Origin of the sequence: Pseudomonas sp. PARCl1, from assembly GCF_947311875.1 — a bacterium.
GTDB classification, from domain to species: Bacteria; Pseudomonadota; Gammaproteobacteria; order Pseudomonadales; family Pseudomonadaceae; genus Aquipseudomonas; species Aquipseudomonas juntendi.
The window spans coordinates 1-45,034 of sequence record NZ_CAMZMX010000044.1 but is presented as its reverse complement, the minus strand read 5'-3'; the positions used below and the strand labels follow the sequence as shown (position 1 = coordinate 45,034).

Genomic DNA, 45,034 nt, shown 5'->3' with positions numbered 1-45,034 from the left:
TGTGTCGATACAGGCTGCTGTGGTTCACCTGCTCGAACGAGAGAAGGACAACTATCGAATCGCAATGAGGGACATCAAGGCCGCTGCAAGGCGTCTCAAGGCCCGCTGAGGTCGTTGATTGATACTTCCTCAAACGAAGCGTGACGGGCTATGCTCAATAGCTAAGTTGCCCACAAAAAGGTCCCGCGATGAGTGTCACACTGTGCTACACCTACAAGGGCAAACGGGTAGTCACTAAGGTGCCTGTCGAGTCTCTGACACCACATGCGGCGCTATGCTATGCCTTGCTTCAATCAGGCGCTTCTAATGACCAATCTCAAGGGAGGTGGCCGCATACCTATGAGCGCCTCCTTGAGGTAGCCCTGCAACACGAACTCACAGACGTTCGCTTTCACAAGTCACTCTAACCCTTCAAGGAGAACCCCATGGACCACCTACAGGCCCTCTACTGGGTCTGTCTGGCCGTTCAACTGGGGTTCTGGTTGTGGTCGCATAGGCCCCCTTGAGAATCCGACAGAAAAATCTGAAAGGTCACCTATTCAATCATTCCCGCGCAGGTTCCCCCGTAGGCCCTCGCATGGGTGCCCGTAGGCGCGATAGGGACCCCTCACGGGCAGGTGATAAGGACCCAGAAGAAAGCCCGAAAGGTGCGCCGCTGAGCCTGCCTCAAGTGCTTCGGAATGTCACAAGACCGTACCAAAGTGTCACAAGCCATGGTAGCGTAGCCCTTTAATTCCGGGCATTGAGGACTACTGTGGAGTTTCTTGCCGAATACGCAAGCTTTCTCGCCAAAACCGCCACCCTGGTCATCGCCATTCTGGTGGTGTTATCGGCCATCGCCGGGCTGCGTGGCAAAGGGCGGCGCAAATCGGGTGGGCAGTTGCAGGTCACCCGTCTGAACGAGTTCTACAAGGACCTGCGCGAGCGCTTGGAATCCGGCTTGCTCGACAAGGCCCAGCTAAAGGCGCTGCGCAAGCAGCAGGCCAAGGCGGAGAAACAACAGAAGAAGGGTAAAGGCAAGGCCGACGAGCAGGGCCGGGTGTTCGTCCTGGACTTCGATGGCGACATCAAGGCCTCGGCCACTGAAAGCCTGCGCAATGAAATCACTGCCCTGCTGACCCTCGCTACCGCACGCGATGAAGTGGTACTGCGCCTGGAAAGCGGCGGTGGTCTGGTGCACAGCTACGGCCTGGCCGCCTCCCAGCTGGCGCGCATTCGCCAGGCAGGCATCCCGCTGACCGTGTGCATCGACAAGGTGGCTGCCAGCGGTGGTTACATGATGGCCTGTATCGGCGACAAGATTGTCAGTGCGCCATTCGCCGTACTGGGTTCGATCGGCGTGGTGGCGCAACTGCCCAACGTCAATCGCTTGCTGAAGAAACACGACATCGATTTCGAGGTGCTGACCGCCGGCGAATACAAGCGCACCTTGACCGTATTCGGCGAAAACACCGAGAAAGGCCGGGAGAAGTTCCAGGAAGACCTCGACATCACCCACCAGTTGTTCAAGGACTTCGTTGCCCGCTATCGCCCGCAATTGCACATCGACGAAGTGGCTACCGGTGAAGTGTGGCTAGGCGTGGCGGCCCTGAACCGCCAGTTGGTGGATACCCTGCAGACCAGCGACGAGTACCTGAGCGAACGTGCCCGCAACGCCAACCTGTTCCACCTGCACTATGCCGAGCGTAAAAGCCTGCAGGAGCGAATCGGCGTGGCAGCCAGTGGCGCGGTGGAGAACACCTTGGTGGGTTTGTGGAGTAAACTCGGCCGCCTGCGCTAACACCTTGAACCCGTTGAAATTTTTTTTCGTCGAGGGGGTTGCAAGGTTAAAAGAATGAAGACATAATGGCGCCCATCGAAACGCAGCGAACTTTGAAAAAGGTTCAGTGTTTCAAGGGGATAGCAAAGCGCAAGCTGCTATGTCCGACTTTGAGGCCGAGTAGCAAAGTGGTTATGCTCCGGATTGCAAATCCGTCTACGCCGGTTCGATTCCGACCTCGGCCTCCACCATTCGAAGCCCCGCAGATTAACGTCTGCGGGGTTTTTATTTGCGCGTCAAAAAATGCCAAAAGTGCCTTAACTAATGGCACCTACCGCTAATGCCTGTCAGTTAAGCGTTACTGGGGCTGCTTTGCAGCCTTTCGCGGGCACGCCCGCTCCCACACGTTTCAAGCGCTGAACTCAAGAAATGCGCGATCCCCTGTGGGAGCGGGCGTGCCCGCGAAGGGCCGCAAAGCGGCCCCAGTAACGCTTAACTGACAGGCATTAGCCCTACGCCTGATTGCGTACTGCTGAGCCCCGGCCATGACGCTGTCTTGCGCCCCTTACGAGGCGCACGTGCGGGCTGGCCGAAATCAAGCTGTTGCTGGCATGCTTGTCTGCGCACGAAAGGGAGCAAAGGGTGCCCGTAATGAATCGTTCTTGCACTACCTACTACTTGGAAATGACTTCGGCTTCAGACCTGCAGGCAAAGCCCCAGCGGCATGACCTACAGATTATCGAGTGCGAAGTGCCTCAGGCGCTATTCAACAAATTCCTCTACCAGCTCGTAGGCGCGTCCTGGGAATGGGGCGATCTTGATACCTGGCATGACGCCGATTGGCAGGCACTCGTTGAGCAGGATTGCCATCGAACGTGGGTTGCCTACCACCGAGGTGCAATTGCCGGCTACTACGAGCTTTATCGCCCCGATGGCCGTAACAGTGAGATCCGATATTTCGGGCTGGCGCCGCAGTTCATTGGGTGCGGGTTCGGCGGGGCGCTGTTGAGCCACGCCGCCCTATCTGCATGGGAGTGGCCTGGCACAGAGCGGGTATGGGTGCACACGTGCACACTTGACCATCCTGCTGCCCTTCAAAATTATCAGGCACGGGGATTTCGCATTTACAAGCAGGTGGAGGAAGCAGGCTAATGAGCGCCTGCGAAGCGGGAAGCCCGGCTACCCGCTTCAAAACCCCAGGTCCCCCTGACGGTCCCGATCATTGGCAGGCTCTATCAACTCCGCCCCCTCGTTGCGAACATTGCCCACTGCTTTTCCAACCGGAAACCAGCGGAAATCCTGTGCGGGGCGGCAGCCTTTTTCGATGATCGTCGCCGCACGTTGCGCCGATGTGGCGGGGTCCAGCCATTCCCTTGCCAGTTGCGGCGTCAGCACCAGAGGCTTTCGGTCGTGGATGTCGATAAGCCCCTGGTCTGCGGCTGCAGTGATGATCACGAAGCCATCGCGCTCATCCGGTGCCACGCCGTGGTGCACCTCTGCCAGCGCCGCAAAGAAAAGCGGGCCGCCGTCGGCACTGGTGATGTAGCAGGGCTGCTTGCGCTTTGGGTCCGCTGGATCCGCGAGCCACTCAAACCAACCATTGGCAGGCGCCAGGGCTCTGCCGTTCGGCCAAAGCGCCTTGAAGAACTTACCTGTCACTGCCGTCTCGGCTCGAGCATTGATCGGATCCGGGCGCTTGCCTTTGGCCCAGGCAGGCGACCAACCCCACTTGACCCGATCCACGTACAAACCGTCACCACGCTGGCGAACGAGTTCCACGCGCGTGGACGGCGCAACGTTGTAGCGGTTGATCGGCTCGTGGTCGTAGCCATTGATCACCACCAGGTCCAGCGCGAGCTGGCGCAGGTAGTGATCCATCGACTCGTAGATCGAGTAGCGCCCGCACATAATCCACCTCTCGTCCGTCAGAATTTTCGCCGTGCGTGATTGACCGCATGCCCAATGCCGGATTTACTGTATATGCATACAGTTTGCATTGGACTTTCCGTCATGACCATCACCTATCTCGGTCCGCCGACTGGCGGCACCGAATCCTTCCCGCAGTACTCGTTCCACGTTCCGGCCGGTTTCCCTTCGCCTGCCGCAGACCACCTGGAAGGCCATATTTCCCTGGATGAGCTGTTCGACATCCGCGCACCCCATGTGTATCTGGTGAAAGTTGAAGGCGACAGCATGCAAGGCGCTGGCATCTACTCAGGTGATCTGGTCATCGTAGACCGTGGCCGTGAGGCGGAGCACGGCGACATCGTCATTGCCGCGGTCAACTGCGAGCCGGTGTGCAAGCGCCTGCACCGCCGCGACGGGGTGGTGATCCTCAAGTCTGAAAACCCCGCTTACCCGGCGCGGTACATCATGGAAGGGGATGACTTCGTGGTATGGGGCGTTGTGCGTTACAGCGTTCGTGACCATGCGCAGTGACCCGGTTTTCGCGCTCATCGACTGCAATGCGTTCTACGCGAGCTGCGAGCGTGTGTTCAGGCCCGACCTGGCCAAGACCCCGATCGTGGTGCTGAGCAACAATGACGGCTGCGTGATTGCCAGGTCATACGACGCAAAACCCTTCGTGAAGATGGGCGAACCGTATTTCCAGGCCAAGGACAAATTACGCCGCCACGGCATCAAGGCTTTCAGTAGCAATTACGCGCTGTATGGCGACATGAGCGAGCGCGTCATGTCGCTGATCGAGTCGATGGTGCCTGCCGCCGAGGTCTACAGTATCGACGAGTGCTTCGCTGACCTGTCCGGAATTCAGGGCGACCTGACCCTGTTTGGGCGAAATGTGCGTTCAAGAGTCTTTCAATGCACGGGCATCCCGGTTGGCGTTGGCATCGCCGGTACGAAGACGCTCGCCAAGCTGGCCAACCATACGGCCAAGCGCATACAGGCCCAGACGGGCGGGGTTGTGGACATTACCGATGCGTTCAAGCGCGACTGGGTGCTCCGCAATACCAAGGTGAAGGAGGTGTGGGGTGTTGGCCGGCGCATGGCCGCGCACTTCGAGGCAATGGGCGTCCATACGGCGATGGACCTGGCCAGGGCCGATGCCTGGACGCTGCGACGCAAGTTCAGCGTGGTCGTGGAGAAAACGGCCCGGGAGCTGGCCGGTACGCCCTGCCTTGAGCTGGATGAGGTCGAGCCGCCGAAGCAGGAAATATGCTGCAGCCGCATGTTCGGCAGGCGGCTTGCTGACCTGGCGCCGATCAAGCAGGCAGTGGCCACCTACGTTGGCCGTGCGGCGGAAAAATTGCGTGCCCAGGGTTCGCTGTGCAAGCGCATGCGCGTCAGCATCCGCACCGGCATGTTCAACCCGCAGGAGCCACACCACGCCCAGGGAGCATTGGTGGAGCTGCCCTATCCGACCTGCGACACACTGCTCATGACCGGGCTGGCTACGGCAGCGGTCGAGCAAATCTTCCGCCCCGGGTTTCGCTACAGCAAGGCCGAGGTGCTGTTGATGGACCTTCGACAACCGGGCGAATTTTCAGAAGATCTTTTTGCCCTGAAGCAGTCGGTGGCGTGCGACCGATTGATGGCGGTCATGGACGACATCAATGGGCGCTGGGGGAGGGGTACAGTGCGCACTGCCAGTGTGCCCGCGGTGCCGGATTGGGGCATGAAGAGGGAGATGATGAGCCAATCCTACACGACGCGAATTGACCAGTTGTGGAAGGTAAAATGCTGAGTCGCGCCTCGGCTTGAGTTCTCCGCAGGCTAAAAGCCTGCGGAGGGTACGTCGGTTAGCTCAAAACCCTGTTTGACCGTTGTTGTACAGGATGGTGTAAGAGTCATCGGTTCTTGGCTCTATCATGATGGGCATGCCGAACAGCTCGCCTCGGCATTGGCATTCACTGATCTTGCAGCGAGGCACATCACCTCGCCTGAACACCCTCCATAAGGCCTCATCGTGTATCAGGATGCGCTTGACCAAGTTCCCTGGCGCCTCGCTGACCTGCGCAACGTAGTGGTCAAGGTCACAACCGAAATACGGTATGGTAACTTCTTGTACAAAGCCGATATTCACACCATGCTTCTCGAGATCCTGCCTGATACGCTCGATCACCTCTTCTGCTTCACTTTTTATCATGATGGGTATCTCACGTTGCGTGTGTTCATCAAGAACTTTAGCTCACGCGGCGGTGATGCCCTGGTCACTCTGTCGGATTTTTGTGCGCAGCAGCGAGTAACGCAGCGCTAGCCTTCCGGCAGGCTCGTTCCACAGATGAATTCCTTCGACCCCAGCCGGTGTGACCCATGCTCGACCACATAGCCCGCGCCGCGCCGCCGCGCCTCTGCCTGTGCTGTTTGCTGGTCGGCATAGACATCGACAAAATGCCAGGGGTAGCGGTCTCTTAGTACACCCCATCCAAGCACCCAGCCTGGACGGCTGGGGTCTTGGGGAAGAATTCTGGCCAGGCTGCGAATGGTCATTGCTGTCTCCTGCAAGTACAAGCCGTACAGACCATTCAAAACCCTCACGTCGAACAGTGCGAGATTTTTCTTTGAACCTGGTATGCCGGTGATCGGTCAGCATCACCGAAGGGAGTGGTCTGTATCAGGGTATTTCCCAGCGTACTGTTGAAATGTTTCTCAGCTATGGTTGAACGTAAGCGATGTTCACCAACGACGGAGTCAGGAATGGATTATTCCAGCATGGTTGAATCGTTGGACAAGATTCTCAAAGAAGCGGCTGCCGATTGCCCGCATGAGGGTGGGCCGGCCGGCCAAGTGTTTGTCGGTGCTGGCAATCATCAATGTATTCGTAGCCATGCGTGCGCAACGTCGCCACTCGTGGACGGGGTGACCCCTTTGCTACAGGGCATGAACGCGCGGTCGAACTTGAGCGTTGCCCCAATGGGCAGAAACTGACCGGTGGAAGCGAAGCCCGCAACGGATTGTCTGCGGGCTGTGCAGTGGTAATGTTCGGCGCGTAGTCAGCAGGTCAACCTTCGAACTGGATCACCATGCGGCCTTTGATCTTGCCTTCCAGCATCTCGTCGAAGATCTGGTTGATGTCTTCGATCAGCCGGAGTGTCACCTTGGGCACGACTTTGCCTTCTGCGGCAAAGTGGAAGGCCTCCTGCAAGTCCTGGCGGGTGCCCACCAGCGAGCCGACTACTTCGATGCCGTCCAGTACCAGGCGGGGGATGTTCAGGTTCATGGCTTCGGAGGGCAGGCCGACCGCAACCAGGCGGCCACCGGCACGCAGGGCGTCTACCGCCGAGTCGAATGCGGCTTTGGCTACTGCCGTAACCACGGCTGCATGGGCACCACCGGTCTTGGCTTGAATGACTTTCGCTGCATCCTCGGTGCGGGGGTTGACCACCATGTCGGCGCCCATCTCGCTGGCGAAGCGCAGTTGCTCGTCGTTGACGTCGATGGCAATCACTTTGGCGTTGAACACATTCTTCGCATATTGCAGGGCCAGATTGCCCAAGCCACCGAGGCCATAGATGGCGATCCACTGGCCGGGGCGAATGTTGGAGCTTTTCACGGCCTTGTAGGTGGTGACGCCGGCGCAGGTGACGCTGCTGGCCGCAGCAGAGTCGAGGCCATCAGGCACCTTGACCGAGTAGTCGGCCTTGACGATGCAGGCCTCGGCCATGCCGCCGTCGACGGTGTAGCCGGAATTCTTCACTTCGCGGCACAGTGTTTCGTTGCCACTGGTGCAGTATTCGCAGTGCCCACAGCCCTGGTAAAACCAGGCAACGCTGGCGCGGTCGCCGGGCTTGAGCGAAGTGACACCGGGGCCTACTTCCTGAACCACTCCAATGCCTTCGTGACCCAGCACGACACCGGTCTTGTCACCGAAGTCGCCATTTTTGACATGCAGGTCGGTATGGCATACCCCGCAGCATTGCATCTTCAGCAGCGCTTCGCCGTGTTCCAGTGGGCGCAGGGTTTTCTCGACAACGTCCACGCGACGGCCTGGCGCAACAACAGCAGCTTTCATAGGAGCCTCCGTGTCTATCCGAATGAGCTTGAGTGATGGCCGGATCAGCATAGACCTTGCGCGCGAGGGGAAAACTGCTCCAGATCATGAGGGTGAGCAGCCACAGGCTGTCGAACAAAGAAAAGCCCGCGGCAAATGTGCGGCGGGCTGCAAGAACGTACGGAGCGGGGTCAGTGTGCGCAAGCAGATGTCGGTATTTCGTGAAGCGCAGGTGATCAGCCTGTCATTTGGGGCGGAGTCATTGGCGGGGCGAAAAAAAGCCCGCCATGAAGGCGGGCAAGCAACGTTTGAAGGGAGAGCCTGCAGATTGGGCCGGTGGCATTAACGGTGCATTAATAGCCCCCATTGACCCGGCACCTCGATCGGCCTATACAGGCCTGCCAAACACTTCAGGAGCCAGCATGCGCGACCAAGACGACCTTCACGAGCCGGAGCACGATCATCTTCTCGATCACGAATTCCTCTATGGCGACGACGTGGAACACGAGGCGGACGCCCAGGGCGCCGAGGATGAGCTGGAGGAAGACGAAACGCCGGGTGACTTCGATGACCTTGATGAAGAGCGGCTCGAGCACCCGGCGTGGTTCGATGACTGCGACGAGTGACTCAGCGCCCGTCTACGGAGAAGCGCCCAGGGCCGCTCACGGCCAATAGCATCAGGCCACCCATAATGGCCATGTTCTTCAGGAACTGGGTCATGTTGGCGCTGCGTTCGGGGTCGACCATGTTCCAGAAAGGGTGGCCGATCAGCGCGGTGCCCAGCACGAACAGCGCGAACAGTGCTGCCAGTGGCCGGGTATAGAAGCCAACGATCAGCAGGATGGCGACCACGAACTCCATCAGTACCGCAATTGCGGCCGCCAGCATCGGGGCGGGTGCACCCAGGGAGGTCATGTAGGCGACGGTCCCGTCGAAACCGGTCAGTTTGGCCCAGCCTGACAAGACGAACAGGATCATCAACAGCACGCGGGCAAGCAGGATGATGATGTCGCGTTGACCATCGAATAGGGAGTAGCGCATGGCGGCGTTCCAGTGGACAAATGTATGCTCCACTTTAGCAGCTGCGCAAAACATTGCTGCCAGACGCTAAAAAGGCGCCATGCAGGCGCCTTTTCAGGGGAATTTGGTGCGAGTAGCGGGACTCGAACCCGCAAGGCTCACGCCGACAGATTTTAAGTCATTCTGCCCCTCATTCCGCTTACGAGAGCTGTTGAAAGCTTACGAGAGCTGAACTCGGCTTACTTGAGCTTAAAAGCTTTGAGAATCAAAGCCTTGAAGTGAATATTGCACCGCTGCCGAGGGCTTGTGAGAGCTGAGCAGGGCTGTTGGGTGCTGAGTTGAGCTGCCGGCGCAGCTACCAAGCCCGCTACCAAGCTATCGAGTCGAATGAATTGATCGTTTTTTAGACAGCTTTAAGGCATGTGAAGGCTCACATACCTTAGGCACAAGAGATAGATCAGCAGGAATGTGGTGCTGATGGCCGGGTCTTGCGAAGGAGGGGGTGTTTAGTGGTGCCCCGAGCCGGACTCGAACCGGCACACCTTTCGGCGGCGCATTTTAAGTGCGATGTGTCTACCAATTTCACCATCGGGGCGCGATGTGAGCTGGCGATTAGACACGAAAATCTTGCGGAAATCAACGGTTTAGAGCCAGGAAGGAGTGTGGGCGTGGCATTGAAGATCAATTTCACTAAAGATGCGCTTAGAGACCTGGTTTGCCCTGAGGGTAAGTCTGAGATTTATGTGTATGACACTCATACAAAAGGCTTGGCTTTACGCGTCACTAAAGCCGGTGGAAAAACCTTTAAAGATCAGCGGCGCAATTGGCGATTATACGAAAACCTACGATAACTACATCAGACCTGTGTACGGTGATCTAGCGTTGATCGCTGTGACGAATGACATTGTGCTTGAACTGCATGCTAAAAAAACTGCGCCAGTGATGAGGGCTAGTGGGAAAATGAGTCAGCCGCGCAACCGTTCGGCTAATAAAGCGGTTTCGTTATTGGGCTCGGTTTTCTCTTATGCCATCGTTTTTTATAAGGATGAGGCAGGGGCGCGTATTTATACTTACAATCCGGTGGATATCATGACTGCGCTTGGCAATTGGCATGACAACAAGCGCGACAAGATTCGGGTAAATCCAAACGAGCTTGGAGCTGTTATCTCAAGTGCAATCGAAATTGGTGATGCTCAGCCACGGCGCGAAGTCCCAACCTCATTTAAAACTGCATCAGCAGCTGTTCTCTTTATGCTTTTTTCGGGTGTTCGTCCTGGCGAAATTGAGAAGATCAGAAAAGGCTATGTTTGTCATGAAACCAGATATATTGTATTACCTCCTCGTGACAAAGCTGATGAGTCTGATTCGCTAAAAGACTCCGAGGAATTCCACTTGGTACTCAATGACTCTGCGTATTGTCAATTGCTATATGCGATGAGGCAAACTAGCGGTGATTACGTATTTGCTGGTGTCGATCAACCCAAAATTAGTGAGTCGAATGTCAGGGACTTTTTGACTAAAGTTTCTAAAAGTCTTATCGATAGGAAGCATCTCCCACGGAAAATTCTTCGAGACATTTTCATTTCTATTGCTGAGCGTGCTGAGGTTGGAGCGTTTTATATTAAAGTCCTCTGCAATCATGACGGGGAGTGGCAGTCCGTGGACGTTACCGATGGCTATAAAACTGCATATCTCTCAGAGATTCGGCGAGCTGCAATTAGGGTCGAAGATGAGATTTATTCCAACGCCCAGGTTGATAAAGGATACGTTTGTCGTGGCTTTCTGCACACCTTGAGACCTCTCGACACTCAAATACTTGACGCAAAGTCAGTATCGCTCTAGCACCGATTCGACTACCTGTAAGCGAAATCGCAATAGTTGCTTGCGACGTCGCAGTATTGTCTTGTGGTTTCGCACTTGATTACTGTGATTTCGCTTTGTGTTCCTGCGGTTTTGCACTCTGGTACTGCGATTTCGCATTCACACCTTGCGAGGGCTTGGTTATATATTCAACTTTCTCGAATTAATTGTTGAGACACTAGAAGTGACCGGTCGTTTCGTTGTGCGAAGCAATGTTGTGCAGCAGCATGGAGTTGCCGCCAGCAAGCTGAACTTCCCATTCATGGAGGGGCTGCATCTGGACGTATCCTTGGGTGTGGGGTGCTGCCTATAAGTGGCCGCAATCTGAGGCACAAGCGGCCCAGCAGCAGCCTCACTCCAGAATCCGCTTTACCTGCCAGCCGCAATGCAGACCGAGCAGGATGCACGAGTGGGCTTGAATGGCCCAAAAATTCTCGGAAAGGGTCAGCCGCACACAGTCGAGGTACGCTTTTTGCTAAGGAAATGCGTTTCTTGTAGGAGGTCGATCATGAAAAATAATCAAGTGGACATGACCACTGACGAGCTCGACCTCTTCACACAGGTCATCTGGAGGCTCAAAGCCTCTGGTGGTGACCAGGAGGATGTGAGGCGTCAAATCCTGGTGGATGTTACCAAGCTTCTCAAATCCGACTTCGGGGCTTCATACGTTTGCGACGATAGGCGTGCAGTTTCCACGCGTTGTGTATCGCTGAACATCGATTCCCGCAAGCTCATCGAATACGACAGCCACAGGCATGTGAATGACATCGTCACCTGGAAAATGCGGTCATTGAGGACAGCGACCTGTGTAGATGATGTGATCGACCGGAAATCGCTCGAGGCCAGTGAGCATTACGTTGATTTTCTGAAGCCATGCGGTATGCACCACGGGATCAACGTCTTCTTCTTTGATCAAGGGCGCGACATCGGAGACCTGAGGATATGGCGTAGCGCCGACCAGCCATCATTCAACTATCGCGATGTGGCCATGCTGAACGCCCTAACGCCCTATTTCGAACAGTCGTTGTCGTGCGTCTCTCCGCCCCCTGGCGTGGGCCTTACCAGGCGGGAGGTATCGGTGATCGAACACGTCGCAGCAGGTTGCAGCGACAAGGAGATCGCACGTTTGATGGGTATTGGATTTACCACAGTCAGAACGCACCTCAAGAATGCGATGCACAAAACTGGTGCAAGCAATCGTACCGAACTGGCGGTACGGGGCCGGCCCCACTGAACACATCCTCAATTATGAGGATTTTTGAGTAGTTCTCCGTATGGGTAAATGAGGCACCGGTGCCGGAGGGGTATCGGCCAAACCTCGGAAACCTAACGTGAATAAAAAAACAGCACTGCTGGCTTTGGCCATCACATCCGGAATTTCAAACAGCTACGCTGCGGAAGCTCTGAGCCCTCTCTACACCCTCAGCGCTGAGCAGACCGCTCAGGCAATCTGCAGCAAGCAGGTCACCAGCCAGGAAGTAGTCAAATACTGGTTACAGCGGATTCATGCACGCCCCCAGCTCAACGCGTTCATCGCTGTAGATCACCGACGTGCCTTGGCGGAAGCTAAAAAGGTCGATGCTCGGCTTTCAAGCGGTAGGGAATGCAGGCCACTCGATGGCGTCCCGATTGCCATCAAAGACAACATTCAAGTTGTAGGTTTCGCAAATACTGCTGGCACTCCAGCCTTGCGCCATTTCATGCCTAAGGCGAACGCCCCTATCATCGACAAGCTCGAGGCCGCTGGGGCAATCATCCTCGGCAAAACCAACATGCATGAGTTGGCGTTTGGCGTGACGGGGTACAACCTGGGTTATCACACCAAAGATGTGATCGGCATTCGTAACGCTTTCGACCAATCTCGGATCTCAGGTGGCTCGTCATCTGGCAGCGCAGTTGCTCTTGGAGCGAGAATGGTGCCTATAGCACTGGGTACTGACACAGGTGGGTCAACTCGAGAACCTTGTGCGTTGAATGGCTGCTTAGGTTTCCGCCCCACGGTTGGTCGCTACAGCGGTCAGGGTATCACCCCCATTTCCCCTACCCGTGATACAGCAGGGCCCATGGCGAATACAGTCGGGGATGTGGTGTTACTCGACTCAATTCTAAGCGGGAAAAACCCATTGCCCGCAAAACCAGCAAATGGAATCCGCCTCGGACTACCGGATTTCTTTTGGGCAGATCTGGATAGCGACGTAGGGAAAGCTGCAAGTCAAGCACTTGAAAAACTCCAGGCAGCAGGCGTGCAGGTCGTTCCAGTTCAGATGCCTAAGCTCAAAGAGCTTGCTGCGGCAGTAGCCACTCCCGTAGCGATTGTTGAGGCCAAGAAAGCACTCTCAGCATATCTGAAGGAGCAAAATACTGGTGTCTCGTTCGACCAGTTGGCTTCACAGGTAGCAAGCCCTGACGTCAAGGCCATTTTCAACGACATGGTTGTTCCGGTACTCGTTCCTGGTGCTGATGGAAAGATGGTCGCGGGTCAGCCTATCTATGACCAAGCCATCAAAGAAGGCCTTCCTAGACTGGAAGAACTCTATAAGCGCACTTTCGCAGAGAACAAAATTGACGCACTTCTGTTCCCTGCTGTTCCTGAGGTGGCAATCAAAACTGGCCCAGAAGCCGGAACCCCTGAAAACTTCCTACGCATCATCCGGAACTCCGATCCGAGCAGTAATGTAAAAATGCCCGGCTTGAGCATTCCAATTGGCCTAGGTGAAAAATCCAAGCTTCCCGTAGGAATGGAGATTGACTCCCTACCTGGCCAAGATGACGAGCTTCTCGCCATTAGCCGAACCCTTGAGTCGATTTGGGGCCCTGGCCCGATTCCAAGCATCGCTCACTGAAAAGCAAGTCAATAGCTATTTTTGAGTTCTGGGTAGACGTATGAATAAGTATAAAAGCTTTGCGGGCACCCCTGTGCGTGAATTAAGTTTTAAAGCGGTATTGACCATCACCGCAATCACTGGAGTCTTATTATCCAGCATTGCGTTGGGAGATGACAGCGCATTCAAACCGCATTATGTCGTCACGAACCAATCTCTTAAAAATCTGGACACGGGGCCACGCCCCCACAGCTTTGCGAATGCGGGGGCGATCTTTGCAGGAGCCGATTTAGACCTCGGCAAGCTACTTGATAACAACCTGGGTACTTTTCACTTCGAGTACACTTTCTTCCCTTGGATGAGGAATGAGGGCGTACCTACTGCCGATAAATGGCAAGGTGCAGTGGGCAGTGCTCTGGCCGGTTCGGTGATGCACAATGACATCGATGCAGGCTATTTGTCGCTCTTTGCGTACAGCCAGAATTTCCTGGATGATCGTTTGCAAATTACAGCGGGTCGGACTAACGCCAAGCGTTACTTCTATGTGTCCAACTGTGGGACTATCGTAGCATGCAACGACCCACTGATTGAGTACACAACCGGCATTCTGCCTTACCCATATGGCAGCTGGGGTGGCTATGCCAAATACACTGTGAATGACAATATGTATGTTCACGGTGGTGTATTCGAATCCAACCCCGAAGACTATCTTAAAAAAACTAAGGGGGTTCACTGGGATCCGGGCAATGCCAGCGGAGCAACCAGCCTCGCCGGGGTGGGCCTTGAGCAGACAATTGCCCAGAACCCCTATCCATACCGCTATGAGCTTAATGCCTTCCACAACAGCGCTGAGCAGATAGATATTTCTGATGGCTCGAAACATCGAGGCAGCAGCGGGGCCATCTTCCGGTTCAGTCAGACCGTGGCTCGTGATGACCTCTCAGATCCCAAGTCGCTTGGCCAGGCCTGGCAGGTGTTCGGGGCATGGTCATACAATGCTGACAACTCGCAGCCGTTCGAGCATTTCCTAGAGGCTGGTGTTACCCGAGTGGGGCCATTCGGTCGACCTCAGGATTCTGTAAGCCTCAAGGCTAGCTACCTGCGCCTGTCCGACAAGCAAGTTGATTTCCAGAATCAGCAGCGCTTCGCTGCAACTGGCCGAGATCAGCATATGTCAAAGGGAGAGTCTCGGGTCGAGCTGAACATGCATTGGCAGGCAACCAAGTACCTGTCATTTGAGCCGAGCGTTCAGTACATCTTCAATCCGAGCAACTTTTACAACCCAAGTGCTGAGGTGAGCGGAAATGGCACGGTGCTCGGCCTTCAAGTCGTCTACGACCTGGGCTCGCAGATTGGACTGTAGATAAATCGATGGTTGCCTACCACTAAAGGTGGGCAACCTCCGTTGAATCACTCGTTTTCGCCAATTGCTGCCTGGACTTGGTTGATAAACCAAGTAAGCGCAGTAGATTGCTCACTGCGTGAGTGCCAATGCAACGTCACTTCAAAGCATGGAACCTCAAACGGCAACTCCATTGTTTTCAACTTGGAAGGCAGCGGCATCTCGCAGAAGCTCTTGGCAATCCTGCTTGGCAGAATGACAAGAAGCTCAGTACCTGGAATTACTTTCGGCAGGACTGAGAAGTGGGGAAGCTTCAGTTTAATTCTTCGCTTGATACCAAGCCGCTGCAGGACATCCTCTGCCATCCCGTGTCCTGAGGTTCTGGTGACTAACACATGGGGTTCGATCTTGAACTGCTCCATGGATAGGTCAGATCCAATACGAGGGTGAGCACCATCAAGCAGGCAGACGTAACGTTCAGAAAGTAACGTTTTTGATGAGATACCAGCTGCGGTAAGAGTCCGGCTGCAGATTGCGGCGTCAACATGACCCTCACTCAGCCAAGTGCCAACAGACTCAATTTCTAGAGGAACAATTTCCAGCTCTATGTTTGGAGCCGTCACATTGAAGTTATGCATCAAGCCCGGCAGAAAGGCCATTTCTCCCAGGTCAGACAGTGCAAGTTTGAATCGTCTGGTGGAGTGGCTTGGCTCAAAGCGCTTCGCATCTGCGACCACGGTATCAATGCACCTCGAGGCTTCCTTAAAGCCTGGGTACAGCTGAGCAGCCAGCCTGGTGGGTTGCATCCCCTGGCTACTTCGCACGAAAAGAGCATCGTCAAACTGCTCCCGAAGCTTAGCCAGCGAGTAGCTGACGGACGGCTGAGTGACGCAAAGGCGCTCAGCTGAAACGGTCACGCTGCCGGTTTCATATAGCGTAATGAAGGCCGTGATGAGGTTGAAATCGAACTGGGGCATAACAGGCACCAAAATAAAGGCTGTCTATATAGTACACACAAAACATTGATTTGCTCGATTCTTAAGCGCTTTTTACGATAGTCCTGTCACGTACCAACGGGAATTCTCTAAGTGAAAACAATACATTCCGCCTCCTACGCCCTGCTTCGCCGTCATGGCATGACCACCATGTTCGGCAACCCTGGCTCCAACGAATTGCCCTTCCTGAAAGACTTCCCGGAGGACTTCCAGTACATCCTCGGCTTGCACGAGGGCGCAGTGGTGGGTATGGCGGATGGCTATGCGCTGGCGAGCGGCAAGCCTGCTTTCGTAAACCTCCACGCTGCCGCAGGCACCGGAAACGGCATGGGAGCGCTCACCAACTCCGTGTACTCCCACAGCCCTTTGGTGATCACTGCAGGCCAACAGGTTCGTTCGATGATCGGCGTCGAAGCGATGCTGGCAAACGTGGATGCGCCACAACTTCCCAAGCCCCTTGTGAAGTGGAGCTACGAGCCCGCCAATGCCCAGGACGTACCACGTGCGCTGAGCCAGGCCATCCACATCGCCAACACAGAGCCCAAGGCTCCCGTTTACCTTTCGATTCCCTACGATGATTGGGAGCAGGACTCTCCTGCAGGTGTTGAGCATCTGGTAGATCGCGAAGTGCAAGTTGCCGGCCTGCCAGATACCCGGCAATTGGCGGTGCTCGCTCAGCGGCTCGACGCAGCCAAGAACCCGGTTTTGGTTCTGGGCCCGGATGTCGATGCCACGCGTGCGAACCACGCTGCAGTAATGCTGGCGGATAAGCTTCGCCTGCCTGTCTGGGTGGCTCCATCCGCTTCACGTTGCCCGTTCCCGACCCGCCACCCTAGCTTCCGTGGCGTACTGCCAGCTGCTATCGCTGGGATTAGCAAAACGCTTGATGGTCATGACCTGATTTTGGTCGTAGGTGCTCCAGTATTCCGCTACCACCAGTTCGCTCCAGGTGATTACCTGCCGGCAGGTGCCCGCCTGATTCAGATCACCTCCGACCCCCAAGAAGCCGCGCGCGCGCCAATGGGCGATTCTCTAATCGGTAACATCCGGGCCACCCTAAGCGCTGTGGCTGAAGCCGTTCGGCAGCGTGACATCGCTTATCCAGCACAGCGTGAAATCGCCCCTGCCGCCGCAGACGAACCCAATCGCTTGCACCCCGATTCGCTGTTCGAGGTTCTCGACGCAGTTGCCCCGTCAGACGCCATCTACGTGAAGGAATCTACTTCGACGACCACTGCTTTCTGGCAGCGCATGAACCTTCAAAACCCTGGCAGCTATTACTTCCCGGCAGCTGGTGGTTTGGGCTTCGGCTTGCCTGCCGCAGTAGGTGTCCAGTTGGCAGAGCCAAATCGCCGCGTAGTAGCACTGATTGGTGATGGTTCCGCTAATTACGGGATCACCGCTCTTTGGACTGCTGCCCAATACAAAATCCCAGTAGTTTTCGTGATTTTGAAAAATGGAACCTACGGTGCCCTCAGATGGTTTGCCGGCGTATTGGAAGTAGATAACGCACCAGGCCTCGACGTTCCTGGCTTGGACTTCTGTGCGATTGCCAAAGGCTATGGCGTTAAAGCGGTTAATGCGGATACCCGAGAGAAGTTTGAAGCAGCATTGCGTGCAGCCCTGGACTCCACGGAACCAACTGTCATTGAGGTTCCAACTGTAACTATCCAGCCTCACTAAGAAATCTGTCATACATTATAACAACAAGAGAAGTGCTTACTATGTCTAATCAAAGTGCGCTATCAGCTGCCGCGAACGCCCCACTCGGGCGTTTGCACTACGGGCTCCTTTTTTGGTGTTCGTTTATCATGCTGTTCGATGGGTACGATCTGGTCATCTACGGATCTGTTGTACCCCGTCTCATGGAAGAGTGGGCAATTTCACCAATTCACGCCGGTTGGATGGGCAGCGCCGCGCTGTTCGGGATGATGTTCGGCGCTGTGCTTATCGGCCCCCTGGCCGACCGGTTAGGTCGACGAAAAATCATCTTGGGCTCGATGAGCCTAGCAAGCTGCTGTGCTCTGGCTACAGCTGTTACCTGGGACGCACCAAGCTTCGCAGTCCTGCGATTTGTCACTGGCGTGGGGCTGGGAGCCGCGATTCCCAATATCGTGGCTTTGATGAACGATTTGGCCCCTGCGGCTCGTCGCAGCAGTCTCACCACCATCATGTTGAGCTTCTATTCCGTAGGAGCTATGGCATCCGCGATGATAGCGATCTGGATCATCCCTAGATTTGGATGGGAAGCAACGTTTCTGGTAGGGGGCCTGCCCCTGCTCGCGATGCCTTGGATGTACCGCCAACTGCCTGAGTCCTTGGCATTCTTGCTGAGCAAAGATAAGGCCAAGGCTGCAGAGCTGCTGCAACGCCTTAATCCGCACGTAGACATCGCCAACGTTCACGTTGAGTCCGTAGAGAAATCCTCGACAAGCACCCCTCTGTCTCGTCTTTTCAGCGAAGGCCGAGCGGTTGGTACGGTATTCCTCTGGCTCGGCTTCGGGATGTGCATGCTGATGGTTTATGGCTTAAACACCTGGTTGCCCAAGATCATGATCGCTGCAGGTTATCCCCTTGGATCGAGCCTGATGTTCCTGGTGATTCTGAACCTCGGTGCGACTATCGGCGCCCTAGGTGGAGGTTGGCTCGCTGACAAGTGGGGGTGCAAAGCTACCCTGATCCTTTTCTTCGCCTTGGCGGTGGTTTCCCTCAGCATCCTAGGCATCAAGCCCGGCCCGTTTGTGTTGAACGTCATGCTGTTGATTGCGGGAGCCACCACCATCGGTACTTTGGCTGTCATCCATGCTTTTGCAGCCCAGCAGTACCCAAGCACGATCCGTGGCACGGGCGTCAGCTGGTGCTCAGCAATCGGTCGGTTCGGTGGTGTGGCAGGCCCGGCCTTGGGCGGCTTGATGCTCAGTCTGAACCTGCCAACTCAGCTCAATTTCCTACTGTGTGCAGCACCAGGAGTGATCGCGATTTTCGCTATCGTCCTCATCAAGAATGCAGCGAAAGAGCGTTCAGACATCCGTACCTGCGCCATCGACGCGCATTCCTGAATTCGAGACTAGGAGTACATCATGAGCGAGCAAAAAACCGATCGTTACGCCGATTTGAATCTTTTGCCAATTGCAGGCAAATGGCGCGAGGGTCGCGCCGGCAAGGCCCTTCAAGACACCAACCCTTATAGCGGTGAAACCTTGCTCCAGATCGAGCAGGCAAACCGTGAAGATCTCAATGAAGCCTATGCTGCGGCCCAAGAGGCACAAGTAGCCTGGAAAGAAATGGGCCCTGCTCAACGGTCTGGGATTATGTTGCGTGCGGTTCAGATCTTCGATGAACGCAAGGAAGAAATCATCGAGTGGATCATCAAAGAATCAGGCTCGACCCGCATCAAAGCTCAAATTGAATGGGGGGCTGCGCGTAGCATCACCCTGGAATCGGCTTCGTTCCCTGCACGTGTCCATGGCCGCATTCTGCCCTCCAATGTTCCAGGCAAAGAGAACCGCGTTTACCGCGAACCACTGGGCGTTGTCGGCGTAATCAGCCCGTGGAATTTCCCATTCCACCTGACACAGCGCTCTGTAGCACCTGCACTGGCTTTGGGTAACGCAGTCGTCATCAAGCCTGCGAGCGATACACCCGTGACTGGTGGTCTTCTCAGCGCTCGTATTTTTGAAGAAGCAGGCGTACCGGCTGGAGTAATCAGTGTTCTGGTCGGCCCTGGCGCAGAGATCGGCGACGCCTTCGTTGAGCACCCGGTTCCCAAATTCATTTCCTTCACAGGGTCGACCCCGGTTGGAGCGAACATTGGCCGTATTGCCAGTGGCGGGGAGCACCTGAAACATGTGGCACTTGAGCTGGGCGGTAACAGCCCGTTCGTGGTCTTGGCTGATGCCGATCTCGATCAAGCGGTAGCGGCTGCGGTCATGGGCAAATTCCTGCACCAAGGGCAGATTTGCATGGCCATCAACCGGATCATTGTGGAAAGCCCTCTGTACGATGCGTTCGTCGACAAATATGTAGCGCGGGTCAAAGCCTTGAAGGTGGGTGATCCAAGCCTGTCTGACACCGTGATCGGCCCAGTGATCAACCAAAAGCAGCTTCAGGGCCTGGTTGAGAAGATTCATCGCGCCCATGAAGAAGGGGCCAAGCTGGTAGTAGGCGGAGAGCCTAATGGTCAGGTACTACCGCCGCATGTGTTTGTTGACGTCACAGCGAACATGGAGATTGCCAGGGACGAAATCTTTGGGCCGCTCGTAGGCATTCAGAAGGCTGACAGCGAAGCACATGCTCTCGAGCTGGCAAACGACAGTGAATTCGGACTGTCGAGCGCCGTGTTCACTGGCGACCTGGAACGTGGTGCACGTTTCGCTCGCAAGGTCAAAGCCGGGATGACTCATGTGAACGATATCCCCGTGAATGATGAAGCTCATGCTCCATTCGGAGGGGAGAAAAACTCGGGGCTTGGCCGATTCAATGGTGAGTGGGCGATTGAAGAGTTCACAACTGATCATTGGATCAGTGTTCAAAGCGTTCCTCGCAAGTATCCGTTCTGATCGAAAAAGCTCGATAATTTAAAGCTGTTCCAGCTGGCTCCCATGATGGGAGCCAGCTGTGATTCACCATCCAAAAATAATAAAGGTGAGAAGTAATGCATAACTTCCCTCAAGGGTTGTATGGGGCGCTCGTCCTGGGTATTTCTATTTCAATACCTTTTTCAGTCGCGCACGCTGACTTTCTAGATGATACTTCCGTCAGTTTAGGAATGCGCAATGCCTATATTGACCGCGACTTTCATCAGTCCGATGCACCAAAATCCCGTGTTGGCAGCTGGAGCCAAGGCTTCGATCTGCGTATAAACTCAGGTTACACGGAAGGGCCCGTTCAGTTCGGCCTGGATGTCGATTCCCAATGGGCCTACAGGCTTGACGGAGGCGGCGGCAGAGGCCCGGATAGCGTCTTGCCCTATCACGCTTCAAGCCAGTCACAAGCTCGAGTTTACGGGCGTACAGGTGTAACAGGTAAAGCCCGGTTCTCAAAAACTGAGCTCAAGGTCGGCGAGCTTCGCCCGATGTTACCAGTAGCCTACATTGATGACTCGCGCCAATTAGTGACCACCTACCAAGGCGCTCTCATTGAATCTAAAGAGATTGACGGTCTTAGTGTTACCGCAGGCAGGATCACTGAGATCGCATCACGCGAGTCATCTAACAGAGAAAAGATTTACTTAATGACCGGGAGCGGTCGAGTAGCCCGCAGTGACGGCCTAAATTTTGCGGGCGGAACTTACGAGCTAAGTAAATCGCTTTCCGAAACATACTTTTACGGCCAGCTGGAAGACATCTATAAGCAAAATTATCTCGGATTAGCTCATGTTCTTCCATTCGGGGATGGATATAGCCTGAAGACTGATCTTCGCTATTACCATAACACCGAAGATGGCGCGGCGCTTTACGGGGATATCGACAACCAGGCATATGGCGTCATGACTGCCCTGAAAAAAGGAGGTCATACATTCACAATTGCCTACCAGCGCATGCTTGGTGACGATGGGTTCCCCGTTTTCAATGGCTATGCTCCGCAACCCTACTTGGTTAACTGGTCGACGTTAGGCTTCTTCAAGCCAAACGAAAGCTCATGGCAAGCCCGTTACGACTATGACTTCGCCGCTTCCGGTATTCCCGGCCTGCGTTTCATGAATCGATACATGAGAGGTACGGGTATTGATCGTGGCGATAACCTTGATAAGAACGTGGAGAGCGAACTCAACCTGGTTCTAAACTATGTGATCCAGAGTGGCCCACTCGCCGGCCTTGGTTTTGAATGGCGGCACATTGATGTCAAGACTCGATATGGTTCTGCCACCTTGGCAGGAGCAGATTACGACGAGAACCGCTTGATCACCACCTATACCTACAAGTTTTGGAATCCTCCCAAGGCGCTCCATTCCGGGGCGTCCTGCACATGAGTGAGCATAGGCGCTCTGCAATTTGTTAATCTACAGGCCGCCGAACACTCCATGTCACCAAGACGGCATCTTCGGTACAAAACTTGCTTGACTCACTCTTATTTGTAGGTGGGGCTTTCGAAATGGGTACATTCATCACCACTGCAGCCGTCCCCGGATCGGATGTGCCTAGCTTCTGGAACGAGATCAGTAAAAAATACTTCGTGGAACTCAAATGTAGCCTTGGTTCCAGGTTGGCTCACAGCGCTAGCACTTCTTTTCAGGCCTCGCTCTCCCACAATGCACTCGGAAATCTCGATCTCATCGACCTCCGTGCTACCCCGCACGCGGTACAGAGAGCAAACAATCACACTCAGTCCGAGGAATTTTTCATACTCAGCCTTCTAACTGAGGGTGTTTGTGAACTTTCTCAAAATGACAGAATGTGCCGAGTCTACCCCGGGCAGTTGGTGCTGTATGACACAAGAAGCGAATACAAGGTCGAGCTTCTCGAAACTTTCAGAATGTGCTCCATTAGGATTCCAGTGGACACAATGCGGCTTTATTCTCCTGCGGCAAGCAATGCCGTGGCCCTGCCTATCGATACCATGACCGGCATCGGCAGAATTATTTCAAATTTGATGCTTAATATATTTGAAGAGAAAGAGAGCAGTCCAGATATTAAAATGGACGATCTGGCAAAACCTTTGTTGGAAATGTTAAGCATAGGCCTTGATGGCGTCTGCGGAGTCAATGAGAAGCCAAATTCACGTTTATCTAATTATCACGCTGGAAGGGTAAGGCAATTCATTGAGGATAATCTTTATGATCCTGGTTTGACTGTAGATGCTGTAGCGACTGCCCTGAAAATGTCTTTGAGCTCGGTGCATAGAGCATTCGTGCATCAGCCATTGTCCGTAGGTGAGTTTATTGTTAGGCGGCGAATTGAAGCATGCCAGCAAGATTTGATTAGCCCAGTCACAGCCAACCGCTTGATTAGCGACATCGCCTATGACTGGGGTTTTTCAAGTAACGCGCACTTTAGTCGAGCGTTCAAAAAATATACTGGCCTGAGCCCTCGTGAGTACCGGTCGCTGCACTCACAAGGAACCCAAGAGGCGGGTAAGAAAACTCCCCTCAAGCCTGTGTTGCCAAGGGAGCACCTTTAGCCTTTAACGCGAGTGGAGCTGTCTCCACAAAAGCGATTGAGACGACAGCGATAGCTGCGAACGCCACCCCCACCATTATCATTGGATATTGCAATCCAAACTGGTCAGCCAACCCACCTGCAACAATGGGCATGACAACGCCACCGAGCATTTCTCCGACACAGGTTGGAATACCTACTGCACTGCCTACAATGCGGCTTGGTACCGTTTCTGCGGGAATGATTGCCAGGAAAATAGGTGCAGTACCAAACCCAAAAATCCCCGCAACGAACAGCAGCCCGAACATGGCCGCCGGTAGTAATGGGTACAAAGCAAATATCAGCATCAAAACGCTGTACACAGCGGCGCAGGCGACCATGATTGGCTTCCTGCCCAAACGGTCTGAGATGGCGGGCATCGCGATCATGCCGATGAAACCACCAAAGCCCCAGCCGGAGATGATGATTCCGACTGTATCAAGCTCAAGCCCAACGACCTTTGTTAGGTAGAGCGCGACGAAAGTGGAGAATACGAATAGTCCAGTCTGGAAGAAACATCCGGCAACCGTTGCTACCCATATATTCCGGTAACGCAAGGCTGCAAACGCTCCAGCATTCTCGTGTGGTGAATTTTGTCCAAGTGGCGCATTCGGCTCCTTCATAACCTTGGCAATACAAAACGCTAAGATCAAACCAGGAATGCCAACCACAACAAACACCATCTCCCATGGCATGTAGTTATTAAGTTGAGTGGCGATGATGGGGCCCAGACCGATTCCAAGCAGGGGGAAAAATGCCTGATGGATCCCTAAGTTCATCCCCTTTTTTTCGGGCCGTGATGCCATGGCGATTGCAGCTACGCTGGTGCTGAATACGCCACCTTCTCCTACGCCCAGCAAGCCTCGAACCACGAGCATACTGGTGAAGCTTTTTGCCAATGCAGTCATCCAAGTCATCAGGGAGAAAAAGACGCTGGAATAAATAAGGACTCTTTTTCGTCCATATTTATCGGACAAACTCCCCAGCACCCAAGTTGATATCGCCCAAGTGAACGCCAACACAGATGCTACAGCTCCTGCCTGCATGTTGTTCAAACCAAGCTCCGGAATAATAACCGGGAACAGGTATAGAACCACAAATCGGTCAAGCCCTACTATACCGAAAAGCAAGGCAAGCAAAAGTACAATCTTAAACTCATACGTCATCGATTTCATGATGTGCTTGTGACCTTTGAATTCAAATTTTAATGTTATTTAAAAACCAAAGCCGTAAGCTACACCGGACACCAGGCGCACGCGGCGAAATTTTTCATAGGAGCTCCACAAGTATTGTTATTAGGCAGTGAGCTGAATTGCAGAGAGGTCAACATCTTCGTGTTGAATCTCACCACTCTCAATTTATTTCGGGTACTTCCTCCGACTGGATAATGTTGGTTTCGTCTATTTGACCTTCATTGATGACCACAACGGGTCGGCGTGGAGACTTGTTTAACAAAAGTTGAGTAACATCAGGTCTCGAGTAATGACCGGCGGGATCAGCAGCGAGCTTAGCGAGACTCAGCACTCCCAGATCCAAATCTGCAAGTAGTAGCCCTTCAGAATGCTCATCGATTGGAGAAGCTAAAGGCGAACCATCTGGGCCAAAAATTCGGGCGTGCCCACCACCCTCAGGCAAAAGCTTTCGAGCGTCATCGTTCATGCACAGGATTTCAATCATCTCCGGGCTGACAACGGAGCTGGGTGCGATGACGAAGCACTGACCTTCAACTGCATACGTCTGGGTGACAGCCGTGTTCACCTCAGGCCCAAGCGAGTAGGCAACGTCCCTATACAGTGAGAAGCTGGGCCAGGCTGCGATATGTATCTGCTCGTGCTGCGCATACATTGCATATTTGGTAAGTGGCTGGACATGCTCCCAGCAACACAGTGATCCGATCTTTCCGAGACTGGTGTCAACGACTGTCAGGTCGCTGCCATCCCCTTCACCAAACAAACAGCGCTCCACTAGCGTGGGCTTGAGCTTTCTGCGTGTGCTTAACGTGACGCCTTTATTGCTGATCAAGGCCTGAGCCATATACAGGCTGCCCCCTGATCTTTCGCTGAATCCAATAGAAAGGTGAATATTGTGACGCTTGGCCGCCTCCTCAAGTCGCCTGTATTCGACGCTGTCGACCATCATCGAATTATCGTGGTAACGCTGGACGAACTGCATCGACCAGGCGGGCGTGCCCAGCCACAGAAAGAAGGGGTAGCCTGGGAAGAAATTTTCCGGGAAAGCGATGAGCTCAACGCCTTCTTGGGCCGCTTGCCCGATAAGGCCAATAGCTTTGTCGATAGTCGCGTCAAGGTTGAGAAAAACGGGAGCTGCCTGGACGGCTGCTACCCTAAAAGAAGGGTGTGAGACTGGCATGGCGGTGTCCTCTTGGCCTGGGTCGGCCTCAGTCTAATCGCCGCTTGAATCCGCCTTTTGATCATCCATGTCAGGGAAATTGCTCCAATATCCCAGTCTACAATCGACCAGTTCCTATCCCAAAAAATATAAGCTTTGTCTATTTTCACATCGAAAATCATTTATTTGTCTGATGCGGCGTTGCGTGATTTCATGAGGTGCGACGAATCTAAATACTGTGGAGATATCATGAGAATTGCAGTCATTGGCGCCGGGGCTATGGGTGGACTTTTTGGAGCGCGCTTGGCGCTTGGCGGGCAAGAGGTATCCCTGATTGATGCATCCGAGCCAACCATCCAGGCAATCAAGCGCCAGGGCCTGATCCTCAAATCACATGGTGGCTCCAATACCCTGATGTTGCCTGTCGGGCGCGCGGATGACTTCCAAAACCCATTCGATCTACTCATCATTTTCACCAAAGGCTTTCACACCTCAGCGGCGATTGAGTCGGTAAAGCACCTGGTCGGCCCTAATACCTGGGCAATGTCTGTTCAAAATGGCCTGGGAAACGCTGAGCGAATCGCTGCAGTCGTACCAAATGAGCGCATCATTGTCGGTATGACCAATTTCCCCGCAGACTTGATTGAGCCGGGTGTAGTCAGTAGCCACGGTGAGGGGCATATCAACATCTGGACTGCCAGTGGCGAGGATGATGCCAACGTCCATCACATTGCCGAAGCCTTTACTGCAGCTGGATTGGAGTGCATTGCCAACCCAGACGTGCAAGTGGCAATTTGGGAGAAGGTCGCTTTCAATGCGGCACTGAATTCTCTCTGCGCAGTGAGTGGCCTGACTGTAGGCGGTGTCGGAAAATCGGAGCAAGGCAGAAGCTTGGCTAGCCAGATCATCAAGGAAACGGTTGCAGTCGCGAATGCCAGTGGAATTGCTGCTCAGCAAAGTAACGTAGCAACCGCCATCCAACACGCGTTTGATAATCATGTAAGCCACAAGCCATCCATGCTTCAAGACGTAGAAGCACGTCGCCGGACGGAGATCGACTTCATAAACGGTGCCGTCGCTGATCGTGGCCGGAATGCGGGTGTTGATACCCCTGTGCTGAGAACGCTTGGTGACTTGGTCAAGCTGATCGAAAGCGGCTATTGATTGAAAGACGCTTGGCTCCGAGGCCAAGTGCAACGTTACTGAATCAGGGTGTTGCATCATGCTGAAAAAGTAAGATGCAATGCCCTGGTGGCTACCCAACCAAACTGATCTGTCACATACCGATTTTGTCCGGCTAACACTGCGAACACGATCTCGACACCTGCTGCTCCCACCTTTCCTGTCTCACAGCATGAATATTACATACTGCAAGTGAATTCGTAGGCTGCCACGCAATACGCCACCGGCATCTCTCGATACCAATGGCGTTGCTGGAGATTTCTCAGATTCAGTCAATAGATTCGTAAGGCAATCCAACGTAGTTCTCAGCCACGCTCTTCCGACCTGTTTCAGACGACACGAAGTAATCCAGCTCAGTTTCGTGAATTCGCTGGCTGAACGAATCTGTACCTGCGAAGTTGTGGAGCATGGAGGTCATCCACCAGGAAAAGCGTTCTGCCTTCCATACACGACGCAGGCATATCTCTGAGTATTTGTTCAGCAGATCGGTACGACCATCCTTATAGACCTTGACCATGATGCGATACAACGTATTCACATCACTCGCTGCCAGATTCAGGCCTTTGGCTCCGGTCGGAGGAACAATGTGTGCGGCATCACCCAGAAGGAACATGCGCCCGTATTGCATTGGCTCTACGACAAAGCTTCGCAGCGGGGCAATGCTCTTTTCAATCGACGGGCCAGTGACCAGGCGGTTGGCCACATCCTCCGGCAGACGACTTTTCAGCTCACCCCAGAATCGCTCGTCTGACCAGTCCTCGACCTTTTCCTGAGCATCTACCTGGACGTAATAGCGGGTACGGGTTGGGGAGCGCATGCTGCACAGCGCAAACCCACGCTCATGCCGGGCGTAGATCAGTTCTTCATCCACTGGCGGGGTGTCGGCAAGAACACCCAACCAGCCGAAGGGATACACTCGCTCAAAGGCCTTGATTTTATCTGCCGGGATCGACTGGCGAGATACACCGTGGAAACCGTCACAGCCAGCCACGTAGTCGCAGTCAACCCTGACCGTCTCACCGTTCTTCACGAAGGTGACATAGGGCTTGTCACTCTGCAGGCCATGTGGCTGCACGTCATCAGCATCGTAAATGCTAAGTCCGCCAGCACCCTTGCGAGTCTGCAGGAGGTCGCGTGTGACCTCAGTCTGACCGTACACCATCACGGTTTTGCCACCGGTCAGAGCTTTCAGGTCGATATGTTCGCTCCGACCGTCGAACGCCACTTTGAACCCGTCGTGAATGAGGCCTTCTTCATCCATTCGAGCACCTACGCCTGCCTCCCGAAGCAGGTCAACAGTGCCCTGTTCAAGAACGCCTGCGCGAATGCGGGAGAGGATGTAATCGGGGTCTTTGCGTTCGATGATGATGTTGTCGATGCCAGCGTTCAACAGCAGGTTTGGTAGCCGATTTAATGATGGAAAAAATTTTAGAAAATATAAGATTGTTCGAGGAGGAGGCACTTTGGGCTTACGAGCGCTGAGGAAAGCTTACGAGAGCTGAGCTTAATTTTAAGTGCCGGCTACCAAATGGCTACCAAGCTCTCAAAAAGACCAAAAATAATGAAGGATATAGGGGAGGAGGGCAAACGCTAGAAGCTTGGTTGTACGTGGTCTACAGCCCTTTATGTAGGTGCAATGGCATGACATAAAAGGCGTTGACAGTCAGCAGATTTTAAGTCTGCTGTGTATACCAATTCCACCACACTCGCACGCTTGAAGGGGTCGTGAACGACCGGCTCGCTTCTAAGCAGAAGGGCTTTGCAATCAAGCGCGCTTTATAACCCATTGTTATAGTTGAGTCAACCGCAGCACCTATGATCTACAGATGAGAGGGCAGTTGTAATGGGCAATTGACACGTTGCAGTCATTAAGCCACTGTTACAGATTGGTTGGATCCAAGAGTGTCAAGGGATGGCTCAAGGCTGGGCACACCGGGTTACGTTCATTTTGTCCTTCCTGCTGTGCCAGTGGAGTATGCATGGTTTCAGCTGATAGCATCGACCGCCCCGACATGCCCGCCCACCGTTATGAACAGCTGGTTCAGTCGGTGGTGGACTATGCCATCTACATGCTCGACCCTTCTGGGCATGTGGTGTCGTGGAATGCAGGCGCGCAACGGATCAAGGGTTACAGCGCCGACGAAGTGGTCGGCCGGCACTTTTCGCTGTTTTTTACCCCGCAGGACTGCGCTGACGGCCGCCCTGAGTGCCTGCTGCGCCAGGCGCTCGAGCAGGGTGTGGCACAGGATGAAGGCTGGCGGGTACGCAAGGATGGCACGCAGTTCTGGGCGTTGGCCGCGCTGGATGTGATTCGCGACGAAGACGGCCAGATCGTCGGCCTTGCCAAGGTCACCCGTGACATTACCGACCGTCGTGAGTCTGCCATGCAATTGGATGCCATGCGCGCCCAGCTGTTCCAGGCGCAGAAGCTTGAGGCGCTTGGCCAGTTGACCGGTGGCCTGGCGCACGACTTCAACAACATGCTGACCATCATTCTCAGCTCGGCACGCCTGGCGCAGACTACCCAGGACCCGGTGCGGGCGCAGCGCATGCTGCAGCACATCATCGATGCCGGGCAGCGCGGCACCGAGCTGACTCAGCAATTGCTCAGCTTCGCCCGCCACCGCCAGCTCGATGTGGCCAGTGTTGCACCGGCTGCCCTGGTTGCCGCCACCCGTGGCCTGCTGGAGCATGCGTTACCCAGTGCGATCACGCTGACGGTGGTGCTGCAACCGGACCTGCCGCTGATCGAAGTCGATGCCGGGCAGCTGCAAATGGTCTTGCTCAACCTGTTGTTCAATGCCCGCGACGCCATCAGCGGCAATGGCCATATCGACCTGAGGGTGGAGCTGGTCGACTTGGCCGGCGAGGTGGAAGGGCTGCACGGCCGCTTTGTGTGCTTTGGGGTGGAGGACAGTGGCGAGGGTATCGCGCCCGAAGTGCTGCCACGCATCTTCGAGCCATTCTTCACCACCAAGCCCTTTGGCAAGGGTACTGGCCTGGGCCTTAGCCAGGTGTACGGCTTCGCCAGGCAGAGCGGCGGCGCTATTCGTGTCGATAGCGCGCCGGGTCGTGGAACTTGCATGCAACTTTATCTGCCAATGTATCAGAATCAGGCACCCAGCCCACTCGACAGGTAGACAACATGGCACAGGCACTCAGGCGGCTGATAACGGGCATCGACGGGCTCGATGCGTTGCTCAGGGGTGGCCTGGTGGCTGGCGCCTCCTACATCGTTCAAGGGCCACCGGGTGCCGGCAAGACCATTCTTGCCAACCAGCTGGCCCATAACCACGTGCGTGACGGTGGTCGGGTGCTGGTGGCTACCTTGCTCAGCGAGTCACATGAACGCTTGTTCCAGTACCTGTCGACGCTCGCGTTCTTCGACCAGGGGTTGATTGGTGACCAGATCCAGTTCGTCAGCGCTTTCGACACCCTGGAGCAGGAAGGGCTGGAGGCTGTGGTGCGCTTGCTGCGCCAGGAAATCACCCGGCAAAAGGCCAGCCTGCTGATCGTCGACGGCGTGCTCAATGCCCGCGCCCGTGCACACACCACGCTCGACACCAAGAAGTTCGTCTCCGAACTGCAAGGCCACGCGGCGTTCGCGGGTTGTACCGTGTTGCTGCTGACCAGCGCCCGGCTGGAGGAGGGGAGCCCTGAGCACACCATGGTCGATGGGGTCATCGAGCTGGGTGAGCAGTTACTGGGCAGCCGTGCCGTGCGCCATGTCCAGTTACGCAAAACCCGCGGCAGTGGGGCGTTGTCGGGGCGCCACGAGTGCCTGATCGACGAAGCCGGCATGCACGTGTTTCCGCGCCTGGAAGCGCTGTTCAGCCAACCCAGCCAGGTCGCCGGCGGCAATGTGGGGCGCGTCACCAGCGGGGTACCCACGTTCGATGAAATGCTCGGCGGCGGGCTGGCGAACGGTTCGGTCAGCTTGTTGATCGGCCCGTCCGGTATTGGCAAGAGCTCGTTGTGCCTGGCATTTCTTGGCGCCAGTACCGCGCAAGCGCCAGGCTTGCATTTCGGCTTCTATGAAACGCCCGAGCGCCTGCGCAGCAAGGCCGCATCGCTGGGGTATGACTTTGCCGCGATGGAGCAAAGCGGCAGTTTGCAATTGTGTTGGCAACCCACCACAGAGGGGTTGCTCGACCAGGTGGGCGCGCGGCTGCTGGAGCGGGTCGCCGCACTGGGCAGCAAGCGCGTGGTGATCGACAGCCTGGGGGCATTCAGCCGCCTGGCCACCGACCCGGCCCGCCTCAATGCGTTCTTTCGCGCGTTGACCGGTGAGCTGCGCGCGCGCGGCGTCAGCGTGATGCTGACCTGGGAAATGCGCGATATTTTCGGCGCCGAGATCAGCGCACCGGCGCCGGACCTGTCGAGCATCGTCGACAACCTGATGCTGATGCGCTTTGTGGAACTGGACTCGCAGCTGCGGCGTATGCTGTCGATCCTCAAGGTGCGTGACAGCCACCATGACCCGGCCTTGCACGAGCTGCTGATCGGGCCCCAGGGCATCACGCTACACAAGGCGTTCGCCGGCAACAGCGGGGTGCTTTCGGGTACGCCGGTGCCGCAGGACGGCGGGTGACAGGCGGGGCAATGAACACCATTCTGATCGTCGATGACGAATACTTGATCGCCGATATCCTGGCCTTCGCCCTGGAGGAGGAAGGTTACGAGGTGAAAAAGGCCATCAACGGCAAGAAGGCGCTGGAAATGCTTGTGGCCGAGAGCGTGCAGTTGGTGATCACCGACTACATGATGCCGGTGCTCAATGGCGAGGAGCTGGTGCGCGCCATGCGTGACTGCTCGGCGCTGCGCGAGGTGCCAGTCATTCTCATGAGTGGCGCACAGGCCAGCCAGGTCTGTCCTGCCCTGTTCGAGGCCATTTTCGACAAGCCATTCGATATGGACAAGATGATTGCGAAGGTGCGTGAGCTACTGAAAGCCTGAAGCCTGCGGCCGAGCGCATCCATGCGCTTGGTCAGCCGGGGTTCACTGTGAATCGTCGTGCTTTTCCGGGGCTGGGCTGCCGGCCTGGATACGCTTGAAGATCTCTTCACGATGGACCTGTACATCCTTCGGTGCATCGATACCGATCCTCACCTGCATCCCTTTGACGCCCAGAATGGTGACTTTGATGTCATCATTGATGACGATACTTTCGCCAACCTTACGGGTGAGTATCAGCATGTAGTTCTCCTTGGTGATAATAAAGTCCGCATGGCTAACTGCCGCGGCGGCGGGAGCGGGTCCCTGTTCCTTCTCATTAAAGACGCTTTCGGCGGATAGTAATTCCCCGACAGAAAAATTCTGTTGCGTACCTTCACTTGCAGGTGCCAAAGCAAACCGTCAGCGATTTGTCGGCCAAGGTGCTCGGTGGCAAGAATAGGGCCGTTGGCGGCCAATGGGAAATTTCTTCGCATCATGGCTTAAATAGACAGGCTTAATGACCGTCCTGTTCCTCTAGGGCTTGAAGAAATACCAGCAAAGCCACCTCTTCAGGGTCCAGGCCTTTGCGTACGCGGTGCTTTGGCAAGTCCGCCAGGCGGCCCAGGGCGTAGTGTTCGAGTACGGCGGGGTGGATGTAGCAGCGGCGGCAGACCGCCGGGGTATTGCCCAGGCGCGTGGCCACCTGGCGAACGATGGCGGCCACCTGGCGTTTGGCCTCGGCCTCCGGTTCCCAGGCCAACGGCCTGAGCAGGTCCAGCGCCAGGCTGCTGCCAGCCCAGGTGCGGTAGTCCTTGGCGGTGAAGTCGGCACCTGTGAGTTGCTGCAGGAACTGGTTGACCTCGGCCGAGCCGACGCTATGGCGCTGGCCGTCGGCATCCAGGTACTGGAACAGCGCCTGCCCGGGCAGTTCCATGCAGCGCTTGAGCAGGTTGGCCAGGCGCCGGTCATTGAGGGTGACGTTGTGCTCGACACCGCGCTTGCCGCGGAACTGGAAGCGAATGCTGCTGCCCTTGACCTCTACGTGGCGGTTGCGCAGGGTGGTCAGGCCGTACGACTGGTTGTCGCGCAGGTAGCGCTGGTTGCCAATGCGGATCAGCGTGTGGTCCAGCAGGCTCACCACCAGTGCCATGACCTTTTCCCGGTCCAGCCCTGGGCGTGCCAGGTAGGTTTCCAGTTGTGCCCGCAGTTTCGGCAAAACCTGGGCGAAGGCCAGCATGCGGCCGTACTTGTGTTGGTCGCGCAGTTCGCGCCATTGCACATGGTAGCGGTATTGCTTGCGGCCACGCGCATCACGGCCGGTGGCCTGCAGGTGGCCCTGGGGGTCGGCACAGATCCACACGTCGGTGTAGGCCGGGGGGATCACCAGGGCGGCAATGCGTGCCAGGGTGTCCTTGTCGCGGACCCGTTCGCCATCGGCGTCCAGGTAGATGAAGCGGTCGCGCCAACGGCGCCGGGCCAGGCCTGGCTGGCTGTCTTCGACATAGTGCAAACTGCGCGGCAGAGGGCAGTCGAGCATGGTGTTTGGCCTCGATCAGATCACTGATCAATGGACAACACGCGTGCCAGGTATGCTCAGCCCAGTAGCGCCACCGATTTGATCTGGGCGTACACGACCTGCCCCGCGTGCAGGGCGAGCTGCTCTGCCGAAAACCGGGTAATGCGCGCGAGCAGCAGGTTGCCGCCAGCGTCCAGGCTGACCAGTACATGCGCCGGGTTGGCCGCGGGGCGGGTTTCGCGCACCTGTACCGGCAAACGGTTGAGGATGCTCGAGGTGCTGTCAGCTGTCAGTGCCAGGCTTACGTCACGCGCCTGCACCTTGACCCGCAAGGTGTCGCCCAAGGCCCGGGCGGCATGGGCGATGCGTAGCAAGGGCCCATGTTCGCCGGGCAGGCGCAGGTCGAGCAGATCGTAGTGCGGGTCGTGCCCCACCACCCGGCCTTCGAACACCACCCCAGCGTCGTCGTCCTGGGCCAGCGGCAGATCGAGGCGGGCGAGGGTTTCGCCAATGGGGCCGCTGGCCACGGCTCGGCCGTGTTCCAGCAGCACCAGGTGGTCGGCCAGGCGTGCCACCTCATCTTGTGCGTGGCTGACATACACCAGCGGGATGTCCAGCTCACCGTGCAGGCGTTCCAGGTACGGCAGTATCTCGCGCTTGCGTGGGCCGTCGAGGGCGGCCAGCGGCTCATCCATCAATAGCAGCTGCGGGCTGCTGAGCAGGGCGCGGGCGATGCCAACCCGCTGCGCCTCACCACCCGACAAAGTCGCCGGGCGGCGCTCCAGCAAATGGCCGATACCCAACAGCTGGCTGGCCTGGCCCAGGCTGACTTTGCGTTCGGCGGCCGCAAGGCGGCGCCAGCCGAATTCCAGGTTGGCGCGCACCGACAGGTGTGGGAACAGGCTGGCCTCCTGGAATACATAGCCCACCGGGCGTAGGTGGGGAGGGCGGAAATAACCACGGCTGCTGTCCTGCCAGACCTCGCCGTTGACCTCGACATAGGCGTTGGCAGCCCGCTCCAGCCCCGCCAGGCAGCGCAGGCAAGTGGTCTTGCCAGAGCCGGACTGACCGAACAGGGCACTGATGCCGCGGCCGGGCAAGTGCAGGTCTACGTCCAGGGTAAAGTCGTCACGTGGCAGGTTCAGGCGCGCCACTATCGATGCAGTCATCTCAGCTCCAGCCGGCTTTACCGCGGCGCCCGGTGTACAGCAACAGCAGCACCAGGAACGAGAACACCAGCATGGCGCCGGCCAGCCAGTGTGCTTGTGAATATTCCATGGCCTCGACGTGATCGAAGATCTGTACCGAAACCACGCGCGTCTTGTCGGGGATGTTGCCACCGATCATCAGCACCACACCGAATTCACCCACGGTGTGGGCGAAACCGAGAATGCTGGCGGTGACGAAACCGGGGCGCGCCAGCGGCAGCACCACATGGAGGAAACAGTCCCACGGGCTGGCGCGCAAGGTGGCCGCGACCTCCAGCGGGCGCTGGCCGATGGCGGCAAAGGCGTTCTGCAACGGCTGGACCACGAAGGGCATGGAATAGACGGTCGAACCAATGACCAGGCCGGTGAAGCTGAACACCACGGTGCCCAGGCCCATGGCCTGGGTGGCCTGGCCGAGCCAGCCGTGGGGGCCGAGGGCGATCAGCAGGTAGAAGCCGATGACGGTCGGTGGCAGCACCAGCGGCAGCGCCACCACCGCGCCCACTGGCCCGCGTAGCCAGGAGCGCGTGCGCGCCAGCCACCAGGCGACCGGCGTGCCGATGATCAGCAGGATCACCGTGGTCAGGCTGGCCAGTTTGACGGTCAGCCAGATGGCACCCAGGTCACTGGCATCCAGCGGCATCAGATTTCATAACCGTAGGACTTGATCAGGGCGGCGGCCTTTGGCCCCTTCAGGTATTCGATCAGGGCCTTGGCGGCAGCGTTGTCCTTGCCTTTGTCGAGCAGTACGGCGTCCTGGCGGATCGGGTCGTGCAGGTTGGCCGGTACGATCCAGGCCGAGCCTTGGGTCACTTTACCGTCCTTGAAGATTTGTGACAGCGCGATAAAACCCAGTTCGGCATTGCCGGTGGAGACGAACTGGAAAGCCTGGGTGATGTTCTGGCCTTCGACGATCTTGCCTTTGGTGGCCGCGGTAAGCTGCAGTTTGTCCAGTACCTGGGTGGCGGCCAGGCCGTATGGCGCGGCCTTGGGGTTGGCGATGGCCAGGTGGCTGAATGCGTTCTGTTTCAGCACCTCGCCCTTGGCGTCGACGTAGCCTTCTTTCGCCGACCACAGCGCCAGGGTGCCGATGGCGTAGGTGAAGCGTGAACCGGGGACGATCTGCTTTTCTTCCTCGAGCTTTTTCGGGGTTGTGTCATCGGCGGCAAGGAACACCTCGAAGGGCGCGCCGTTCTTTATCTGGGCGTAAAACTGCCCCGTGGCGCCGTAAGCCGCGACCAGTGTATGGCCGGTGTCGTGTTCGAAGTCCTTGGCAATGGCCTGGATGGGCGCCGTGAAGTTCGCCGCGACGGCCACTTGAACCTCGTCGGCCCAGGCGGTGTTGAAGGCAAACAGACTGGCCATGGCAGGGAAGGCCAGGTGAGACGGGCGGATACGCATGCAGGCAGCTCCTTGAGGTATCGTTATATTCACAACTATATAGCGATAGGCCAGTTGCCGGGAAGGGCTGCAGGGTGCATTCGCAAGGATGGTGTGATTGCGGGCTAACGAAAGGTTGCCGCAGGCCGCACAGGCGCGGTCTACCCGGCAACCCTGGCCAGTGCCTTGGCCGCGATCTCCCGGGTCAGCGCCTCGGCCGGCATACGCCGCCCCAACCGCAACGCCTGCCCTGACCACAAGTTGCTGAAGTCGCTGTTGCCCTGCGGCTCGGTGATTGCCCTTAACGGCATCAATGCCCCGCCCGCCAGCGGAAACGCTGGTGCCAGCGCGCTCATCGGCCCCAGCTCGCGCATGATACGGTTGTTGATGCCGCGGGCCGGGCGGCCGGTAAACAGGTTGGTCAGCGCCGTGTCACTGGCAGGCGCACTGTCCAGCGCCTGCCGATGTGCTGGCGAAACCTTGGCCTCGGGGCAGAACAGGTATGCCGTGCCGATCTGCACGGCAGATGCGCCCAGGGCCAGGGCCGCCACCAGGCCGCGATGGTCAGCGATGCCACCGGCGGCGATGACCGGCACGCGGACTGCGTCGGCCACCTGCGGTACCAGGGCAAAGGTGCCGATCTGGCTGGTGATGGCGTCGCTGAGAAACATGCCGCGATGGCCGCCGGCTTCATAACCCATGGCGATGATGGCGTCACAGCCGTTGCGCTCCAGCCAGACGGCCTCTTGCACGGTAGTGGCGGTGCAGAGCACCTTGGCACCGCTGGCCTGTACCCGTTGCAGCAGGTCGGCCTGGGGCAAGCCAAAGTGGAAGCTCACCACTTCCGGCCGCAGTTGGTCGACCAGTTGGCAACTCGCCTCATCGAAAGGCGCACGGTTCGAGACCGGGGTGGGCGCCGCGAAATCCGCCCCCACTTCGCTGTAGTAGGGGGCGAGCGCCTGCTTCCAGCGCGCGTCGCGCTCGGCGTCGGGCGCGGGTGGCTGGTGGCAGAAAAAGTTCAGGTTCAAGGGGCGCCCCGGGCAGCCGGCGCGGAATGCAGCAATTTCGGCGCGCACCTGCTCACCGTTGAGCATGGCGCAGGGTAGGGCGCCCAGGCCGCCGGCCGAGCCCACCGCAATGGCCATGGCCGAGCCGGTTGCCCCCGCCATGGGGGCCTGCAGAATGGGCAACTCGATGCCCAACAGGTCGAGGATGCGGCGGTCGGGCCAGTGGCGCATGCGAGGTCTCCTTGCGCTGGGCGAACGGTGCGGCGGCTACTACAGGGCCTTGCTGACCTGAATGTCGCTGATCTTGTCGGCGTCTTCACCATGGATTTTGCGCAAGGCTTCGAGGGCTTGCGCCTGCGAGGCGTCGGGCATCAGCGCGAAGTCCCAGCGACGCTGGCCGTCGAGTTTGTATTTGATCACGTACTTGATGGTCTGGGTCATGGTGGCCTTATCTGAGTTTCGACGACGAGCGACGGATGATCTTGATCTTGTGGGTCAGGGTGGGCTTGCGAGTAACCGAGATCGGGCGGGTGGTCACGGTATCGATGGTGATATTCCAGAAACCGGTGCTGGGCACGGTGATCTTCGCCGGAAACTTCTCGAAGTGGCCGCCGTGGTAGGTATGACGGCCGCCGTTCTTGAAGCTGCGGAAATTGGCGTCGTTCATCAGGCGGATATTGCAGCGCTGGGAACACTCGATGACGACGATGTCGTCCTCATTGAGGTGCTCGCGCTGGTGTACGAATTTCATGTGATGCTCCGCAAGGTTTGGTTCAGCAAAGGCAAAAGATACCACGATGTGCCGTTATACTGCCGCGCTGTTCGCCGGGCTTGGATAATTCTGCCAAAGCACGGAGCAAAACTGCCTGACGGTGGTCGAACGGGGTTCGTACAAGTTGAGGTATGACAGATGAAGTGGATGGTGGCCGCGTTGACACTGGCACTGGGTGGCTGTGTCAGTGTTTCCGAGTTGGAGCAATCGCATGCGACCCTGGATGTGATTTCTGGCAAGACGCCCCGGGAGTATGCCGATTGCGTCAAGGCGCAGCTTGCCGACAGCCGTGACCCACTGGTGGAAGAGCGGCGCGGTGACGGCCTGCGCCTAACGGTGCCGCAGAAGCTGACAGCAGGTGCTGGCCCGGCCGCCCTGCTGGATATCGATGAGCGTGGCGGCGGCAGCAGCATCAAGCTGCATGAGCGGCTGAGCAACTTCCCGTTGCGCCTGGGCGATGTGCGCACGGCAGCTACCCGCTGCATCTCGGGGAGTTGATCTGAGGCAAGTAAAGGGCGGTTAATGGGCTATTGGCCATCAGATCGGCCGGCCTGACGTTGTTGCGATTTCCCCGACGGGGCTAGTATCCATTTGCTTATGTTTTTTAAGCCTAAGCTTATAACAAAAGAAATGGAGATTCGTGATGACACCGTTGAGTCGCGTCGTGATCGGCAGCCTGCTGATCCTGGCCTGGCCCGGGGCGCATGCCGCCGATGGCCAGAAAATTTTCACCCAAGGCGGGGCCAACCCCGCCGCCCTGGCTTGCCTGGGTTGCCATGGCCCGGACGCCAAGGGCATCGCTGCGGCGGGCTTTCCGCGGCTGGCCGGCCTGCCGGCTGCTTACCTCAGCAAGCAATTGCATGATTGGCGCAGTGGCAGCCGCAAGCAGGCGGTGATGGAACCGTTGGCCAAGGCCCTGAGCGAAGAGGAAATCACCGCCGTCAGCAGCTACCTGGCCAGCCTGCCGGCAGTCAAGGTTGTTGATGGGCGCCGCCAGCAGATTGCCGGTGACCCTACCACCCGCCTGGCCCTGTACGGCGACTGGGACCGGCATATCCCTGGTTGCGTGCAATGCCACGGTCCGGGTGGCGGTGGCGTTGGCGAGCACTTCCCGCCTTTGGCCGGGCAGCCTGCCAGTTACCTGGTGGCGCAGCTCAATGCGTGGCGCGACGGCAGCCGCAGCAATGACCCGAACCAGCTGATGGTCGGCGTGGCAAAGGCCATGACCGATGACGAGATCAAGGCTGTTGCCGAGTTCTTCGCCCGCCCCGCCAGCCAGGAGATCAAACCATGAAACCGCTGATCCCTGCTCTGTTGCTGCTGGTTGTGGGCAGTGCCCAGGCCGCGCCTATCGCCATGGAAGATCAGTCGCAACTGAAGGTCCCCGGCAAGCAGACCGCCCCGCAGTTCACGCCCCCGGCGGAAGACGAGCTGCCCGCCAATGCCTTCGGCAAGATGGTGCGTGAAGGCCATGCCTTGTTCGTCGATACCCGCCGGCTGATGCCCGAGGCGGTGGGCAACGGCATGAACTGCAGCAACTGCCACCTCGACCAGGGGCGTATGGCCCATTCGGCGCCACTGTGGGGCGCGTACCCCATGTACCCCGCCTATCGCAAGAAAAACGACAAGGTCAACACCTTTGCCGAGCGCATCCAGGGCTGCTTCCAGTTCAGCATGAATGGCAAGCCGCCGGCCGCGGACAGCCCGCAGATGACGGCGCTGTCGGTGTACGCGTACTGGCTGTCGACCAAGGCGCCGACCGGCGTCGAAATTGCCGGGCGCGGTTACCCGGAAGTCGCGCAGCCTGCAGGCGGGTACGACTTCACGCGTGGCCAGCAGGTGTACCGCGAGCAATGCGCGATTTGCCATGGTGACAACGGTGAAGGGCAGAAAGTGGCGGGCGAATATGTGATGCCGCCGCTGTGGGGCAAGGACAGCTACAACTGGGGCGCCGGTATGCACCGTATCAACACGGCGGCATCCTTCATCAAGTATAACATGCCACTGGGCAAGCCGGGCAGCCTCAGCGACCAGCAGGCCTGGGATGTTGCGGCATGGATCAACCGGCATGAACGGCCGCAGGATCCCCGCCTGGTAGAAGGCTCTGTCGAGAAGACGCGGGTGAAATTCCATGCCAATGACGGCGTGAACCTGTATGGGCAGAAGGTCGATGGCGTGCTGGTCGGGCAGGGGACCGGTAGCTGACGGGTGCCTGTAGCGAACGCTTGGCGGGTAAACCTGGCCTGCAACGGTGGTTGTGGAAGCAGGTTTACTCGCCAGGAGGCCACCACAGGCATGCGTGAGCTGTGGCATTTCACTTGCATGTCTGCTGGCGATATTTGCGATCCCTCGGAACTATCTACACTTGCTTATCTCTATCTACCCATCGGTTGGCCGCAGGTCAGGCATTGTAAGGTTTGTGCCGCCTGATTAGACTGCGCCGAATTCCACAGGCCTAGCCTTTTGTAAGGACGTATATGATCAAGAAATGCTTGTTCCCGGCAGCCGGCTACGGTACGCGCTTCCTGCCTGCTACCAAAGCCATGCCCAAGGAAATGCTGCCGGTGGTCAACAAGCCACTGATCCAGTATGGCGTTGAAGAGGCATTGGATGCCGGCCTGAGCGAAATCTCCATCGTGACCGGCCGCGGCAAGCGCGCCCTGGAAGATCACTTCGACATCAGCTACGAGCTGGAAAACCAGATCAAGGGCACCGACAAGGAGAAATACCTGGTCGGTATCCGCCGTCTGCTGGACGAGTGCTCGTTCTCGTACACCCGCCAGACCGAAATGAAAGGCCTGGGCCATGCCATTCTCACCGGGCGCCCGCTGATCGGCGACGAGCCGTTTGCAGTGGTGCTGGCGGACGACCTGTGCGTCAACCCGGAAGGTGACGGCGTGCTGACCCAGATGGTCAAGCTGTACAACCAGTTCCGCTGCTCGATCATCGCCATCCAGGAAGTCGACCCTCAGGAAACCAACAAGTACGGTGTCATCGCCGGTGACATGATCCGTGACGACATCTTCCGCGTTACCAACATGGTCGAGAAGCCCGCACCGGAAGATGCACCTTCGAACCTGGCGATCATTGGCCGTTACATCCTGACGCCGGATATCTTCGACATCATCAAGAACACCGAGCCAGGCAAGGGCGGCGAAATCCAGATCACCGACGCGCTGATGCAGCAGGCGCAGAACGGCTGCGTGATCGCCTACAAGTTCAAGGGCAAGCGCTTCGACTGCGGTGGCGCCGAGGGCTACATCGACGCGACCAACTTCTGCTTCGAGAACTACTACAAGACTGGCAAGGCTTACTGATACAGCCGCTGCTTGTAGCAACATTGCGATGACTGGGGCCGCCGCGCGGCCCTTCGCGGGCAGGCCCGCTCCTACAGATACCGCGCACGCCTTTGGCGTGCGCCCACCTGATGGGAGCGGGTCTGCCACGAAGGGCTGCAAAGCGGCCTCAGTGCGTTATGCTGGTCGCCTGCTAGGAGAGAGAACACATGGCCTACGATTTTGATCTGTTCGTGATTGGCGCCGGCTCCGGCGGGGTGCGCGCTGCGCGCTTTGCCGCTGGTTTTGGTGCAAAAGTGGCAGTGGCTGAAAGCCGTTACCTGGGCGGCACCTGTGTCAACGTCGGCTGCGTGCCGAAAAAGCTGCTGGTCTACGGTGCGCATGTGGCCGATGAACTGGAACAGGCTGCCGGTTACGGCTGGTCCCTGGAAGAAGGGCACTTCGACTGGGGCACCCTGATTGCCAACAAGAACCGTGAGATCGAGCGCCTGAACGGCATCTACCGTAACCTGCTGGTGAACAGTGGAGTGACCCTGCTGCAGGGGCACGCGCGCCTGACCGGGGCCAATGAAGTGGAAGTGGAGGGCCAACGCTACAGTGCCAGGCACATCCTGATCGCCACCGGTGGCTGGCCGCAGGTGCCGGACATTCCAGGCAAGGAACTGGCAATCACCTCCAACGAAGCCTTCTACCTCAAGAGCCTGCCACGCCGGGTGCTGGTGGTCGGCGGTGGCTACATCGCGGTTGAGTTCGCCGGTATCTTCCAGGGCCTGGGGGCGGCTACTTCGCTGCTGTACCGTGGCGACCTGTTCCTGCGCGGTTTCGATGGTTCGGTACGTACCCATTTGAAGGAAGAGCTGGAAAAACGCGGCCTCGACCTGCAGTTCAATGCCGATATCCAGCGCATCGACAAGCTTGAAGACGGTAGCCTGAAGGCCACGCTCAAGGATGGCCGCGAGTTGCAGGCCGACTGCGTGTTCTATGCCACCGGCCGACGCCCGATGCTGGACAACCTGGGCCTGGAAAACACCGGCGTCGAGCTGGACGAGCGTGGCTATATCCGGGTCGATGAACAATACCAGACGACCGCGCCGTCGGTCCTGGCCATTGGTGACGTGATTGGCCGGGTGCAACTGACCCCGGTGGCGCTGGCCGAAGGCATGGCGGTGGCGCGGCGCCTGTTCAAGCCCGAGCAGTACCGCCCGGTGGACTACCAGAACATCCCCACAGCCGTGTTCAGCCAGCCGCCAATCGGTACCGTGGGGCTGACGGAAGAACAGGCGCTGGCGGCAGGGCACAAGGTGCAGATATTCGAAAGCCGCTTCCGCGCCATGAAACTGACCCTGACCGACATCCAGGAAAAGACCCTGATGAAGCTGGTGGTCGATGCCGACACCGACAAGGTGCTGGGCTGCCACATGGTCGGCCCTGATGCCGGCGAGATCATTCAGGGCCTGGGTATTGCCCTGAAGGCCGGCGCCACCAAGCAGCAATTCGACGAAACCATCGGCGTGCACCCGACGGCCGCCGAAGAGTTCGTCACCCTGCGTACGGCTAGCCGTTGATCTATGCGTTACGTTGAAGGGGCGGGGCAGCCCGCTCCTACAACTGAGTCTTCTATCAAGTACCTCTGGCTATAGCCAAAACCAATCACGAGCATGAGCTTTGCCAATGAGCCTTCAGCGGGATGATTAGTTAGGATTCTATCCATCAACTGATTCCAACCCCATGAAGGAGCGTCTCTCATGCCAATCATCAACAGCCAGGTCAAACCGTTCAACGCTACCGCCTACCACAAAGGCGAGTTCGTGCAGGTCAGCGAAGCCGACCTGAAAGGCAAGTGGTCCGTCGTGTTCTTCTACCCGGCCGACTTCACCTTCGTTTGCCCGACCGAGCTGGGTGACCTCGCCGACAACTACGCCGAGTTCCAGAAGCTGGGCGTGGAAATCTACGGCGTGTCCACCGACACCCACTTCACCCACAAAGCCTGGCACGACACGTCGGACACCATCGGCAAGATCCAGTACCCGCTGATCGGTGACCCAACCCACGTCATCTCGCGCAACTTCGACGTGCTGATCGAAGAAGCTGGCCTGGCCGATCGCGGTACCTTTGTGATCAACCCGGAAGGCCAGATCAAGATCGTGGAACTGAACGACGGTGGTGTAGGCCGCGATGCAGCTGAGCTGCTGCGCAAAGTGAAAGCTGCCCAGTACGTTGCTGCCCACCCAGGCGAAGTTTGCCCGGCCAAGTGGAAAGAAGGCGAAGCCACCCTGGCGCCATCGCTGGACCTGGTCGGCAAGATCTAAGGCCATGCGCGCAACAACGCGGGCGGTAGGCAGCCGCCAAAGCTGAACAAGCTACCGCCCCGTCAAACGCCCGGGCGACCTCGCCTGGGCGTTTTTGTATCCGAGTATTGAAGAAGGAATCGCCCGTATGTTGGACGCCACGCTTAAATCGCAACTGAAAACCTACCTGGAGCGGGTCACCCAGCCGATCGAGATCGTTGCCTCCCTCGACGACGGCGCGAAGTCCCGTGAATTGCATGACCTGCTGGTGGAGATCGCCAGCTTGTCCACACTCATTACCCTCAGCGCGGACGGCACCGATGCCCGTCGCCCATCGTTCTCGTTGAGCCGCCCGGGTGCTGGCGCCGATGGCAAAGGTATCAGCCTGCGCTTCGCCGGAATCCCCATGGGCCACGAATTCACCTCGCTGGTGCTGGCACTGCTGCAAGTCGGCGGCCACCCTTCCAAGGCCAGTGCCGAAGTGATCGAACAGATCCAGGCATTGGAAGGCGAATTCACCTTCGAAACCTATTTCTCGCTGTCGTGCCAGAACTGCCCGGACGTGGTCCAGGCGTTGAACCTGATGGCCGTGCTCAACCCCAACGTGCGCCACGTGGCCATCGACGGCGCGCTGTTCCAGGGTGAAGTGGAAGCGCGCAAGATCATGGCAGTACCGAGCATCTACCTGAACGGTGAGTTGTTTGGCCAGGGGCGCATGGGCCTGGAGGAAATCCTCGGCAAGATCGACACCAGCGCCGGTGCGCGCCAGGCCGAGAAGATCAACGCCAAGGACGCTTTCGATGTGCTGGTTGTGGGCGGTGGCCCGGCTGGCGCGGCGGCTGCCATCTACGCAGCGCGCAAGGGCATTCGTACCGGCGTGGCTGCCGAGCGCTTCGGTGGCCAGGTACTCGACACCCTGGCCATCGAAAACTTCATCTCGGTGCAGGAAACCGAAGGGCCAAAACTGGCGACTGCACTCGAAGAGCACGTCAAGCAGTACGACGTCGACATCATGAACCTGCAGCGCGGCGAAGCATTGGTTCCGGCCACCGACGGCGGCTTGCATGAAGTGCGCCTGGCGGGCGGCGCATCGCTCAAGGCCAAGACCGTGATCCTGGCCACCGGTGCCCGCTGGCGTGAAATGAACGTGCCGGGTGAGCAGGAATACCGCGCGCGTGGCGTGGCCTACTGCCCGCACTGCGACGGCCCGTTGTTCAAAGGCAAGCGCGTGGCGGTGATTGGTGGTGGCAACTCGGGTGTTGAGGCCGCCATTGACCTGGCCGGTATTGTTGCCCAGGTGACGCTGATCGAATTCGACAGCCAACTGCGCGCCGACGCGGTGTTGCAGCGCAAGCTGCACAGTTTGCCTAATGTGAAAGTGATCACCAGTGCGCTGACTACCGAGGTGCTTGGCAACGGCGAGAAAGTCACTGGCCTGCGCTACAAGGATCGCGCCACGGACGAGCAGCATGAAGTCGCGCTGGAAGGCATCTTCGTGCAGATTGGCCTGTTGCCGAACACCGACTGGCTCAAAGGTACCGTCGAGCTGTCACCGCGCGGCGAGATCATTGTCGATGCCAAGGGCCAGACCAGCATTCCAGGGGTGTTCGCTGCGGGGGACGTGACCACCGTGCCGTACAAGCAGATCGTGATTGCGGTGGGTGAGGGGGCCAAGGCTTCGCTGGCGGCCTTCGACCACCTGATCCGGACCTCGGCACCGGCGTAAGCCTGGGCTGGCCCTGCCTTCGAAGGCGGAGCAACTGTCTTTCTCAAAATTTGAAAAAGCCTGCGTGATTCACCTGTAGGAGCGGGCAAGCCCGCGAAGCAGGCGACGCGGTGTCTGGCACCGGCAGCGCCGGTGTTCGCGGGCATGCCCGCTCCCACAGGGTGTCTGCGTTGGCTTGGAGTTGCCGCCGTACTTGCAGGAGCAACTGTCTTTCTCAAAATTTGAAAAGCCTGCGCGATTCACCTGTAGGAGCGGGCAAGCCCGCGAAGCAGGCGACGCGGTGGATGGCACCGGCTGCGCCGGTGTTCGCGGGCATGCCCGCTCCCACAGGGGGTCTGCGCTGGCTTGGAGTTGCCGGCGTACTTGCAGGAGCAGCTGTCTTTCTCAGAATTCGAAAAGCCTGCGCGATTCACCTGAACTGCGCCCCTGACGTTGGACAAAAATCCAACCTCAGGGGCGTTTCATATGAGCAAGTACACCAGACAGTTTAA

Annotated in this window: 42 protein-coding genes and 2 tRNA genes; 26 read left to right on the top strand and 18 right to left on the bottom strand. The window is 57.3% G+C overall.

Going from position 1 to position 45,034, the window contains the following annotated elements:
* Window positions 1–754 precede the first annotated feature (754 nt).
* The 3 genes from sohB to QME24_RS20025 all read left to right on the top strand — a co-directional run bounded on the left by sohB (window position 755) and on the right by QME24_RS20025 (window position 2,911).
* Window positions 755–1,780, top strand: coding sequence for a protease SohB (gene sohB / locus QME24_RS20035; protein WP_009682123.1), 1,026 nt, complete (start codon window positions 755–757; stop codon window positions 1,778–1,780).
* 153 nt (window positions 1,781–1,933) lie between these two features.
* Window positions 1,934–2,007: transfer RNA gene (locus tag QME24_RS20030), tRNA-Cys, on the top strand.
* A 403-nt stretch (window positions 2,008–2,410) separates the two neighbouring features.
* Window positions 2,411–2,911 (top strand): GNAT family N-acetyltransferase, encoded by a 501-nt coding sequence (locus QME24_RS20025; protein ID WP_054906291.1) that lies wholly within the window; start codon window positions 2,411–2,413, stop codon window positions 2,909–2,911.
* A gap of 36 nt (window positions 2,912–2,947) precedes the next feature.
* Here the strand turns inward: QME24_RS20025 and QME24_RS20020 are convergent, their stop codons facing one another.
* Window positions 2,948–3,667, bottom strand: coding sequence for an SOS response-associated peptidase family protein (locus QME24_RS20020; protein WP_009682125.1), 720 nt, complete (start codon window positions 3,665–3,667; stop codon window positions 2,948–2,950).
* A gap of 102 nt (window positions 3,668–3,769) precedes the next feature.
* On the opposite strand from QME24_RS20020, the gene QME24_RS20015 reads away from it, so the two are divergent.
* Together QME24_RS20015 and QME24_RS20010 are read left to right on the top strand one after the other, a co-directional pair.
* Window positions 3,770–4,198 carry a S24 family peptidase gene (locus tag QME24_RS20015; protein ID WP_009682126.1) on the top strand — a complete coding sequence of 143 codons (429 nt, stop codon included), beginning with the start codon at window positions 3,770–3,772 and terminating at the stop codon, window positions 4,196–4,198.
* Window positions 4,188–5,462 (top strand): Y-family DNA polymerase, encoded by a 1,275-nt coding sequence (locus QME24_RS20010; protein ID WP_280091408.1) that lies wholly within the window; start codon window positions 4,188–4,190, stop codon window positions 5,460–5,462. The genes QME24_RS20015 and QME24_RS20010 overlap by 11 nt, the downstream gene beginning before the upstream one ends.
* A gap of 60 nt (window positions 5,463–5,522) precedes the next feature.
* Here the strand turns inward: QME24_RS20010 and QME24_RS20005 are convergent, their stop codons facing one another.
* From QME24_RS20005 to adhP, 3 genes are all read right to left on the bottom strand, one after another.
* Entirely contained in the window at window positions 5,523–5,864 is a 342-nt protein-coding gene (locus QME24_RS20005) for a hypothetical protein (protein WP_009681233.1), read from the bottom strand.
* A 107-nt stretch (window positions 5,865–5,971) separates the two neighbouring features.
* Window positions 5,972–6,208, bottom strand: a complete 237-nt coding sequence (locus QME24_RS20000) for a hypothetical protein (RefSeq protein ID WP_033690011.1) — start codon at window positions 6,206–6,208, stop codon at window positions 5,972–5,974.
* Between the two features lie 511 nt (window positions 6,209–6,719).
* Window positions 6,720–7,730: an alcohol dehydrogenase AdhP gene (gene adhP, locus QME24_RS19995; protein ID WP_280091409.1), complete on the bottom strand. Its 1,011-nt coding sequence runs from the start codon at window positions 7,728–7,730 to the stop codon at window positions 6,720–6,722.
* Between the two features lie 401 nt (window positions 7,731–8,131).
* On the opposite strand from adhP, the gene QME24_RS19990 reads away from it, so the two are divergent.
* Complete coding sequence (locus QME24_RS19990; RefSeq protein ID WP_054905743.1) at window positions 8,132–8,335, top strand: hypothetical protein; 204 nt, start codon at window positions 8,132–8,134, stop codon at window positions 8,333–8,335.
* Between the two features lies 1 nt (window position 8,336).
* On the opposite strand, the gene QME24_RS19985 is transcribed toward QME24_RS19990, so the two are convergent.
* Entirely contained in the window at window positions 8,337–8,750 is a 414-nt protein-coding gene (locus QME24_RS19985; RefSeq protein ID WP_054905744.1) for a DoxX family protein, read from the bottom strand.
* A 489-nt stretch (window positions 8,751–9,239) separates the two neighbouring features.
* Window positions 9,240–9,324: transfer RNA gene (locus tag QME24_RS19980), tRNA-Leu, on the bottom strand.
* A gap of 152 nt (window positions 9,325–9,476) precedes the next feature.
* On the opposite strand from QME24_RS19980, the gene QME24_RS19975 reads away from it, so the two are divergent.
* From QME24_RS19975 to QME24_RS19960, 4 genes are all read left to right on the top strand, one after another.
* Complete coding sequence (locus QME24_RS19975) at window positions 9,477–10,571, top strand: recombinase (RefSeq protein WP_232892468.1); 1,095 nt, start codon at window positions 9,477–9,479, stop codon at window positions 10,569–10,571.
* Window positions 10,572–11,097: 526 nt separating this feature from the next.
* Window positions 11,098–11,823: a LuxR C-terminal-related transcriptional regulator gene (locus tag QME24_RS19970; protein WP_054881500.1), complete on the top strand. Its 726-nt coding sequence runs from the start codon at window positions 11,098–11,100 to the stop codon at window positions 11,821–11,823.
* A 97-nt stretch (window positions 11,824–11,920) separates the two neighbouring features.
* Complete coding sequence (gene iaaH / locus QME24_RS19965) at window positions 11,921–13,432, top strand: indoleacetamide hydrolase (protein ID WP_235767803.1); 1,512 nt, start codon at window positions 11,921–11,923, stop codon at window positions 13,430–13,432.
* Window positions 13,433–13,472: 40 nt separating this feature from the next.
* Window positions 13,473–14,774 (top strand): carbohydrate porin, encoded by a 1,302-nt coding sequence (locus tag QME24_RS19960; protein WP_054905745.1) that lies wholly within the window; start codon window positions 13,473–13,475, stop codon window positions 14,772–14,774.
* A 47-nt stretch (window positions 14,775–14,821) separates the two neighbouring features.
* On the opposite strand, the gene QME24_RS19955 is transcribed toward QME24_RS19960, so the two are convergent.
* Complete coding sequence (locus QME24_RS19955; RefSeq protein ID WP_009681223.1) at window positions 14,822–15,730, bottom strand: LysR family transcriptional regulator; 909 nt, start codon at window positions 15,728–15,730, stop codon at window positions 14,822–14,824.
* Window positions 15,731–15,841: 111 nt separating this feature from the next.
* On the opposite strand from QME24_RS19955, the gene mdlC reads away from it, so the two are divergent.
* From mdlC to QME24_RS19930, 5 genes are all read left to right on the top strand, one after another.
* Window positions 15,842–17,431, top strand: a complete 1,590-nt coding sequence (mdlC, locus tag QME24_RS19950; RefSeq protein ID WP_033690010.1) for a benzoylformate decarboxylase — start codon at window positions 15,842–15,844, stop codon at window positions 17,429–17,431.
* A gap of 41 nt (window positions 17,432–17,472) precedes the next feature.
* Window positions 17,473–18,807, top strand: coding sequence for an aromatic acid/H+ symport family MFS transporter (locus tag QME24_RS19945; protein ID WP_192440306.1), 1,335 nt, complete (start codon window positions 17,473–17,475; stop codon window positions 18,805–18,807).
* Window positions 18,808–18,828: 21 nt separating this feature from the next.
* Window positions 18,829–20,307 carry an aldehyde dehydrogenase family protein gene (locus QME24_RS19940; protein WP_280091410.1) on the top strand — a complete coding sequence of 493 codons (1,479 nt, stop codon included), beginning with the start codon at window positions 18,829–18,831 and terminating at the stop codon, window positions 20,305–20,307.
* Between the two features lie 95 nt (window positions 20,308–20,402).
* A complete protein-coding gene (locus QME24_RS19935) occupies window positions 20,403–21,719 on the top strand; it encodes an OprD family porin (RefSeq protein ID WP_280091411.1) in 1,317 nt (438 codons plus the stop codon).
* 122 nt (window positions 21,720–21,841) lie between these two features.
* Window positions 21,842–22,867, top strand: coding sequence for a helix-turn-helix domain-containing protein (locus QME24_RS19930; protein ID WP_235767799.1), 1,026 nt, complete (start codon window positions 21,842–21,844; stop codon window positions 22,865–22,867).
* Here the strand turns inward: QME24_RS19930 and QME24_RS19925 are convergent.
* Window positions 22,836–24,059: an MFS transporter gene (locus tag QME24_RS19925; protein ID WP_281690976.1), complete on the bottom strand. Its 1,224-nt coding sequence runs from the start codon at window positions 24,057–24,059 to the stop codon at window positions 22,836–22,838. The two genes, QME24_RS19930 and QME24_RS19925, sit on opposite strands and share 32 nt — an antisense overlap.
* A 178-nt stretch (window positions 24,060–24,237) precedes the next feature.
* Window positions 24,238–25,254, bottom strand: a complete 1,017-nt coding sequence (locus QME24_RS19920) for a carbon-nitrogen hydrolase family protein (protein ID WP_054905751.1) — start codon at window positions 25,252–25,254, stop codon at window positions 24,238–24,240.
* 228 nt (window positions 25,255–25,482) lie between these two features.
* Between QME24_RS19920 and QME24_RS19915 the strand changes: the two genes are divergently transcribed.
* Entirely contained in the window at window positions 25,483–26,397 is a 915-nt protein-coding gene (locus tag QME24_RS19915) for a 2-dehydropantoate 2-reductase (protein ID WP_280091413.1), read from the top strand.
* A gap of 286 nt (window positions 26,398–26,683) precedes the next feature.
* On the opposite strand, the gene pobA is transcribed toward QME24_RS19915, so the two are convergent.
* A complete protein-coding gene (gene pobA / locus QME24_RS19910) occupies window positions 26,684–27,859 on the bottom strand; it encodes a 4-hydroxybenzoate 3-monooxygenase (RefSeq protein WP_280091419.1) in 1,176 nt (391 codons plus the stop codon).
* Between the two features lie 535 nt (window positions 27,860–28,394).
* Here pobA and QME24_RS19905 point away from each other — a divergent pair.
* From QME24_RS19905 to QME24_RS19895, 3 genes are read left to right on the top strand one after another with little or no spacing between them, the layout of a single operon-like run.
* On the top strand, window positions 28,395–29,555 hold the full coding sequence (locus tag QME24_RS19905) for a PAS domain-containing sensor histidine kinase (protein WP_054905753.1): 1,161 nt from the start codon (window positions 28,395–28,397) through the stop codon (window positions 29,553–29,555).
* 5 nt (window positions 29,556–29,560) lie between these two features.
* The gene (locus QME24_RS19900) at window positions 29,561–31,006 is read left to right on the top strand and encodes an ATPase domain-containing protein (protein ID WP_054905754.1); all 1,446 of its coding nucleotides are present in this window, start codon (window positions 29,561–29,563) and stop codon (window positions 31,004–31,006) included.
* 11 nt (window positions 31,007–31,017) lie between these two features.
* Window positions 31,018–31,371: a response regulator gene (locus QME24_RS19895; protein ID WP_054905755.1), complete on the top strand. Its 354-nt coding sequence runs from the start codon at window positions 31,018–31,020 to the stop codon at window positions 31,369–31,371.
* 42 nt (window positions 31,372–31,413) lie between these two features.
* Here QME24_RS19895 and csrA read toward each other — a convergent pair whose 3' ends face one another.
* The 8 genes from csrA to QME24_RS19855 form a co-directional block, all read right to left on the bottom strand.
* Complete coding sequence (gene csrA / locus QME24_RS19890; RefSeq protein WP_009683195.1) at window positions 31,414–31,611, bottom strand: carbon storage regulator CsrA; 198 nt, start codon at window positions 31,609–31,611, stop codon at window positions 31,414–31,416.
* A gap of 253 nt (window positions 31,612–31,864) precedes the next feature.
* Window positions 31,865–32,887: a DNA topoisomerase IB gene (locus QME24_RS19885; protein ID WP_054905756.1), complete on the bottom strand. Its 1,023-nt coding sequence runs from the start codon at window positions 32,885–32,887 to the stop codon at window positions 31,865–31,867.
* 56 nt (window positions 32,888–32,943) lie between these two features.
* A complete protein-coding gene (modC, locus tag QME24_RS19880; protein ID WP_232892474.1) occupies window positions 32,944–34,035 on the bottom strand; it encodes a molybdenum ABC transporter ATP-binding protein in 1,092 nt (363 codons plus the stop codon).
* 1 nt (window position 34,036) lies between these two features.
* Window positions 34,037–34,717, bottom strand: a complete 681-nt coding sequence (gene modB / locus QME24_RS19875) for a molybdate ABC transporter permease subunit (protein WP_054905758.1) — start codon at window positions 34,715–34,717, stop codon at window positions 34,037–34,039.
* Window positions 34,717–35,439, bottom strand: coding sequence for a molybdate ABC transporter substrate-binding protein (gene modA, locus QME24_RS19870; RefSeq protein ID WP_232892485.1), 723 nt, complete (start codon window positions 35,437–35,439; stop codon window positions 34,717–34,719). Before modA ends, modB begins: the two co-directional genes overlap by 1 nt.
* A gap of 176 nt (window positions 35,440–35,615) precedes the next feature.
* Window positions 35,616–36,692, bottom strand: a complete 1,077-nt coding sequence (locus QME24_RS19865) for a nitronate monooxygenase (protein WP_280091414.1) — start codon at window positions 36,690–36,692, stop codon at window positions 35,616–35,618.
* 39 nt (window positions 36,693–36,731) lie between these two features.
* Window positions 36,732–36,902: a hypothetical protein gene (locus tag QME24_RS19860; protein ID WP_165944137.1), complete on the bottom strand. Its 171-nt coding sequence runs from the start codon at window positions 36,900–36,902 to the stop codon at window positions 36,732–36,734.
* A gap of 7 nt (window positions 36,903–36,909) precedes the next feature.
* Entirely contained in the window at window positions 36,910–37,212 is a 303-nt protein-coding gene (locus QME24_RS19855) for a DUF1883 domain-containing protein (protein WP_003250918.1), read from the bottom strand.
* Window positions 37,213–37,371: 159 nt separating this feature from the next.
* Here QME24_RS19855 and QME24_RS19850 point away from each other — a divergent pair, with 159 nt between their 5' ends.
* The 7 genes from QME24_RS19850 (at window position 37,372) to ahpF (ending at window position 44,543) form a co-directional block, all read left to right on the top strand.
* Entirely contained in the window at window positions 37,372–37,731 is a 360-nt protein-coding gene (locus QME24_RS19850) for a hypothetical protein (RefSeq protein ID WP_161893070.1), read from the top strand.
* A gap of 145 nt (window positions 37,732–37,876) precedes the next feature.
* Complete coding sequence (locus QME24_RS19845; protein ID WP_235767794.1) at window positions 37,877–38,527, top strand: c-type cytochrome; 651 nt, start codon at window positions 37,877–37,879, stop codon at window positions 38,525–38,527.
* Window positions 38,524–39,438 (top strand): c-type cytochrome, encoded by a 915-nt coding sequence (locus tag QME24_RS19840; protein ID WP_054906214.1) that lies wholly within the window; start codon window positions 38,524–38,526, stop codon window positions 39,436–39,438. The genes QME24_RS19845 and QME24_RS19840 overlap by 4 nt, the downstream gene beginning before the upstream one ends.
* Window positions 39,439–39,710: 272 nt before the next feature.
* Complete coding sequence (gene galU, locus QME24_RS19835) at window positions 39,711–40,550, top strand: UTP--glucose-1-phosphate uridylyltransferase GalU (protein WP_009683182.1); 840 nt, start codon at window positions 39,711–39,713, stop codon at window positions 40,548–40,550.
* A gap of 188 nt (window positions 40,551–40,738) precedes the next feature.
* Window positions 40,739–42,094 (top strand): glutathione-disulfide reductase, encoded by a 1,356-nt coding sequence (gene gorA, locus QME24_RS19830; RefSeq protein WP_054906213.1) that lies wholly within the window; start codon window positions 40,739–40,741, stop codon window positions 42,092–42,094.
* 180 nt (window positions 42,095–42,274) lie between these two features.
* The gene (gene ahpC / locus QME24_RS19825) at window positions 42,275–42,838 is read left to right on the top strand and encodes an alkyl hydroperoxide reductase subunit C (RefSeq protein ID WP_004375926.1); all 564 of its coding nucleotides are present in this window, start codon (window positions 42,275–42,277) and stop codon (window positions 42,836–42,838) included.
* Between the two features lie 127 nt (window positions 42,839–42,965).
* On the top strand, window positions 42,966–44,543 hold the full coding sequence (gene ahpF, locus QME24_RS19820; RefSeq protein ID WP_054906212.1) for an alkyl hydroperoxide reductase subunit F: 1,578 nt from the start codon (window positions 42,966–42,968) through the stop codon (window positions 44,541–44,543).
* The last annotated feature ends 491 nt before the right edge of the window (window positions 44,544–45,034 follow it).

Excerpts from the sequence above, each read along its gene's own strand:
- QME24_RS20025 (WP_054906291.1), top strand. The coding sequence starts at position 2,411 with ATGAATCGTTCTTGCACTACCTACTACTTGGAAATGACTTCGGCTTCA.
- QME24_RS20020 (WP_009682125.1), bottom strand. The coding sequence starts at position 3,667 with ATGTGCGGGCGCTACTCGATCTACGAGTCGATGGATCACTACCTGCGC.
- QME24_RS20015 (WP_009682126.1), top strand. The coding sequence starts at position 3,770 with ATGACCATCACCTATCTCGGTCCGCCGACTGGCGGCACCGAATCCTTC.
- QME24_RS20010 (WP_280091408.1), top strand. The coding sequence starts at position 4,188 with ATGCGCAGTGACCCGGTTTTCGCGCTCATCGACTGCAATGCGTTCTAC.
- QME24_RS20005 (WP_009681233.1), bottom strand. The coding sequence starts at position 5,864 with ATGATAAAAAGTGAAGCAGAAGAGGTGATCGAGCGTATCAGGCAGGAT.
- QME24_RS20000 (WP_033690011.1), bottom strand. The coding sequence starts at position 6,208 with ATGACCATTCGCAGCCTGGCCAGAATTCTTCCCCAAGACCCCAGCCGT.
- adhP (WP_280091409.1), bottom strand. The coding sequence starts at position 7,730 with ATGAAAGCTGCTGTTGTTGCGCCAGGCCGTCGCGTGGACGTTGTCGAG.
- QME24_RS19990 (WP_054905743.1), top strand. The coding sequence starts at position 8,132 with ATGCGCGACCAAGACGACCTTCACGAGCCGGAGCACGATCATCTTCTC.
- QME24_RS19985 (WP_054905744.1), bottom strand. The coding sequence starts at position 8,750 with ATGCGCTACTCCCTATTCGATGGTCAACGCGACATCATCATCCTGCTT.
- QME24_RS19975 (WP_232892468.1), top strand. The coding sequence starts at position 9,477 with ATGACACTCATACAAAAGGCTTGGCTTTACGCGTCACTAAAGCCGGTG.
- QME24_RS19970 (WP_054881500.1), top strand. The coding sequence starts at position 11,098 with ATGAAAAATAATCAAGTGGACATGACCACTGACGAGCTCGACCTCTTC.
- QME24_RS19960 (WP_054905745.1), top strand. The coding sequence starts at position 13,473 with ATGAATAAGTATAAAAGCTTTGCGGGCACCCCTGTGCGTGAATTAAGT.
- QME24_RS19955 (WP_009681223.1), bottom strand. The coding sequence starts at position 15,730 with ATGCCCCAGTTCGATTTCAACCTCATCACGGCCTTCATTACGCTATAT.
- QME24_RS19945 (WP_192440306.1), top strand. The coding sequence starts at position 17,473 with ATGTCTAATCAAAGTGCGCTATCAGCTGCCGCGAACGCCCCACTCGGG.
- QME24_RS19940 (WP_280091410.1), top strand. The coding sequence starts at position 18,829 with ATGAGCGAGCAAAAAACCGATCGTTACGCCGATTTGAATCTTTTGCCA.
- QME24_RS19935 (WP_280091411.1), top strand. The coding sequence starts at position 20,403 with ATGCATAACTTCCCTCAAGGGTTGTATGGGGCGCTCGTCCTGGGTATT.
- QME24_RS19930 (WP_235767799.1), top strand. The coding sequence starts at position 21,842 with ATGGGTACATTCATCACCACTGCAGCCGTCCCCGGATCGGATGTGCCT.
- QME24_RS19925 (WP_281690976.1), bottom strand. The coding sequence starts at position 24,059 with ATGAAATCGATGACGTATGAGTTTAAGATTGTACTTTTGCTTGCCTTG.
- QME24_RS19920 (WP_054905751.1), bottom strand. The coding sequence starts at position 25,254 with ATGCCAGTCTCACACCCTTCTTTTAGGGTAGCAGCCGTCCAGGCAGCT.
- QME24_RS19915 (WP_280091413.1), top strand. The coding sequence starts at position 25,483 with ATGAGAATTGCAGTCATTGGCGCCGGGGCTATGGGTGGACTTTTTGGA.
- QME24_RS19905 (WP_054905753.1), top strand. The coding sequence starts at position 28,395 with ATGGTTTCAGCTGATAGCATCGACCGCCCCGACATGCCCGCCCACCGT.
- QME24_RS19900 (WP_054905754.1), top strand. The coding sequence starts at position 29,561 with ATGGCACAGGCACTCAGGCGGCTGATAACGGGCATCGACGGGCTCGAT.
- QME24_RS19895 (WP_054905755.1), top strand. The coding sequence starts at position 31,018 with ATGAACACCATTCTGATCGTCGATGACGAATACTTGATCGCCGATATC.
- csrA (WP_009683195.1), bottom strand. The coding sequence starts at position 31,611 with ATGCTGATACTCACCCGTAAGGTTGGCGAAAGTATCGTCATCAATGAT.
- QME24_RS19885 (WP_054905756.1), bottom strand. The coding sequence starts at position 32,887 with ATGCTCGACTGCCCTCTGCCGCGCAGTTTGCACTATGTCGAAGACAGC.
- modC (WP_232892474.1), bottom strand. The coding sequence starts at position 34,035 with ATGACTGCATCGATAGTGGCGCGCCTGAACCTGCCACGTGACGACTTT.
- modB (WP_054905758.1), bottom strand. The coding sequence starts at position 34,717 with ATGCCGCTGGATGCCAGTGACCTGGGTGCCATCTGGCTGACCGTCAAA.
- modA (WP_232892485.1), bottom strand. The coding sequence starts at position 35,439 with ATGGCCAGTCTGTTTGCCTTCAACACCGCCTGGGCCGACGAGGTTCAA.
- QME24_RS19865 (WP_280091414.1), bottom strand. The coding sequence starts at position 36,692 with ATGCGCCACTGGCCCGACCGCCGCATCCTCGACCTGTTGGGCATCGAG.
- QME24_RS19860 (WP_165944137.1), bottom strand. The coding sequence starts at position 36,902 with ATGACCCAGACCATCAAGTACGTGATCAAATACAAACTCGACGGCCAG.
- QME24_RS19855 (WP_003250918.1), bottom strand. The coding sequence starts at position 37,212 with ATGAAATTCGTACACCAGCGCGAGCACCTCAATGAGGACGACATCGTC.
- QME24_RS19850 (WP_161893070.1), top strand. The coding sequence starts at position 37,372 with ATGAAGTGGATGGTGGCCGCGTTGACACTGGCACTGGGTGGCTGTGTC.
- QME24_RS19845 (WP_235767794.1), top strand. The coding sequence starts at position 37,877 with ATGACACCGTTGAGTCGCGTCGTGATCGGCAGCCTGCTGATCCTGGCC.
- QME24_RS19840 (WP_054906214.1), top strand. The coding sequence starts at position 38,524 with ATGAAACCGCTGATCCCTGCTCTGTTGCTGCTGGTTGTGGGCAGTGCC.
- galU (WP_009683182.1), top strand. The coding sequence starts at position 39,711 with ATGATCAAGAAATGCTTGTTCCCGGCAGCCGGCTACGGTACGCGCTTC.
- gorA (WP_054906213.1), top strand. The coding sequence starts at position 40,739 with ATGGCCTACGATTTTGATCTGTTCGTGATTGGCGCCGGCTCCGGCGGG.
- ahpC (WP_004375926.1), top strand. The coding sequence starts at position 42,275 with ATGCCAATCATCAACAGCCAGGTCAAACCGTTCAACGCTACCGCCTAC.
- ahpF (WP_054906212.1), top strand. The coding sequence starts at position 42,966 with ATGTTGGACGCCACGCTTAAATCGCAACTGAAAACCTACCTGGAGCGG.